The organism is Pseudomonas lundensis, assembly GCF_002269125.1.
GTDB classification, from domain to species: Bacteria; Pseudomonadota; Gammaproteobacteria; order Pseudomonadales; family Pseudomonadaceae; genus Aquipseudomonas; species Aquipseudomonas lundensis_A.
Map to the genome: position 1 here is coordinate 1 of NZ_NQKI01000023.1, position 57,671 is coordinate 57,671.

The following is a 57,671-nucleotide window of genomic DNA, read 5'->3' on the forward strand; positions in this document are numbered from 1 at the left end:
AACACCTGCCGAAGCACTGAATGAGTATCTAAAGTCTGTACAACAATCCAGTGTTGCGACGACCGGTTGAATCCGCCCAATATGGAAGTCGCCACTTCCGTCAGCGTCTGTGGCGGTACCGCATCAGCCAGAGCATGAGTCGCCGGGGCAATTGTTACGACAACTCACCGATGGAGCGAGTATTTCGCAGCTTGAAAACCGAGTGGATACCTTCAGTGGGTTATATGTCGGTTCAGCAGGCACAACGAGACATCAGTCATTATTTGATGCATCGCTACAACTGGATACGGCCTCATCAATTTAATGGCGGGCTAACGCCGGCTCAGGCCGAGAAAAAACTTAACGTCGTGTCCGGGATTAGTTGACCACTACAGAACTCACCTAACCAGAGCAGCACAGATCGTCACGCTGGCGACTGAGCTTTTATTTTTTCCCGAAAAACGAGCATCTTCCTGCGGGGCGTAGATTTTCCGCTTTATCCGTTCTCGTTTTAGACGCTAGAAAAGTTCTCGGCCACGGTATTGTCGTGACAGTTGCCTCGGCGACTCATACTGGCAACCAAATTGCTCGCCTTCAAAAAACTGCGCCAAGTGGATCTGCTGTACTGTAAGCGTCCAGCCAATACTCGTCCCAAACTCCAGCATTAAGAAAAGAAATCTTTCCTTTAATGGCTTAAAACAGTGTTAAAGGAAAGAAAATTTTCCCTTGCGCGATCAGTGTACTGAGCGTGAAGGCTGTATGACGGTAAGCGGATGGTGAACTGACCTACCGAATCACCCTTATCGCTAGCATTTCCATGCGCCAACGTAGCTCTTATCCCAAACCGTTCAAAGCCCAGGTCGTCCAGAAAGCGCAATGCGGCAAAGTGTGATTGCGGGACGCTTACCGCCAATAAGCGGACCCCCCCAAAATAGTGGTTGCGCGGCCATTTTCGGTTAATATTTTCTGAGTGTTCGGCGCACATTTTAAGAAAATCTTGGCGCGGTTAAGAAAATCTAGCCAACGACAGGGGAAAAAATGGGAAATCTAGTGGATTACGCCCATTTGATCAATGCGATGGAGCTACCCACTGGTGCGGCAGCAACTGTCCAATTTCAATGGCCATCTGTGTCGGCAACCGCGTAAGCACATCCTTAAGATAGCCATACGGGTCATGCCCGTTCATGCGTGCCGACTGAATCAGGCTCATGATTGCCGCAGCCCGTTTTCCGCTGCGCAACGACCCTGCGAAGAGCCAGTTTTTGCGTCCAAGCGCCATGGCCTAATTTGGTTTTCCGCCCAATTGTTGTCTAGAGTACGGCCCCGTCATTGAGGTAGCGCGACAGCTCTGCCCAGCGTTTCAGGCTGTAATCGAGTGCTCTGCTGATGAGTAGAAAACTTGGCCGGACGGTTGTAAGCGTCCGGGCATCCCGTCTTGCACAACTAAGCCGGTTGCCATCGATGCGGCAACAAATCCCCGATCTCACTTGCCCGCTGTGTCGGTGGGCGAGTGAGTACGTCTTTTGGATAGGCATACGCATCATGCCCGTTGATTGGATCAAGCTCATCAGCGCCGCCGCACGTTGACCGCTGCGTAGTGATCCGGCGAACAGCCAGTTTTTTCTTCCAAGAGCCCAAGGTCGAATTTGCTGCTCGATATGGTTGTTGTCTATGGGCACCGTGCCGTCGTTCAGATAACGGCTCAACGCAGCCCAACGTTTTAGGCTGTAATGCAAGGCTTTGGTAATCCCAAACCTTCATGCACAAGCTCACGCTGGGCGATCATCTAGGCATGAAACGCGTCCATCAAGCACGACTTCGCGCAGGGCATCGACCAGTGGCTGCAATTGCACACCGCAAGCACCGACCCAACTGGCCAGCGTTGAACGAGGGATCGCGAGACCGACTCGCCCGAAGATTTGCTCCTGGCGGTACAGCGGCAAATGATCAGCGTATTTCGCGATCATCACCTGAGCCAGGAGCCCGGCGGTTGGGATGATCTCGGAAAAGTGGCAGCCACTTACGGATCACGTTGGCATTGATGCCGTGACTGATGGCAACGCTGGAGATGGAGGCGCCGGGTTGCAGGCATTCCTGGACAACCTGGGCTTTGAACGACTTGGGGTAAGAGCTTCGTTGGCGCATTTAAGGGCTATCGCGTCCGCTTAAAATGATCTGACCCCGAAATGTTGGACACCATCGCCCTTAATTTGGGAGAACGGTAGGTGGGTTCACCGTTCGCTTACAGACAGCTTTCCACCCGAAGCGGAATATCACCTAGGGCTTACTGAAGTTTTTGCCGAAATAATCTATGACCTCATTGGCCTGCGTACCTTGGCGGAAACGTTTCTGCCCTTCGAAGTCAGTCGAAGGCAGCATGTGGATTATCTGATGATTCGCATAGAGGGACATAACATCATGAGGATTCAACCCTCCGGCGCGCTGTCCCGTAAGCGTGTTAGCCGCCTCAATGGCAGCACCAATCATAACGTCCGCCAGTTGTACTGCAGGACTGGTTCTCGAGTCGACTTGTGTCACTGACTGGAGCTTGAGTGGAAAGGTGAGGCTCGCGATCTCCGATTGGCGAAATGTGACCTCGTCTTTGTGATTAATAAAGCGCAGCAGCAAGTCATGGTAAGTGAGCAGATTCTTGGACTGATCATGCTCAACCAAGTAGGGGCCATCAGCCATGAGTTCCATCCGGCTTATCAGCGATTGCAACACCACAAAAGCGGCGTCAGTGGTGACACCTGATGTGGCGATCGCTTGAAGGCATTCCGGCGCGGCATACTGCGCCAAAGGCCCCAAAGCTTCCGGTAGTTCCTGCCAGCGTGTGGCGCGAGCAGCAGCCACGAGGTCGGTAAGTGCAGCAGAGCTTTTTTCCTTTACTGCGCGCTGGAAGCAAACGAGCAACTGCTCAAAGGCTGCCTCTCCAAGAAGAGTGGGGCCCGCCACATAAAGCAGCGACCCGAGCGCGTAGTTCTGCCCATCCTTATAAAAGTCGCATCCGCGCTCGTAGTAGTACGGTTCAACTGCGTAATCCAGAAACATCAGCAGCAGCAGAAATCGCTTATCGCAGACGTAGGTAACGCACTTGTGATGGGTCAGGACATCGCGCATTAACGCTAGAAGCCGTGGGTGATTGGCTGGCCGGCGTGACAGAGCCCGGTACTTGAGCTCTTCCGCTTGTAGCTTAGGAAAGTGCTCTTGGATCAAGCGTCTGGCCTGATCATCATCAATGGCAATGGCTGCGGCTCCTTGAAACCTCTGCTCGAGATTTAGCAGGTCAAATCCGGTATAGCCACTTTCGTCGACTCTGAAGCACTCCATATGCAACTCCCCGAGGTCGTAGACAGCACTGGACGAGCGTGACTATTCCTCTGTATGTGTCGCCGGGTTACCGATGACGGAAAACAGTTATAGCGGATTAGCTACGTCAGCGACCGCTTGCATAACTGCCGCTTGGGCGGCTCCAGCGATAGCAACAGGCATTGATCCAAGCCGAAGCTGATTCATCCTTTCAAGGTTCTCTACAATGGTGCGGACGAGGTTCGGATCGTAGTCATCTCTGTCAGCCTCTTCATGGACGCCTTTGTTTAGATACGTCCATACGTTCGATTGCACCGGAACACCTATGACGTCACCAAGCCCCTGAACGACGGCGGGCTTGTCCTGGTGCACAAATGTTCTCGAGTCATCGAGCCGTCTTTTCAAAGCCTCGCAGAGATTTCTCAGATTCGGCTCCGCCCCGCGGCCAGCTAACGGCAGGGTTATTACTCCGAGGTCGTTCTTGCCGAGCCACTTCCAAATCTTGTCCGTAAGCATCTCCAGGGCCTGCCTGGATGCGCCCAGTGCGTTACGCCAGTCACCGATGTCCAAGGCGGCACGGGCCTGCTCCAAGTAGTTGAAGGTGATCTCGTTACCTTTTACCCGCGGCCGGTGATCCCCGATATGAGGCATGAAGTAGTAGGCCGTCCATTGGCCTTTCTCGACATGGTTCTGCAGATCCTTGATGAATTCGCTGCTATGGCACGTGACGATAATTTGAGTTGCTGCGAAGCGATCACTCTGGAAGATCGCCTCTCTGATGCCTTCACGGTGCTCGGTGTCAATCGCGTTGATCGCATCGTCAAAGATGATCGTCGGAGCCTGAATATGCAGTGCCTTTGCAAGAAGGATTGCAACGCCCAGGCAACGAACATGTCCCTCGCTGAGGACGTGCAACGCATCTACCCTGGTATCTGGGGCGGCGCGAAACGCCAGCCCGATACGCTCTTCTTCGTTGGTCGGCAGATAAAGTGCCACTAGCTTGTCGCCGTCATGGTCGCGTCTGTTGAACTCGTTATAGATCTCCAGAGCGACAGTGTTAATCCCAGCTATGAGAGTACCGGGCAGCTCTGATCTGAACTGCCTGAGAAGCCTCAAGAATTCGTCATAGGCCGCTTTAATGCGTCGACTGAGTACGAGCTGCACTGCCTCTTGCTGCACAGCATCGATGAGCGCTGCATTCGCTTGGTCAAAGTTGGCAATTGTCTGTCTAGCTATACCGACTTGCCGGGCTACCTCAGCGCGACGGGTTTGAAAACCAGCTACATCTTGCGCTGCCTGAACAAGCCGAGTGCGCTCTTGTGCCAGTGCCGCGCGATCTGCCAATGCCTGGTTTGTCTGGGTATCGATCCTTTCGCATTCGACTGCTAAGTCGACGATCCTCTGCGCCATTGAAGGCGCATCGCCTTGTTTTACATAGCTCTCTTTCCACCAGGCAGCACGGTGGTCAGCACCCGGAGATGCGAGATATCGTACCCTGTCATCGGCATGATCAGGCTGAGCGCTAACGCGCTGACCTAAGGCAGTTAATCGCCCCTCCAAGCCTCGGGAAGCACGTTCCCATTCGCCTCGTACTGCGTTTTTTTCAGCCTGCAGGTTAGCGAGCTCTTGAAGCTGAGCCAGACTGTCACGCGCCTGCACGTATGGGTCATGTACAACGTGATAATCACCATTGATTGGCGTCCCGCAAGCGGGGCAGTTATCGGGCGACAAGGCTTGTAAGCCAAGAACCGCGTTGTACAGATTTTGGAAGGAGGTCTCACCAGTCTTGGCAGTTAGCCTTTTGTCCACATCCTCGAGCAGCTCCTGCTCACGATCCGCAGCCTGATATGCCGCAACCAACGCCTCGCTGCTGACGCCATAGAGACCTGGCGTTGGTCCATCCAGTTGCGCATTGAGGTAATGCAGACGACCTGGAGCGGCATCGCTGCCGATGAGTTCAAGAAGCTGCTGGTAGGAGAGGCCAGCAGCATACGCTGCAGCATAGGTAGTCTCCTCTTGCGCGATTGTCTGAACTGCCTGGAGCTCGCCATTTATTGTTGCTTGATCGCGTTGCAGCGCTGCACGCTGCGTTTCGAGCTCCTGCTGTTGGATCGCAACTAGATTGAGCTGCTGGTCCATCGACTCGTTGAAGTTAGTGACGAAGTCATGGAACTGCTCCATACCAAATAGAGCCGCTATCAGATCCTTCTTTTCACCTGCGCTCTTAGATGCGATTCGCGAAAAGTTATCTATGCGGTTTTTCTCAACGAAGCAGAATCGATAGGCCTCTGAGTCCGCTTGCACTGCCGACACCTGACCTTCCGCGCCTCGTGCAGCGAGGGTCGGGGGTTCGTACCTATTTTCGTGAAGGTTCGCGAAATAGCGTTGAGCAGGGATTCGCTTAGCCGACGCCTCATCTACGGCCCCCAAGAGTGCCAGCTCTAACGCTTCGCAGAGGCTCGTTTTGCCGCTGCCATTAGGGCCATAGAACATGGTAATTCGCTGAGGAAAATTGAACGTCTCAGCCACTCGGAAGCCACGAAAAGGGCCGACGGTAAGACTATGCAGTGCGCTCCATGCCCACTCACCAACAGTAACCGCTCCCGCAACTGCGGGAGGTGTGAAGTCGGTTTGGAGCAGAGACTCTTTAGCATTGGCAGCCAATAGCACCGATCGGCGGCTCATAGAGCGCGGGTGCGCGGCCACGGTGTCGAAATCTTGGTCGACCAGATTTGCAAACCGTCGAGTGTCTTCGGTAGCACCGCGCTCTGGAAGATGAAGCCAAGTTAGGAATTGCTGGTAGTCATGCCGAGCCGAACTCATATTGTTTACCTCCTGTAAACGTACCGTGGTCAACATCCAGTCGCTGCGAAAATTCCACCGCCATCTTCTGATGCCGAAATCGAAATGGCAACAGCGTCGGATTCAATAAACCCAAGCGCCTTAAGGGGCTAAGTGCTTGATGTCGAAGTAGCACGATCGAAATCAAAGCCGCCGCAGGCTGGCTATCGGTGATAGCGACATTGAACTTTTCCGCAGAGGCGCCATGCATGATCAAATCCGAATGCATCGCTGCCAAAACTGTTTGCCTATGAGGTTGACGATAACTGCGAGGAAACCTGAGCCGAAGGCATAAATATGCTCCATAACCCCAATGCCTTGCACCCTGAGTCAGAGGAGCTATTCCCTCTGAGGAATGTGAGCTTAAGATCAGCAGTGACCTACCAGCCCGCTTTCCTAGGGCCCATACCATCTTGCACAAGCCCGGTGGGCATGCTCTTAGCCTAGAATGGAATCCAAGCTACACCAGAGTTATAGCTGCATGTCGTTAAGGCTGCTGCTGGCTGATTATCGCCGGTCGCGACTGGCTGCAATGGGTCGATTGTGTTGAAAAAGTCTGACGCAGTTTTCACGGCAGAAAAGTAAGCGCATGAGATTCAAATCTTGACTGGCCGCACAGGCATTGGGATACAGACTTCACATAGCAGCACGCAAAACCTGATCCTTCACCGATCCGGCTCTTTGCAATTCGAGAAAGTCGACTTTTTCATCAGAATCGGTCGACTTCAAGGCTTCATCGAGGGTATATCAGTTCTTCCGGCCTTTCGCTGATTTGTACATCTGATAGTGCGCCTCTAAGAATAAAAGACGAGGTTTTGGACTAAAACCAAATAGGCGTTTTCCGTGGAATGCTTGGTATCCAGCGTCGTCGACTTCTGCAGCCACCTCTACGGTAAAAGTAGTGGGGTTGATCGTTACCAGGTGAGCGTCGAAAAGCCTATGCAGATCTACCCTCAACAGCAGGCCATTCGTGACATCGTCTGAGTGATCCCCCATGTACGGGATGATGTGCGCAGCCTCGAGTAGGGTGTCGACCCGGCAGCCAGTGATGCAGCACTCTCCACCGTACCGCCCCAATAACGCCGAGCGGAAATTGCCTTGCGCTGGGCGAATAACAGACACCTGAGTACGTACCGACCTGCGATCAACCTTCATCAGCGCCAGTTCGACACCAGGCGCAGGACCGGCCATTTGGACTTCCAATGGCAGTGAATCCTCAAGTTCAAGGATCAACTCGTGCTGCATCATCCGCCGATAGCTTGGCTTCTCTGGGGTAGTAGTTGTCAGCGACCGAAGGATAGCCAGGGTTTCTGCAGCGGCTTCCAGGGATGCAAAACTCTCCGGCCGATTGGCCCATGCTCCTCTGAGCTCGTCCACGGATAGATCAGATATCTGGGACAAGATTAGGCCGGCAGAATCTGGACTATTTACAGATTCCGGTTCATTTGCAGTCGCCGGCATGAATACATCAGTCTTAACAGCCTTCTCTTGGTCTTCTTTGACCTCGAAGATGGAAACCACATCAGAATGGCCCATATATGCGGTCGCGCTGGCATAGCATTCGTCATCGCCATTCAGAACCCTGTACAGGGCATAAAGCTCAGCAGCTACCTCTATAGATCCGCAACATTGGGACCGAAAAGTCCATGCCTGCAGTATGTCCTCTGAGGTGAAATCAATCAGATCATCAGCATCTAGGGCATAGAGGTGTGGGGCTGGCTCAGCTTTTGGCCTAACCGGTGGGCCTACGAATTGCAAAGGCTGCCTATGGGATGGGTAGGTCAGGTCGAAATCGATCTGGCGCGAGAGAACGATGCTCTCATTTTTATCCCATATAAAAGCATGGTCACGGCCCAAGGAGTCACGATCGTACGCGATGTACTTGGCGAAATCGTCAGTGTAGGAAATCCAAGCTTTGTAACCCGACCAATTGGGGCGATTCTTATCAGCCCGTAATGGCTTGCGCATAGGCGTGGGTCGTGACCGGCGGGCCGTTGTTCTCATCGTGATCCGTCACTTAGATGAAGCTTGAATTATCAGCAAAATATACACCTGTAGCATGCCCCCTCTAAATCTTCGGAATTTTCAGCGCCGGTGAGCCCTTTGTCATCGAGGCTTTTTAGGGCCATCTTACTCCCGAGATTGGCAACCCTTTTCAGTCCAAACTGCCTATCGATTTCGGCTAGCAGGGTCCGAAGGTTTGTCAGCAGCTTTGGATGCCACGTTGCTTTCGCTTGGAGTTAGGAAGATGGCAACTCCGTATTCTCGTTGCGGGTATGCGATTGCATCTCCGTAATCTCGCTCGTCCGCTCCAACGGTACTGCAGCCGAAGCCGCCCAGCTGATATATCCAAAGAGCGACGGGCTCCATATACTGGCACAAGGCTATTTTTGGCGTAGAAGTGCCGTGCGCTCGGCAGTATCGATAGGAAGGAACCGATGCAAGATCTAGTGAATCCGGAAGATGCTGTAGTAATTGCAGATCTAGCATCCGTCGCCAGGCGAGTTAAACGCACTAGACGCCCACGGAGCGCGCCTGAAGACGTGGAAAAAGCTGAAGCAACTCAGCTCTTAGGGCCTGCAGTGGCATTCCCGGATACGCGATCCGCGCGTGCGAAGCGCTGGAGTCCTTTAGAGTCAATCACTGTTCAGAACTTCAAGGCTGTTAAGCGCGCAAACATACCTTTGGGGAAGGTAACCATTCTGGTCGGCCCGAATGGTTGCGGAAAATCATCGGTACTTCAAGCTATTCACTGGGCAGCGCGCGCCGCGAGCTACATTCTGCCGAAAAACACGAAGGAAATGATTTCTTTCGAGCGGTTAGATTACATACCTTCAAGCGATCCACTCTCGACGCTCCACAATGGTCAGTTAAAAACAGGAGCGACATCGACGCCTGTCGAGATTGCTTTCAATCACACAGCGACCGGCGACGATCCGGTTCAGACTGTCGTGCGGTTGAGGGCGGCGAGAAATAAAGCTGGGGTTACGGCCCATATCGACGGCGGAGGTGCTGTCACGCCATACAAACAGCGGATTCAGTTTCTAACTACCTATATACCTGGCTTGGCAGGTCTCTCTGAAAAGGAAGCCATCCTGGCGCAGCCATCGTTGCGTAGACAGGCTGCCAGCGGTGATGCCGGAGGAGTCCTCCGAAACATACTCTTGAACCTCAAGGCCCGCAAAGCTGATGAACCTGATAGCTTGAAGGGAGAGGAGCGTTTGAGGCAGCTAAATTGTCTGCTGCAGAAAGTGCATCCCAATGTATCTATCGATGTGTCCTACGATGACAGGGAAGACTTTCATATCTCCGCCACGGTGCACATGGATGGGAATAAAAGGCCGCTAGAAACCGCCGCTACAGGCATCCTTCAAACAATTCAGATTTTTGCTTATCTCATTTTCTTTGAGCCGAGACTCATGTTAATTGACGAGCCAGATGCCCATCTTCATCCGAATCGACAAGAGCGGCTGATTGAAGCTCTGGAGCAGGCGGCTGATGAACATAATACTCAGATCATCTTGTCCACACACAGCCCACATCTGGTTCGTGCAGCTAGCCCTATGACGAAGTTGGTTTGGATGAGTGACGGCGTAGTCAAGACAGATGATGACGAGGCGATACGCCGCCTATTGGGATGGGGTGGGCTGGACAAATCTGTTTTGTTCTTCATAGAAGATGAGGATGACAAACCCTTGCGGGCCATCCTCAAACAATGGCCAGAGCTTGGTCGCCAGCTGTCGCTATGTCGATGTTTTGGGATCGAAAACCTTCCTAAAGACAAATTACTTTCCGGCTTGCTAGTTGATGGCAAGATTGATGTTGCAGCAGTGATCCATCGCGACGGCGACTTCATGACGCCTGAGGAAGCGATCAAATGGGCAGAAACATTCAATACGAAGGGAGTGTATCCCTGGACAACCGCAGGTTCGGATATTGAAGGATATTTCTGCTCAGCCGACTATCTGGTATCACTGTATGGAATCTCGCTTGAAGAAGCTGAGCAATGGCGGAAGACCGCGTCCAAGGCTGTAAGTAAGGCACGAGCTGATTTTGTCTCAAAACGCCAAGTCATCAATAGGCTTATTTGGCCGGATGGTGGTTCACCTGCGACCGACGGCCTATGGATTCTGGGGGCTGGGCCTAGTCCAACGACCGTCAAAGGTAAGAAGCTGTTGGCTCAAATAAAAGTTGTGGCGACCAAAAACGGTTACAGCGATAAGCTTCTGAACACCTTCACGATCCCAGAGGGGTTTACGGTTGCTCCAGATCTGAAGCTCATTTTAGAGAGGGCTTTAGCCAAGCGCTAAGCTGAAGTCATTAGCAGATATGGATATCAACCGCTGATCGTTGGTTGGTATCTGGAGAGAGCAATAGAGTTCAGTGAGGCCCTCATAATGATGCCTGCATAATGGTCTAGTATTTATGAAAAGAGAGTTAATTTGAAAGGCTTCCTCACAAGTAACAAGATTTATTTTGAGACTTGCGTCGCTGTACTTTTAGCGATCATGGCTATCATTGTTTCGTTTAACGCTAACTCGATAGCCAAAGCCCAGCTATCCTTGGCAAACGATGCCCAAAGGATTGCTACGCTTCCTTATCTCCCAAATATTAAGGCTCGTTTTAAGTTTATATCTTCGGAAGATGGCGTTCGAAAGGAGAAGCTGGAAGTTAATAACTCTGGGGATTCGATGTACGAACTGCGCGCTGTTCCTATAGCGTTTTTAAAACTGCGAGAGCTACAGGTTGTTTCAATTAACGGGCCGTATACAAAAAATACTCATCTTAATAAGTCTACCATACCACTTGAAGGGTATTTTCCTAACGTGACATGGGTGGATGGTAGCGACAAAGATTTTGTACTGTACCAAGATATAGAGAATGCAGGTCTCTTGGAAGATAGATTAAATGTCTTTTCCAAGAAGTATAGTAGTGAGGAAAAACACATTATAGGCGGTATTGAGAAATATTTGCTTGTCTCATATAAAGACCGTTTTAAAGTACTCCATACAGACTATTTCCAGTTTGACCCTATGGGTGAAGGGGTGCTGATGGATAGTTCTGAAGGTGAGGCAGTGTTTAAAAGTTATAACGAATCTTCTCAAAAAAAGATTAAGCTAGACTATAAAAGTTCTACACCAGAAGAAATTGGCAAATTTTGGCTTAAACTTAAAATCTAGAGAACTGGACCAAAATCTGCCAGAGATAGAACACTGGCGGTACAAGCGACTGATTGAGCTACTAATAGCTCTCAGCCTCAATATTGAAATTATGCTTCTTCAATCGAAACAGAAAACCATTATGAAGATTAGATGCAAGACCCCAGGCTGTGGGCATACGGAAAAAACCAATCTTGAGCTGTTCATTAAGATTCTCGGCGGGGCACTGCCGATGGGTGGGTTCCAAGCGTGGAGATACTATCTTTTCGCCGGTACTGGATTTGCTCTCACGATTGTGACTGCGATCATTACTGGTGGTATCGCTCTTCTTGTGTTTAAGGACGAGATTGTCACATGGATCGTCAACCGTGGATACAAATGCCCTCGTTGTGAGTCCGTTGACTGGGAGGCTTGATTCTAGGCGGGGCAGTCAACGGCGCGTGGCTCGGGCTGAAGCGAATTAGCTTCGTATCCGGCCTTGCAAAGATGCTGTCATTTCTTAGAAAGTTGCAGCCATCGAGAGTCTATGGTTGCTTTCTGAGATCGTCCACTTCGACCTGCAGCAGTTTGGATTCTTTAAGTAGCTTATCCATCATGGCGAAGCAACTCAGTCTGTAGCCATGTATTTCTTTGCCTGTGAATAGCTCTTTACCCTCCAGGTTCCAAGTTTTCCGGTCATTATTTGATGCTATCGTGCATCTCTCTACCTCGCTCGACCAGAATTTTATTTCTTCAAACTTTGCTGCAGCTTGTATGCTTAGGATCTGTGCTTTTGCTAGCGCCTCTTGATGTTTGGCACTGTCTTCCAGAGCAATCTTCGTTGCTGATAGTTCTTCTTTTTGGCTCAAATATGCTTTTATTAAAAAATATAATGCAATAAGCGAAGTTAGCGGGTTGATCAAGCCCCCAAAGTAATCGCCAATGGTGCCCCAGTCACCTGGAGACTTAGAGAATGGATAATCGTGCAAATTAAATATATAAACTCCAGCCACTGAAGCGATGTAGAAAACTATAGCGCCCCACATCCATTTTTCATTCCATTTCATTGTTGTGTCCCAAATTTAGTCAAGGCAAGCGTTATAGTCGAATTTTAGTTAGTTCGAAACTGTAATTTCCGACAGTTCACTCTGTTCGGGGTATGAGCGGCTTGGATTCATGGCAGCAACAACTGATCTGATACGCTGAATCAGGCCGCTCCCTGAACTGAGCTAGACACGGAAGATCTTCAAGTTGGACCTGTGCTTTTCCCAGATAGGCGTGACCGCCAATGGGTATGTCGTATCTTGGAGGGCCGAGCCACTGTTGTGTCACGCCTGGGGATTTGAGTAGTTCTTCCAATTCGACATCCGCGCTTTTGAGCTTTTCCAAATCTCATTCGAAAAAATTCACGACCGCTTGCTAGGCTGGCCAGGGTGTCGTGGCAAGCAGATAGTAGTCGGTAGCTGTCGGAGGAAGGCTTAACCTGGCCATCTCCGCCAAAATCCAGATTGCGCGCCGCAGCAGGTAATGCCATCTGGACTCAAGATGCAACTCGATCTTCTGAGAAACTAGAGGGAATCGTGCCTTTCGTTGGGTGTGGGACATACGCACACCCCGGCTACCTCGACATGCCGTAATGAATCGGCGAGCTGTGTGATGTGCGTTGCCAACGGTTCCAGCGCATCTCTTTACGAATTTCGTAACCCTAAAGGCCTCGTGGCAATCTTTATTGTTTGCAATGGTGCCGTTTTTTTGGAGATTTTGATTTTTGTGACAACCTTTATTTATATGGAGCTAGCTTTGTAATGACCTACGGGCCCCGAAATACGCGGGGTACTGTGACAATCTTTATTGTTTCGTCACAACAACGTTGAATTTAGAGCATTAAAACTGCCGCAGGAGCCGGTCTGTCCGACCGCCTCCTGCGTTTGACGTTTGGCGGCGCGCCAACCGGTAACCATTCAACGGGGCGCGCAGGCAAAAAAAGCGAGATCCCATCCTTGGGGATACTCGCGCCTGATGGACGAACACTGAGTTTAAAGCGCACTTACAGGTGGAAATCGCCTGCAGCTTCCGGCTGGTAAAGCACTTTTCTGATCTCAATCCGGCGAGTCCGATCAGAAATTCGCCAGTCGATGGCATCCCCTTCCTGATACCCCAAGATAGCGGCGCCGATGTCGGAGTACACGGAATGCTTGCCTGCGGTGCTGTCCGCATCTTCAGGGTAAACCAAAGCCACTTCGATCTCTTCGTCGTCCAACTGCAGCAATGCTCTGGAGTTCATCGTGACGACATTGCTTGCCACCTGCTGCGGTTTGACAACAATGGCTCGCTCAAGCTCAAGCTCATGTTCGAGTTCAACAACGGCCGGGCCAGACTCGAGCGCGATTAGACTCTCGAGCCTGGCCTTGTCGATTTCAGTAATGTAGATCTTGGTGGTGTCGCCAACGGCGCCTTCGCGCAAGCTCTGGAGATAGCGCCCCACCGTTATGGAAAACGACTTCAATGTTGGCGTTTCGCTTTCAAGCACAAAGCCGCTGCGCAGAAAGGCTTTCAGCGAGCGCGTGTTGTCTGGGTGAATCTTGGCGATGAGCTTCTTGGCCCGCATATCGAGAAAAGCCAGTTTCATCCCTTCACGGATCGTGCGAGCACCGAGGTTCTGGCCCCATTTTTCGCTGTCTCCGATGGCCAGGACTATCTCGCAATTTGAACCAGTCTTGATGAGACGGACAAAGCCCACCGGGGCGTCATGCCGGTCATAGGCCATAAAGAAACGGCCGCCCTGGTTGAATAGATGGGTCAGGATCGGCAATTGAGTCCGATCAATAGCGTGCTCGATGGAGCGGGAGACATGACGCGAATCGCTCAGATAGCAGGTGACGCGTTCATCTTCCAACCAATCCATCAGCGTTAGCGCGTGCGCCCGAGTCACTTCCGGGCACAGCGAAATGAAAGGCTTGTTCATCTTCACCACATTTATTTCTAAAGGATGAAAGCCTGTCATGGCTATGACCATGATGGTTCTTTCGGCAACCGGCTATGTTAAGACATAACGCGAGTAATGCCGAACAGCTCGGAGCGTTCGGATAGTTGGGCGTACGAGCAAACCATCGTTTTACTGAGGTCTGGATTTAACCAGTCAAACGCTCCTGCCTGGATGAAGCTGACCATCAGCGAGAACGATCATCGCTGATTTTTTCTGACCCTTTGATCCGACCTGGCAGGCTCGGGAACACAGGCACCTTCACGACAGCTTTTATTCTTTAAACGCACTCATCGCCGGGCCTTGGCGGGGTTAGTGCTGCAAGGCAGATAAATAATCACGGTGGAGAGTGAGTGACAGCCTGTCGACGCAGGTATAAAAACGCATCTGGGGTTGATTAACCTCTATTCAGGCTATGCAAACTCACTTCTTTTCCCGCAAGGTGGTGTGCGGCCATGAATCGGGCAGGGAACATTCGATTCAGCACTTGGCCAATGTCTTGTTCCTCTACAGAGGTCTCTTCATGCTCAAGCGTTTATCCAGACCCGCTCGAATCAGTGCATTTTTACTTTCAACGTTGGCCGCCTCTGTCGCCTGCGCCGCTGATACCACTTACCCGGATGCAGCTGCTAGCGATCCCGCAAAAATGGGCTGGATGGTTGGGGCTCCACCGCCACCTGACCGCATCATTCGTTTTGCCGATGGTAGTTATTTCAAATTTCCGGCCATGCGCTGGAGTGTGTCCAACTTCCGCCAATTGATGCCGACCACTAACGTATCCCGTGGTTTAGGTGCTCCAGTACCGTTAGCGCGTGCGTTGCGTACAGACATTGATCAACTGACGTTCATCCCGACAGGCAGCAAAGAACCCATGACATGGGAGCAATCCTTGGCAGCCAATTACACCGACGGAATTGTGGTGTTGCATCGCGGGAAGGTGGTGTACGAACGGTATTTTGGTGTGTTGAATCCTGAAGGTGAGCACGCCGCCATGTCAGTGACCAAATCGGTGGTCGGGACAATGGGTGCAATGTTGATTGCAGATGGCACGCTGGATGCCAATAAAAAAATTGTCGATTACGTGCCTGAACTGGCCAACTCTGCGTTTGCCAGTGCAACGCTGCGTCAAGTACTCGACATGACCACCGCGCTCAAATTCAGTGAAGACTACGCCGACCCGAAGGCTGAAGTCTGGCAGCACGCTATGGCCGGTAACCCCTTGCCCAAACCTGCGGGCTACACCGGACCGCAAACCTACATGGAATACCTGCAAACGGTTCAACCGCTGGGTGAACATGGCAAAGCCTTCGGGTACAAGACCGTCAACTCAGATGTATTGGGTTGGGTCATCGCGCGGGTAACGGGGCGCAATGTGGCCCAGTTATTGTCGGAAAAAATCTGGCAACGTCTGGGGGCCGAGCAGGACGCCTACTTTACGGTGGACTCTATCGGTACGCCGTTTGCGGGTGGCGGCTTCAATGCCGGACTGCGTGATATGGCGAGGTTCGGTGAGTTAATGCGCAACGACGGTAAATATTTGGGGCAACAAATCATCCCTAAAGCTGTGGTGGATGATATTCGAGCGGGTGGGGATAAAGCGGCTTTTGCCAAGGCTGGCTACGACCAACTCAAAGGTGGCAGCTACCGCAACATGTGGTGGGTGACACATAACGCCGATGGCGCCTACATGGCGCGGGGCGTTTATGGGCAGCGTATTTACATCGACCCCAAAGCCGAGATGGTGATTGTGCGTTTTGCCTCCAACCCCATTGCCAGTAATTCGGCCAATGACCCTGTGACCATTCCCGCTTTCGAAGCATTGGCCAAACAGTTGATTGCTCACCCCTAATTACTCAAGGCGTGACTAATCCGGTTTGAGGGTTAGTGTTTGAATGATTCAACGTCTGGGGCGGTGAAACTTAAAAAAGGTTTCATCCGCTCTAGATCAAACCTTTTGGCCCGTGAGCCTGACAGTTTCAGTTAATCGACTACCCTTATTTTTTGACGTCTGAAATGAGGGAGGACTCCTGATGCTCGCGCAACTGCCACCAGCTTTACAGAATCTTAAAATTCCACTTCGCCTGAAACTATGGGATGGTCTCGAATTTGATTTGGGCCCGGCTCCCAGCGTAACGATTGTGGTCAAGGACCCGACCATCGTTTCAGAAATCACACATCCTACGCTCGACTTGTTAGGCAGCGCTTTTGTAGAAGGACGCCTGGAGTTGGCTGAGGGCTCCATCAGTGAAGTCATTCGCGTGTGCGACGAGCTCAGCCAGGCGCTATTGGTTGAGGATGATGACACCACGCCCGCACGTCATTACCACGACAAGGCCACAGATGCCGAATCGATCTCCTATCACTACGATGTTTCCAACGCGTTTTACCAGCTCTGGCTGGATCGAGAAATGGTGTATTCCTGTGGCTATTTTGAGACGGGCGAAGAAAGTCTGGAGGAGGCGCAGCAGGCCAAGTTTCGTCACTTGTGCCGTAAATTGCGACTCAAGCCAGGTGAGTACCTGTTGGACGTCGGGTGTGGTTGGGGCGGGCTTGCGCGCTTCGCGGCACGCGAATTCGGGGTCAAAGTGTTCGGTATCACCTTGAGCAAGGAGCAACTTGCCCTGGCTAAAGAGCGCGTTAAGGCTGAAGGTTTGCAAGATAAGGTCGACCTGCAACTGTTGGATTATCGTGATCTGCCTCAGGACGGCCGTTTCGACAAGATTGTCAGCGTGGGCATGTTTGAACACGTCGGGCATGCCAATCTGCGCGAGTACTGCCATATTCTGTTCAATGCCGTGCGTGAGGGTGGCCTGGTAATGAACCACGGTATCACCGCCAAGCACACCGATGGTCGTCAGGTCGGACGCGGGGCAGGCGAGTTTATTGAGCGTTATGTGTTCCCCAATGGTGAGTTGCCGCACTTATCTATGATCACCGCGCAGATCAGTGAGGCCGGGCTGGAAGTGGTCGATGTCGAGAGCTTGCGCCTGCATTACGCGCGCACGCTTGAGCATTGGAGTCAGCGCCTGGAGCAGAACCTCGATGCAGCGGCCAAGGAAGTACCTGAACAGATTTTGCGTATTTGGCGACTCTACCTGGCAGGTTGTGCCTATGCATTTGCACGTGGCTGGATCAACATCCATCAGATTCTGGCGACTAAACCCTATGCCGATGGATCGATCGAATTGCCTGCGACGCGTGCAGATATCTATCGCTGAGCGTCTATGCCCTGAGATCTATTGAAAGCCGTGTCACTGAGTGACACGGCTTTTTTTATAGAACGGGCGAAACCAGTCTGGCAATGCGCATGCCCAGTTGCTGTAAATGGTGAGTACTTTTGATGTCGTCTTCAGTGATTTCCCGAGCCAATGCAAAGTCGTCATGCAGCATGTGTTCGACTTCTCTAGCAAAGGTTTCATCGACCGTCAGTAACATTACTTCAAAGTTAAGGCGGAACGAGCGGTTATCCATATTGGCGCTGCCGATGGCACTGATTTCGTTGTCGACCAACACGACCTTTTGATGAACGAACCCTGGCTGATAACGGAATATTTTCACCCCTGCTCGAACAGCTTCGAAGGCATAGAGACTTGAAGCGGCGTACACAATTTTGTGGTCCGGGCGCGAGGGAATCAGAATCCGTACATCGACCCCACGCAACACGGCGAGTCGAAGTGCCGAAAAAACAGCTTCATCCGGCACGAAGTAGGGCGTCGTAATCCATACGCGTTCATTAGCAGCATGAATGGCTTCGACGAAAAACAGGGAGCAGGTTTCGTAGGCGTCGGCAGGACCACTGGCCAAGAACTGACACAGCACGCCTCCGTCAGGGTAGGTCTGTGGCAAGATCAGCGGCGGCAATTTACGTGCAGCCCAGAACCAGTCTTCTGCAAATGACTCTTGCAAGCAGGCTACTACCGGGCCAGTCACTTCGACGTGAGTATCGCGCCACGGCGACAAGGGAGGCTTCGCACCCAGGTATTCATCCCCGACGTTGTGACCGCCCACAAAACCGATGACGCCATCGACCACAACCACTTTTCGGTGGTTGCGAAAGTTAACCTGGAAGCGACTGATCCAGCCACCTCGTGTGGCAAACGCTTTTGCCTGAACACCACCTGCGCGCAGGGTTTCACCATAACTGCCGGGCAAGGAGTGGCTGCCGATACTGTCGTATAACAAATACACCTGCACGCCTTGCGCGGCTTTTTTCAGCAACAAGGCGTGCAGTTTCTTACCCAGCTCATCGTCATGGACGATAAAAAACTGTACCAGCACCACCTCTTTGGCCGCTTCAATGGCTGCAAAAATGGCATCGAACGTGGCGGCTCCATTGATGAGTAATCGAACCTGATTGTTGGCCAGGCAAGGCATGCGGCCTAACTTTGGCATTGCCCGAAGCGAGGCATAGGCTTTTGAATTGCGTGCTGCCAGCGCTTCTTCTACCCAAGGCCTCCAGTCCAGATTGGCAATGGCTTCACGCATTTCCTGGTTGGCCTGTCGACGCGCTTTGATGTAATCGTCGAACGTACTGCGTCCAAAAATCAAATAAGGAATGAGGGTGAAGTAGGGGATGAAGAACAACGACATGGCCCAGGCAATTGCACCTTGCGCAGTTCTCACCGTTAATACCGCATGCACGGCGGCAATCAAACCCAGGGTGTGGATCAATAAAATCAGATAACCAAAAACGTGCGGGCCGAGATAATCCATGCGTATCCTTGCTCCTCAATGTTTAACGCCAAGTACATAAAAGACCACGTTCTGGGATGAACGTCCCTATTTGTTTGCTGATGCAACACCCGCTGCTTTGTAACCGCTAACACTGACTTATCAAAAGGAGCTGCTTGATGAATGTTCGTTTGCTTGGGCTTTTCATGGCCTTTGGTTTCTCGATCCCTGTGGTGGCTCAAGCCCAAATGCTGCAACCCGGTCTTTGGGAATTGACGTCGAGCAATATGCAGGTGGACGGCAATCAACTTCCCGATTTTCAAATGATGGTGGGACAAATCAAAACCATGCTAACTCCTGTGCAATTGGCTCAACTGGAGAAGCAAGGTATCAACATCGGCGGGAAAGGTGTTCGCGTATGCCTGACCCCTCAACAAGTGAAATCCGATTCCATCCCGCTGACTGATCCTCAGTCTGGATGTAAGCAGCAGATCACTGAGCGTAGTGGAAATCAGTGGAAGTTTCGCTTTAGTTGTCCAAAAGCTCAGGGGGCCGGGACGGCGACATTTGCGAGTGACCGTGAGTTCACGACCCATGTCACGGGCACCTTCAATGCGACGGGGCTTAAGCAAACGGGCAGTATGGATTCCGAGGCAGTATGGCTGGGTACTGATTGCGGAGCAGTAAAGCCTCGCGCTTAAACGTATAGGCCGCGCGCTGGACCGTCAGCGCGCGCCCCGCACTACACTGTTTGGCAAAGCCAATTCCAACGGCTCTGCGCTACAGCATCATGGCTGTGCAAACTCTCTGCATGCACCACCTTCAGATTGAAACCTTTCACCGTTGATGTGGACTTCAGTGCGACATGCAACCGACGCACCGCATCCTCGCAAAACATTAAATTCTGTCCATTGGCTAACGCGAAGGCTTGTTCATCCTCGCGTTTAACCGCAGTTTGAACTGCAGTGCCGAGCGCCTCCTCTGCCTTATCAATGACATGTTCGATAGGGAAATCGACCACTTCCTCGCTGAGGTTCAATTGCAGGTGGGCTGTACTTCTCTGGCTATGTGGGGTGGCCACGATCCCTTGCGTGCTTCCCAGCCAATCTAAAATCTCTGCGTGCAGAAGTGTTTTGTTAGCAAAGTCATCAATAAATTTATGTTGAATGAGTTGTCGCGCCAATGCAGCCGAGCAAGGGCACGTTGATGAGTATTTCACGTCGACGTTTAGTTCCACGTGGAACATTCCGTTTTTCAAAGATGACTTGATGGTTACGGGGTAGCTTTTCCACCCACTGAGCGGGCTGACCAATGCTGGGCGATTAAACAGCATCTGAGTGTGGATATTCAGGTAAGCACAAATCGATAAGTCGTCATGCGTGTCTATAAAGCGCTGCAAAATTTTCTTCAAAAGTAACGGGTTCAGGGGCTGCGAATCCAAAACTTTGAGCGCTAAAAATAAGCGTGACATGTGGATGCCGCGCACTTCGCCATCCTCAAGGCTGACCCCAGCATCAGCTATTGCAGTTAATCGTTGCCCGTCAATGAGAATGGGCAACGCAATCCCACACATCCCAACCCAGTCCAGCGGAATGTTTTGAGATGCATTTTGTGAAGCAACGTCAGGCAAGGAGTGTGAGGTCATAAGGCTACCCGTGTAGGAAAGGTCGTTGTGATACATAGTAACAATTCATGGTATGTATTGTTATAGTGTAACGACTTGAGCGATTTTGCCGTGCGCTCTCCACGCGGGCGTTTGACCTGCTCACCCTGATGAGGAACTCCCATGCCCAACCGTCTTCCCGTAACAGTGTTGTCAGGTTTTCTGGGTGCAGGAAAAAGCACCCTGTTGAATCATATCTTGCGCAATCGCGACGATCTGCGCGTGGCAGTCATCGTCAATGACATGAGTGAAATCAATATTGATGGGGCCGAGGTTCAGCGCGATGTGACGCTGAACCGTGCTGAAGAAAAATTGGTTGAAATGAGCAATGGATGTATCTGCTGCACCTTGCGGGAAGACCTGTTGGAGGAGGTCAGCAAACTGGCTCAGGAAGGCCGTTTTGATTATTTATTGATCGAGTCTACTGGCATCTCAGAGCCCTTGCCCGTCGCAGAAACGTTCACCTTTCGGGATGACGCGGGTCAAAGCCTGGCTGATATTGCACGGCTGGATACCTTGGTGACGGTCGTGGATGGGCTTAACTTTCTGCGCGACTATCAGGCCGCCGAGCAGTTGGCGTCTCGTGGTGAAACCCTGGGAGAAGAAGACGAGCGATCCATCACGGACTTGCTGATCGAACAGGTCGAATTTGCGAACGTCATTTTGATCAGCAAGATTGATCTCATCAGCCGGGCCGAACGCGAAGAACTAAAGGCCATTCTTCAGCGACTCAACGCAGAAGCAGAAATTCTCCCAATGGTTATGGGAGAAATTGCGCTGAAAAAAATTCTCGACACCCGTCGCTTCGACTTTGACCGTGCCGCCCAGGCACCGGGTTGGTTAAAAGAAATGCGCGGGGAACATGTGCCTGAAACCCAGGAATACGGTATCGCCTCAACGGCCTATCGTGCGTTCAGGCCTTTTCACCCTGAGCGTTTTTTTAACTTTATCGACCGCCCGTGGACCAACGGTAAATTGCTTCGCTCCAAGGGTTTTTTCTGGCTAGCGAGCAAGTATCAGGAGGCCGGTAGCTGGTCTCAGGCAGGCGGTCTGATGCGCTATGGATACGCGGGCCGCTGGTGGCGCTTTGTACCCAAAGATCAATGGCCAGAAGACGCAGAAACCCGAGCCGAAATCCTTAAGAAGTGGCGACCTGAGACAGCAGATTGTCGTCAGGAGTTGGTGTTTATCGGCCAGCACATCGACTTCAACGCACTCACCGCCGAACTTGATGCCTGCTTGCTGACCGATGCTGAAATCGCGATGGGTCCTGATGCGTGGCAACGGCTGAGCGATCCCTTTGGCGACTGGTACAGCGAGGTGGCCGCGTAATGAATACTGCCCCACGCCTTATTCGGCATGCACAGGGAACAGCCCCGGATGTGTTGACGCGTATCCATGAGGAGAGCGTGAACATGGCCGTTTGGCAGCGCGTACTGCCGGTTCATATCGCAGATTTCTGTGCGCTGTTGTTATCGTCCGGTGACCCCTTGGCGCACGCCCTGAGCCTTGAATTACCCGATGAAAATACGTCGCCCAATCTGCAAGGGCTTGCGCAGCGATTCAGCGACCTGGAAGGCTATACAGGCTTCATTGCTGATGTTGGCTGGTTAGTCAGTGCCTATGCGTGCCTGCTAGGCGTCAAGCGCGTTGGATTGCGTCTCAGAGCCTTAGATAACGCCATGTGTCCACGCTTTCATGTAGATCATGTGCCCGCACGGCTGGTGACGACGTATTCAGGGCCTGGCAGCGAATGGCTTGAAGAAGGCGTGATGGCTCGTCAGCATTTAGGCAATGATCAGGTTGAGGCCCCCGACAGAACGTTGATTCAGCAGATAAAAGCGGGAGACGTTGCGCTGCTTAAAGGCGAGAAGTGGCCGGGCAATCAGGGCGCCGGTTTGATCCATCGTTCACCGGCGTTGAAATCCGGGGAGCGGCGGCTGATTTTGACCCTCGACTGGCTCGCCTGAGGCATATTGCAGCCTTCGATTCCTACAGAAGCGGGCGATGATGTTGCACAACATTCCTACTCATGTAATCGCCGGGCCGCTCGGTGCAGGTAAAACCAGCCTGATTCAGCACCTGATGGCGCAGAAACCTGCACACGAGCGGTGGGCGATTTTAGTGAATGAATTCGGCCAAATCGGCCTCGATGCGGCGTTGATGAGTCCGGCAGATGATCAGGTTGCTATCGCCGAGGTTGCAGGTGGTTGCGTGTGCTGTGTGAACGGCGCGCCTTTTCAAATTGGCTTGAGCCGCCTTTTGCGTAAGGTAAAACCGCACCGCCTGTTCATCGAACCTTCTGGACTGGGCCATCCCGCACGCATAGTCGAGCAGTTAAGCGTTACTCCCTGGCTGGGTGTTTTAGCGCTACAGCCGTGCGTAATGGTCCTGGATACAGAAGCCCTCGCTCAGGGAAAACCTTTGCCCGATAGCCAGCGTGAAGCCCTGAAAATGGCCGGTTTATTGGTCATGAATAAATCTAATAGTGTCGAAATAACGCAACGTGAGCAGATTGCATCATGCCTGCCAAAGTGCCCTCTTTTATGGACGGAGCAGGGCTACATCCCGCTAAATACGCTGCCTGTAGCCACTATGAGTGATATTCATGCTGTGGATAACTCGTTGATTTATAAGGATTTTAATTCGATTGTCGACATTTTATCCGGCCCTGAGACGCCCATTATTTTGTTCAGCCAGCAGCCGGAAGGGTGGAGTGCAGGATGGAAATGGCACCCCGCGCGTCAATTTGATCTGCAAGCGTTGAGCCGATGGCTTCAAACCCTGAATTGGCAGCGCGCAAAGCTGGTTGTCCATGGGGTGAGCGGCTGGGTTTCATCGAATTCGCTGGAAAACAGGCTCGAACCTTGGAAAAACAGTGAATGGCGTAAAGATTCACGCGTTGAACTGATCTTCGATGCCCCGCAGGACATGAATGCCCTCAAAGAAGGTCTCCTGAGTTGCCTTTCAAACTGAGTTCAGCAGGCAATTAGGCCAATTTGCACTGGTAAAGTTGTCCTACAATTTGTGCGGGGAGCAACGGTTTAACGTCAAAATATCCACTGGAAGGTATCTATTTCGGGGCTTTCATGGGTTTTAATGTGTTTTTTGGAAAAGTTATCCACAGGCCGCGGGGGCGTCTGGGTGAGTACTGCACGTTTCAGGAGACCATCAGCTAGCTTCTGAAACGCGGCACTATTGGCGGGGTTTGGTGTGTTGCTCGCGCCATTGGCTCAGTTCGATGACTTGAGCGCTGGGGACATCGCGCTGTTCAGGCTCTGGGTCGGCCTTGAACGGGTAGGGGGCCAGTTCAATCTTGGCGCTGTGGGCGCCAAATTGAGTAATGGTGCCAGCATGACGCTGATCACCGGTGACGGTAAATTCAAAGTTATACACACGGGCCAATCGCCGGTTGCCTTTAGCGTCAGCGATGAAGCCGATTTTCTTCAGGGCGACGTTTTCATCGAGTAACTCGATATCGAGCTTGTTGCAGTGCTGTTTGACGCGCTCCAGCGCTCGCTCGCGCATGCCGTGGTTATGCCACAGCCAGGCAGCGCCTGTTGCCAACAACATCAGCACAAACATATTTCCAAGGGTCAGCATCACATGTGCTCCAACAGAGTGGGCCCAGCTTAACTGCGTCTACAACCTGTCGTACAGGTTGCTTTTCGTCGCATACTGCGTGGCTTGAACCCCACACGCAGTCTGGAAACCGGCATGAAACGTACGCCTCACCTACTCGCCATCCAATCCCACGTAGTTTTCGGCCATGCCGGCAACAGCGCGGCCGTTTTTCCCATGCAGCGCGTGGGCGTAAATGTATGGCCTTTGAACACGGTGCAGTTCTCAAACCACACTCAGTATGGCCAATGGGCTGGTGAAGTGTTGGCTCCGGAGCAAATTCCGGCACTGGTTGACGGCATTGCCGCCATCGGTGAATTAGGCAACTGCGACGCCGTGTTATCCGGCTACCTGGGCAGCGCTGCACAAGGGCGAGCAATTCTCAGTGGGGTAGCGCGGATCAAGGCCGTTAACCCCAATGCGCTGTACTTGTGTGATCCGGTCATGGGCCACCCGGAGAAAGGCTGCATCGTGCCGCACGAAGTCAGTGATTTTCTGTTGAATGAAGCGGCCGCCGTGGCCGACTTCCTGTGCCCTAACCAGTTGGAGCTGGACAGCTTCTGTGGTCGCCACCCGCAGTCGCTGTTCGATTGCCTGGCGATGGCGCGCAGCTTGTTGGCACGCGGCCCCAAGGCAGTTCTGGTTAAGCACCTGTCATACCCGGGCAAGCCTGAAGAAAGTTTTGAGATGCTGCTGGTAACGAATGAAGGTAATTGGCACCTGCGCCGGCCGTTACTGGCGTTTCCCCGTCAGCCCGTCGGTGTAGGCGATCTGACGTCCGGTTTGTTTCTGGCGCGGGTATTGCTGGGAGACAGCCTGGTTGCCGCGTTCGAATTTGCAGCCTCGGCCGTGCATGAAGTGCTGCTGGAAACCCAGGCCTGCACCAGCTACGAACTGCAGCTGGTACGTGCCCAGGATCGCATTGCTCACCCGCGCGTGCGGTTTGAGGCGATGCCGATCCACCTGTAAACCCGGGTGCTGGCGATCTAACCCACTCGATCATTCAAGATGACGAATAGCCTCAATCGCCGGCACACCTGCTCCTACAGGAGCAGGTAAGGTTTACAACGTTTCGTCTTTCAATTCCTGATAGCGTTTTTCCAGTTCCTGACGGATCTGGCGACGCTGTTTGCCCTGAATAAAGCGGCGTTTGTCTTCGCTGTTAACGGGCTGTAAAGGCGGTACAGCAGCCGGTTTACGATCGTCGTCCACAGCCACCATGGTGAAAAAACAGCTGTTGGTGTGACGGACTGAGCGTTCACGGATGTTTTCAGTGACGACCTTGATGCCCACTTCCATCGAGGTGGTGCCGGTGTAGTTGACCGAGGCCAGGAAGGTCACCAGCTCACCGACATGCACCGGCTCGCGAAAAATAACCTGGTCGACCGACAGGGTCACAACATAGCGCCCTGCATATCGGCTGGCGCATGCGTAGGCGACTTCGTCGAGGTACTTGAGCAGGGTTCCGCCGTGAACATTGCCAGAAAAATTGGCCATGTCCGGGGTCATCAAGACCGTCATCGACAGTTGGGCGTTTCCGGGTTCCATAGCAGCAGGCTCGCGGTAATGTTGCAGCAGTGAAAAAGGTATCTCTGTGGATACTTTTCGCGTTTTTGAAAGCTTCAACAACGGGACGCTGCCGCAGGGGCTGCCGTCACGCTCTGGCGCACATGTTTCCATATATTGCGCCGCCTTTCTGCGGTAAATCGCGGTGTTAACCTGCAAACACCCCTTTAGCGGGTATTTCCTACACTTCAAACGTCCGCCGCGCGCAGAGTGATTCTCTGTGTCTGTCGTTCTGTTGCCGGACAGCACACACACAAGGAGGCGACACGCCATGCATGCCATCAGTTTTATTCAGGATTTGGCAGTCATCATGTTGGTCGCAGGTGTGGTGACCATTCTGTTTCACCGTTTCAAACAGCCCGTGGTGCTGGGTTACATCGTGGCGGGTTTCATCATAGGCCCACATACGCCGCCGTTTGGCCTGATTCACGACGAACAGACCATCAAAACCCTGGCGGAGTTGGGGGTGATATTCCTGATGTTCTGCCTGGGGCTTGAGTTCAGTCTGCGCAAACTGTTCAAAGTGGGTGCCACGGCGTTCATCGCGGCGTTCATGGAAATCACCCTGATGATCTGGATCGGCTACGAGATCGGTCGCTGGTTCGACTGGAACACCATGGACTCGTTGTTCCTGGGCGCCATTTTGGCTATTTCGTCGACCACCATCATCGTCAAGGCGCTAAACGACCTGAAGATGAAAAACGAACGTTTCGCACAGCTGATTTTTGGTGTGCTGATCGTCGAGGATATTTTGGGTATCGGGATTATTGCCCTGCTTTCCAGCATTGCCGTCAGCGGCAGTGTGAGCCCGGAGGAGGTGTTTTCGACCGTCGGCAAACTCTCGTTGTTCATGATCGTGGCCTTGGTCATTGGTATCTTGCTGGTGCCCCGTGTGCTGGCTTATGTGGCCCGGTTTGAAAGCAATGAGATGCTACTGATTACCGTGCTGGGGCTGTGCTTCGGATTCTGTCTGCTGGTGGTCAAGCTTGAGTACAGCATGGTGCTGGGCGCTTTTTTGATTGGCGCAATCATGGCCGAATCCCGGCAATTGCTGAAAATCGAAGGGCTGATCGAGCCGGTGCGTGATTTGTTCAGTGCGATTTTTTTCGTCGCTATCGGTTTGATGCTCGATCCCGCTATCTTGTGGGAATACGCTCTGCCGATTGTCGTCATTACCTGTGCGGTAGTCCTTGGCAAGATGTTGTCTTGTGGATTGGGTGCCTTTATCGCCGGTAATGATGGACGCACCTCGCTGAGAGTCGGGATGGGGCTCTCTCAGATCGGAGAGTTTTCTTTCATCATCGCAGCACTGGGCATGACCTTGCAGGTCACCAGCAGCTTCCTGTACCCCCTAGCGGTCGCTGTGTCGGTACTGACCACCTTGATGACCCCGTACTTGATTCGCGCCGCTGATCCGCTTTCGCTCAAGCTGGCGCAGGTAATGCCCAACCGGGTGTCTCGCGTGTTTGGGCTCTATGGCGAATGGCTGAGCAGTATTCAGCCGCAGGGCGAAGGGGCACTGTTGGCGGCGATGATTCGCAAAATATTGCTGCAAGTCGGCGTCAATCTGGCCCTGGTGATGGCCATTTTTTTCTCGGGCGGTTACTTCGCTCCTCGGATTGCGGCGTATTTGCAGGGGTGGGTGATGAAGTCGAGCTGGCAAAACGGCTTGATCTGGGGCGCAGCGTTACTGCTGTCGCTGCCGTTTCTGATCGCGGCTTACCGCAAGCTCAAGGCGCTGTCGATGCTCTTGGCAGAGATGGGGGTTAAACCCGAGATGGCGGGGCGGCATACACAGCGCGTACGTCGTGTGATCGCTGAAGTGATCCCGATTCTGTCGCTGCTGGTGATCTTCTTGCTGCTGTCGGCACTGTCCGCCAGCATCTTGCCGACCAATGAGCTGCTGATTGTGATTGGGGTGGTTGCTGCCGGTGTCGCGGCAGTGTTGTGGCGCTGGTTCGTGCGTATTCACACGCGCATGCAAGTGGCCTTGCTGGAAACACTCGACAACCACAAGGATCTGGGCCACTAGCAGGCCTGTTTTTTCTTCTGCAGGAGCAAGCTTGCCGCGTGATGGTGCTTGGTGTTCAGACCATCTCGCGCAGGCTCACTCCTGCAAAGCCGCTGGTGGCTATATCAGCTTTCCAGCCAGACATCCCGTGCCCAGTGCCAGACGGATTCCCACGTCTCCTCGGTAACCAGCTCTTCTTCGCCAGACCACAGCACGACGGTGCCGTCTTCTTCGACGCAGTAGTAGTCGTCACCGTCCTGACAGATAGGGATCAGGCTGCGGTCAACGCCCGCATCCCATGCATTGGCCGCAACGTCTGGCAGGTAGGTGTGCGATTGCGGGTCGGTCACAGTGACAGGCTCCAGGCTGCCATACACCACGTCGCTGACCGTCAGCAAAAACTCTCGGAAAACAAATGGAATATCGATGAACAGCTGTTCTTCGATTTCCACCAGCAAATCTTCGTCAGGCAGCTCCAGGGGAACCGGGACGGGTTCATTTGCCTCACGCAATTGTTCAATGATCTCTTCCACGACCTCAATCCTCATACTCTATGGCGCGGTTTTATATGACGCGCTTTATACAGTAGCTCGTTATAAGTGCAATCGTGAAATGCAAAGCCCCGGACAAGTCCGGGGCTTTGGTTACAACCTGTGAACCGAAATCGATCAGCCGTTCTGACGGATACCGGCTACAAGCCAAGGCTGGTTTTCACCTTGAACGCGTTCCATGTTCCAGCTTTCGCTGAAGGCTTCGCCCTGATCAAAACGTGACGTTTTGGAGATGCCGCTGAAGGTCAGGGTTGCGATGGTTTTGTCGGCGCGATCGTCCAGGCCGTCCAGTTGAACGGTCAGGTTGTCGATGTAAGTCGAATTGAAGCCATCCCCCAGATCAGCGCGCTCACGCTTGAGGAACTCAAGCATTTGCGGGGTCACGAACTCAGCGATCTTGTCCATTTCGTTCGCGTCCCAATGCTGTTGCAAGGACTGGAAATGGTTGCGCGCGGCTTCCAGAAAGCTCTGCTCATTGAACCAGGCTGGTGCGTTGATGACCGGGCGAGCCGTCGCAGAAGAACCGCCACCAAAGATCGACGCCGTGGCTGGCTTGGCGTCGAACGCTTCACGCTGCATCGGAGCGTGGCCGGCCGGGGCCAGGTCAGCCTGTTGCTTGCGGCGACGCGCGGCGATGAAGCGGAAGATCACAAACGCAATGACCGCCATAATCAGGATGTCGAAGATCTGCATGCCCTGGAAGCCGCCGCCCATGAACATGGAAGCGAGCAGGCCGCCGGCAGCGATACCGGCCAGAGGGCCAAGCCAGCGTGAAGCACCACCGGCTTTGGCAGCTGCGCCAGCAGCGGCAGGGGCTGCGGCTGGAGAGGCAGGAGCGGCTTGGCGAGTCTGGTGGCTAGGCGCCGAACCAAAACTTTTGCCGCCGCCGAAGCGCTTGGCATTTGCGTCGAGACTCATCGTCAAACCGATGCACAACGCCATGGCGATGCTAAGAAAACGTTTCATAAAGGGAATTCCCATTTGTGGATGACACGCGCGCCATGGTGCACAGGTGAGGTGTGACTGGCTAGCGGTGAAGTGTTTCGGGTTTTTGCCTAATTTAGAGTAAGACGTTTCTTTGTATTTTGTAGTTCACGTTGAAAAGACAGATTGTCGACTCAGTGGCATGCACGGTGCCGCGTCTGTAACGCTTCAGCGCCAGCATCACCACGCCCGCTGTGATCAAGCCGATTCCGCCCCATTGCCGCAGGTCGAGTTTTTCACCTAGCAGCAGTACACCGATGATGGCCACCAGTACCACGCTGAGCTTGTCCACCGGGGCGACGAGTGACGCGGGCCCCAGCTTCAAGGCGCGGAAGTAGCAAAGCCAGGATGCCCCGGTCGCCAGCCCCGACAACGCTAAAAACAGGTAGCTGCGTGGGGCGATCGAACTCAGCGGTTGATACTGGCCCGTGGCGTAAAGAATCAGCGCCAGGCTGACCAGCACCACGCCGGTACGCAGCAAGGTGGCGAAATCGGAGTTGACGTTCTCGATGCCGACCTTGGCAAAGATCGCTGTCAGCGCCGCGAACATGGCTGACAACAGGGCCCAGAATGTCCAGGAAGAAAAAAAGCCTGAGCCCATGTTGCCTACCTTATCGTCCGATGGCTGTCGGGTTGCTGTCAGACCGCCTCAAGTTTGGCGTAGCCCATCATCAGCCACTTGCTGCCTTCGGAGAAGTTGACCTGCACCCGGGCCTGCGCACCGGAGCCCTCGAAATTGAGGATCACCCCTTCACCGAACACCGCATGCTTGACCATCTGACCCAATTTGAATTCGGTTTCCGGAATCTGCGAACCACCAAATAGGGTGCTGGCGCTCTGCTGTTGACCTCCGCCGAAAGGGCGGCTGACGCTGTTGGACAAACGCACTTCCTGAATCAGGCCTTTTGGCACTTCACGTACGAATCGAGAAACCTTGTTGTAGGTCTCACTACCGTAAAGGCGTCGTGTCTCAGCATAGGTCATCACTAGGTTCTGCATGGCCCGAGTGATGCCCACGTACGCCAGGCGCCGCTCCTCTTCAAGACGGCCGGGCTCTTCAAGGCTCATCTTGTGCGGGAACAGGCCCTCTTCCATGCCCACCAGGAACACATAAGGGAATTCCAACCCTTTGGCGCTGTGCAGGGTCATCAGCTGGATGCCGTCTTCGTGCTCTTGCGCCTGAGTGTCGCCAGCTTCCAGCGACGCGTGGCCGAGGAATGCAGCCAATGGCGTCAATTCTTCGTCGTCTTCAGTGTTCTCGAAGTTGCGCGCAGCGCTGACCAGTTCCTCAAGGTTTTCTACCCGTGCCTGGCCTTTCTCACCTTTTTCAGCCTGATGGTAGGCAATCAGCCCGCTCTGCTCGATAACGGTCTGGGTCATCAGATGCAAGGGCATCTCCATGACTTTTGCCGCGAGGTTCTCGATCAGTTCGATAAAGCCGGCAATGGCGCCCGACGCTCGGCCAGGCAGCGCCTTATTGGCGATCAGCTGGCGCATGGCTTCCCACATCGACACATCATTGTGGCGTGCGTGTTCACGAATGGCTTCGACCGTTTTTTCGCCAATGCCGCGAGCCGGGACGTTAATTACACGCTCCAGTGCTGCATCATTCCCACGGCCTTCAAGCAAACGCAGGTAGGCCATGGCGTTCTTGATCTCGGCGCGTTCGAAGAAGCGCTGGCCGCCATAAATCCGATAAGGAATACGCTCGCGCAACAACGCCTCTTCCAAAACCCGTGACTGGGCGTTGGAGCGGTACAAGATGGCAATGTCATTATGGGCAAGACCGGTTTTCAGCGCGCTTTCGATGGTCTCGACCACGTAGCGGGCTTCATCGTGCTCGTTGAATGCCGCGTACAAATTGATCGCTTCGCCATCGCCGCCGTCTGTCCACAGCTCTTTGCCCATGCGCCCTGTGTTATTGGCGATCAGGGCGTTGGCGGCCTTGAGGATGCCCGCGGTGGAGCGATAGTTTTGCTCCAGACGAATGGTTTCGGCGTCCGGAAAGTCAGAGGAGTACTGGTAGATATTCTCAATCTTGGCGCCACGCCAGCCGTAGATCGACTGATCGTCATCACCGACCACCATCAAGCTGTCGCCGCCCTTGGCCAGCAAACGCAGCCAGGCATATTGAACGGCGTTGGTGTCCTGGAACTCGTCCACCAGAATGTGCCGGAAACGCTTTTGGTAGTGCGCCAGCAGCCCCGGGTTATCGCGCCACAGGTCGAGGGCTCGCAGCAATAGCTCGGAGAAGTCGATCACGCCTGCGCGCTGGCACGCGGCCTCATAGGCTTCGTAGATGCTGCGCATGGTGGCCAGGAATAAATCGCCGCTGGCCTGAATATGTTGCGGCCGCAGGCCTTCATCTTTTTGACCGTTGATAAACCACTGCGCCTGACGCACGGGCCAACGCTGTTCGTCCAGCCCCAGCTCACGAATCACACGCTTGACCAAGCGTTGCTGATCGTCGCTGTCGAGGATCTGGAAGGTCTGGCTCAACCCGGCTTCTTGCCAGTGAGCACGCAGCAGGCGATGCGCCAGCCCGTGGAACGTACCGACCCACATGCCAGCCGGGTTGATCCCCATGAGCTGTTCGATGCGATGACGCATCTCGGCAGCGGCCTTGTTGGTGAACGTCACCGACAAGACGGAGTGTGGTGAGGCGTTCTCGACCTGGATCAACCAGGCGATACGGTGCACCAGCACACGGGTTTTGCCGGAACCTGCGCCGGCCAGAACCAACTGACGCCCGACACTGGCCGTGACGGCCTGACGTTGGGCATCGTTGAGGGAATTCAATAAGAGAGAGAGATCTTCGCGCATCGGGGCATTCTAGGGTGCTGGCTCAAACCGGGCAAACGCCAATCCTGTTCCGGCGGGCCGTCTGTCGCTGCTCAGCGCCAGTCTTTTAAAAGAGCGGGATCTGATCCGTAAAGCGCAACGGCTCATTTCGTCTTTTTAATGACGTGTCTCAGTTTGGTCATGAGCATTGCTTGTGTATGCTCGGGCGACTTTTTTGGCTCATCCACTGATAAGAATATTGCCAATGATTCAGGGTCTTAGCGCGTCGGGTGTGTTGATCGGCACCGGACTCGGTTTTTTTCTGACGTTGCTGGGCGTTGTCGGCTGGCAAGTCAATCAGCACCGTCGTGGGAATGCTCAACCTTTGCAGGCACTGCCAAATGTGCAGTCCCCGGCTGCAGAGCGTTTACGCGAGCCCGAGCAGCGGCGTCTGGCGGCCACCGTATTTGAAGCGGCCAGCGAAGGCATTGTCATCCTCGATCCGGACTACAGGATGTTGGCGGTCAATCAGGCCTTCAGCCGCTTTAGCGGGTATGCGGTCGAAGACCTGGTGGGTCAATGCGTGAGTGAGCTGGCGTGCAGCCGCGATGCACTGCGTCACTTCCCGGTCATTCGGCCCGTGCTGGAGCAGCAGGACCGCTGGCAGGGTGAGTTGGTTGAAACGCGCAAAAACGGCGAGTTGTACCCGCAGTGGCTTCAATTGAAAGTGGTGCGTGACGACGACGGGCACGTCAGTCATATCGTGGCGTTTGTCAGTGACCTGTCAGCGCGACGCCGCTCCGAAGCCCGCGTGCGCCACCTCACGCACTTTGATGAGCTGACCGGGCTGGCCAATCGCTTATTGTTCAAGGAGCGGCTTGAAGAAGCCAATCAACGGGCTCGCCAAGGTGCGCGTAACCTTGCGCTGTTGTACATCAACCTGGATCGATTCAAGCTGCTCAACGACAGCCTTGGGCCAGAGCTGGCGGATCAGGTACTGCACAAAGTCGCCAGACGCCTGACCAAAGCGCTGCCTGAAGCCGACACCATCGCGCGGCTGTCCGGGGATGAATTCGCAGTGTTGTTTGATTCTTATGCCAGCCTCACCAGTCTGGCGCGGGTCGCAACGCGGCTGCTGGCCAAGCTGGGCCGGCCGCTTATGATTGATGGCCATGAACTGGTAATCAGCGCGTCCATGGGGATCAGCCTGCTACCCGACAGTGCGCGGGACATCGCGACGCTGGTCAGTCAGTCCAATCAGGCCATGCTCCAGGCCAAGCATTTGGGCGGTGGCAGTTTTCAATTCTTCAGCCACAGCTTGCAGCACAGCACCCTGGAGCGCTTGCAGCTGGAAAACCAGTTGCGCAAAGCGATTGCCGAACAGCAACTGACGGTCTTCTATCAACCCAAACTGTGCCTGGCGACGGGCCGTCTGCACGGGGCCGAAGCGCTGGTGCGCTGGGACCACCCACAGTTAGGCAGCGTGCCGCCGGGCGACTTCATCGGGCTGGCCGAAGAGACGGGGCTGATCGGTCCCATTGGCGAGTTTGTATTGCGCCAGGCGTGTCGGCAGGCCTGCCAATGGCAGCGCGAAGGGCTGGCGCCGATACGGGTGTCGGTCAATCTGTCGGTGCACCAATTACGACAGGGCAAGCTGGTCAGCCTCGTGCGCCAGGTGCTTGATGAATCAGGGCTGGCACCGCAGTACCTGGAGCTTGAATTGACGGAAAGCCAGTTACTCGACAGCGTCGAATCCATTATTTCGACCTTTGAACAGTTGCATCAATTGGGCGTCAAACTGGCGATTGACGACTTCGGCACCGGGTATTCCTCCCTCAGCTACCTCAAACGGTTTGCTGTGGATTACGTCAAGATTGACCAGACCTTCATTCGAGGCGTGGGGCGCTGCGCTGAAGACGAAGCCATCACCAAGGCGATCATTGCGATGGCCCATAGCCTTGAGTTAAAGGTCGTGGCAGAAGGCGTGGAAGAAGCCTCGCAACTGGCATTTCTCAAGGCGCAACAGTGCGACGAAGTGCAGGGATATTTGATCAGTCGTCCAATTAACGCCGCCGCTTTGGGCGATTTATTGCGCAGCGATGTAGTCTTTTTGTAGTGCTCAAACGGGCTACATAGAGCGCGGGCGGCCTGAATAGGGGAGAAGCCAGCGGTTTTAGTCATGGATTGGTTGGGCAGAAAACGAATTCTTGTAGTATAACTACAAGATTGCTACATCCTTGGCATCCCACCCTTTCAGACCGAGTCCTGCCCTTTGAACTTGCTGCAACATATCGCCCAGTCTCGCCACTTGTTACGTAAATCGGAACTCAAGGTCGCCGATCACGTGCTGCTTGATCCTGCGGCTGTAATGCACAGTTCCATGGCAGACCTTGCCCATAGCGTTGGTATCAGTGAGCCCACCATCGTGCGCTTTTGCCGGGCGATCGGTTGCTCTGGGTTTCAGGACCTGAAACTCAAGCTGGCGCAAAGCCTTGCGGCGGGTGCCAGCTTTGGCCAATTCGCGATCCACGAGGACGACTCGGTCGCTGACTACAGCCTTAAAATTTTCGACACCACACTCCATACGCTGATGGACGTGCGCGAAAAACTCGACCCGGTCGCTTTACAGCGTGCTGTGACAGCGATGTCTCAGGCCCAGCGCGTCGAGTTTTATGGCTTTGGCGCGTCGGGTGCGGTAGCGGCGGATGCCCAACACAAGTTTTTCCGTTTATTACTGACGGCTGCGGCCTATTCCGACCCGCACATGCAGGCGATGTCGGCTGTCACTTTGAAGCCTACAGACGTGGCGATATGCATTTCCCAGTCCGGGCGCTCGAAGGATTTGTTGATTACCGCCAATTTAGTGCGTGAAAGCGGCGCGACACTGATTACCTTGTGCCCGAGCCAAACGCCGCTGGCGGAACTGGCGACCGTCAATCTGGCGATTGATGTGCACGAAGACACCGAAATTTATACCCCGCTGACCTCGCGCATTGCGCACCTGGTGGTGATTGATGTGCTGGCCATGGGCGTGGCCATGGCGCGTGGACCGAGCCTGGTCAACCACCTTAAAAGCGTCAAACGCAGTTTGCGCAGCCTGCGCCTTTCGCCTAAATCGCTGAAAAACATCGAAGATTAAAGCCCCACCTGCTCTCCTTCCTGAAGAGAGAGCAGGTGCACGCAGCGTTTTCACGCACCTGTCATCTCAACGTCCCCAATTCGTCACAAACCAAGTCCATCGTAAAGCTCCCGTACACGCCTTGGGAGACTCGAAATGGCCCAGCCTTACGAAGAACGCAACAGCGCCGTCAAAACCCGCCGCCAACAGGAAGACCGGCGCCGCATGGCCTTCCGACGCGCGATTGAAGACCATACGGACCAGCGCCAATTGCGCCTGGAAACAGCCGATTACCCGGACCTGAGCGCCATCAACTATTGGCAAGCGTCGTCGGCAAATGGCCGTCGAAGCGCTCAACCAGCGCGCTGATTTGCAGACGCTCGCTGCGTATAAACCCCAGAAATGCATGCGCTACCGGTGACAGGCGCTTGGCTTTGGCCTGCACCACGCACCAACTGCGGTACAGCGGCAATTCCTCGACGGGCAGCTCGCGCAGCAAACCTGTCGCCAACTCCAGGCTGACGGCGTGGCGCGTCAATAGCGCCACGCCCAACCCTGCGACGGCGCACTCACGCTGGGCATCGGTCGAGGCCACCTCCAGCGTTTGATTGAAGTGCACGCGTTTCTCCTTGAAGTACTCTTCACACGCCATGCGCGTGCCCGAACCTTGCTCGCGCATTAACAGCGTGAAGGGTTCCAGGTCTTGCAAATGCAAGGTTTCGCGCTGGCTCAACGGATGGTCGGGCGGGGCAACGGCCACAATCGGGTTATTCAAAAACGGCAAAAATTCCAGCCCCAGGTCCAGCGGCACCATCGACATGATCACCAGATCATCGCGGTTGTCTGAAAGCCTGCGCACGGCTTGTGCACGGTTCACAACCGTGAGCTGCAAATTAACTTCCGGATGCTGGCGTTTGAACGCCGCGAACAGGTGTGGCACGAAATACTTTGCGCTGGATTCCACCGCCAATTTCAGTTGCCCTTGCAGTGAACCGAGCAAGTCGGACAACTGCATATCGAGGTTTTCCAAGCGTCCAAAAATATCGCGACTGGCACGCTGAAGCGCTTCAGCGGCTTCGGTCATGTACAGTTTTTTGCCCACATAATCGAACAACGGCTGTCCGATCAGCTCTTCAAGCTGACGAATTTGTAGACTTACGGCGGGTTGCGTCAGTGACATTTCTTCTGCCGCACGGCTGTACGAGCGCAGGTCACAGACTTCATTGAACACTTGAAGTTGGCGAAAAGTGATACGCATCAATGACTTACGCATTTTTATAGTTTTTCCTGAAGCAGCAAGTGCTCTGACTATAAGTGGTTACTTATGCACGACCCAAGAAATATTGATTTTTGTTTATCAGTGCGCAGGTCTAGTGTGACGACACAACGGTTCAGACACATTTGGACACGTGCCGACCTGGTCTAGCAGGTCGTTTGTTCCATGGGCTTTAGGAAAAATCCAAGTGATAAAAAAGATCCTGATCGCCAACCGCGGAGAAATTGCTGTCCGTATCGTGCGCGCCTGCGCCGAAATGGGCATTCGCTCTGTAGCGGTCTATTCCGAAGCGGATCGGCATGCGTTGCACGTCAAGCGCGCCGACGAAGCGCACAGCATTGGTGAAGATCCGCTGGCCGGTTATTTGAACCCGCGCAAACTGGTGAACCTGGCGGTGGAAACGGGCTGTGACGCCTTGCACCCCGGTTACGGTTTCTTGTCAGAAAACGCTGAATTAGCGGACATCTGTGCAGAGCGCGGCATCAAGTTTATTGGTCCGGCTGCTGAAGTCATTCGCCGCATGGGCGACAAGACCGAAGCCCGCCGCAGCATGATCAAAGCCGGTGTCCCGGTCACGCCAGGCACTGAAGGCAACGTGGCCGATATCCACGAAGCGTTGCAAGAAGGCGAGCGCATTGGCTATCCGGTCATGCTCAAGGCCACCTCGGGTGGCGGCGGTCGCGGCATTCGCCGTTGCAACAGCCGTGAAGAGCTGGAGCAAGCGTTCCCGCGCGTGATTTCCGAAGCCACCAAAGCCTTTGGCTCGGCCGAAGTCTTCCTCGAAAAATGCATCGTGAACCCCAAGCACATCGAAGCGCAGATTCTCGGTGACAGCTTTGGCAACGTGGTGCACCTGTTCGAACGCGACTGCTCAATTCAGCGGCGTAACCAGAAGCTCATCGAAATCGCCCCAAGCCCCCAACTGACCCCGGAACAGCGCGCCTACATCGGCGACCTGTCAGTGCGCGCAGCCAAGGCCGTGGGCTATGAGAATGCTGGCACCGTGGAGTTCCTGCTCGCCGAGGGCGAGGTGTACTTCATGGAGATGAACACCCGGGTGCAGGTGGAACACACGATCACCGAAGAAATCACCGGCATCGACATCGTTCGCGAACAAATCCGTATCGCCTCCGGCTTGCCGCTGTCGATCAAGCAAGAAGATATTCAGCACCGCGGCTTTGCCCTGCAATTTCGGATCAACGCCGAAGACCCGAAAAACAACTTCCTGCCCAGCTTCGGCAAGATCACGCGCTACTACGCGCCCGGTGGTCCCGGCGTGCGCACAGATACGGCGATCTACACCGGCTACACCATCCCGCCGTTTTACGACTCCATGTGTCTGAAACTGGTGGTGTGGGCGCTGACCTGGGAAGAGGCGATGGACCGTGGCTTGCGCGCCCTTGACGACATGCGCCTGCAAGGGGTCAAAACCACAGCCGCGTACTACCAGGAAATCCTGCGTAACCCGGAATTCCGTAGCGGCCAGTTCAACACCAGCTTCGTTGAAAGCCATCCTGAACTGACCAACTACTCGATCAAGCGCAAACCCGAAGAGCTGGCATTGGCCATCGCTGCCGCCATCGCCGCCCACGCAGGCCTGTGAGGAACATAAGAATGTCCAAGAAGATTTTTGTAACTGACACCATCCTGCGTGACGCCCACCAGTCGTTGCTGGCTACCCGCATGCGCACCGAAGACATGCTGCCGATCTGCGACAAGCTCGACAAGGTCGGCTACTGGTCGCTGGAAGTGTGGGGCGGCGCCACGTTTGATGCCTGCGTACGTTTCCTCAAGGAAGACCCGTGGGAGCGCCTGCGCCAACTGCGCGCGGCACTGCCCAACACACGTCTGCAAATGTTGCTGCGTGGTCAAAACCTGTTGGGCTATCGCCACTACAGCGACGACGTGGTCAAAGCCTTTGTGGCCAAGGCTGCTGTCAACGGCATCGACGTGTTCCGCATCTTTGACGCCATGAACGACGTGCGTAACCTGCGGGTTGCCATTGAAGCGGTCAAGGCGGCTGGCAAGCATGCGCAGGGCACCATCGCTTATACCACCAGCCCGGTTCACACCACCGAAGCGTTCGTGGCACAGGCCAAGCAGATGGAAGCCATGGGTTGCGATTCTGTCGCCATCAAAGACATGGCCGGCCTGCTCACGCCGTTCGCCACGGGTGATCTGGTCAAGGCGCTAAAAGCTGAAATCAGCCTGCCGATTTTTATCCATTCCCACGACACTGCCGGTCTGGCAGCCATGTGCCAGCTCAAAGCAGTGGAAAACGGCGCTGACCACATCGACACGGCCATCTCCAGCTTCGCCTGGGGCACCAGCCACCCCGGCACCGAATCGATGGTTGCAGCCCTCAAAGGCAGCGAATACGACACCGGTCTGGACTTGGCGCTGTTGCAGGAAATTGGTTTGTACTTCTACGCCGTGCGTAAGAAGTATCACCAGTTTGAAAGCGAATTCACCGCCGTTGATACCCGTGTGCAGGTCAACCAAGTGCCTGGCGGCATGATCTCCAACCTGGCCAACCAGCTCAAAGAGCAGGGTGCGCTGAACCGCATGAACGAAGTGCTGGCCGAAATCCCGCGTGTTCGTGAAGACCTGGGCTTCCCGCCGCTGGTGACACCGACCTCGCAAATCGTGGGTACGCAGGCGTTCTTCAACGTGTTGGCGGGCGAGCGCTACAAGACCATCACCAACGAAGTGAAGCTCTACCTGCAAGGCGGCTACGGCAAGGCGCCGGGTGTGGTGAACGAGACGCTGCGTCGTCAGGCGATCGGCAACGAAGAGCTGATCGACGTGCGCCCGGCCGATTTGCTCAAGCCGGAAATGGTCAAACTGCGCGGTGAAATTGGCGCGCTGGCCACGTCTGAAGAAGACGTGCTGACCTACGCCATGTTCCCGGACATCGGCCGTAAATTCCTTGAAGAGCGTGCGGCGGGTGCCTTGGTGCCGGAAGCCCTGCTGCCGATCCCGGAAGCGGGCGGCGTGACCAAGGCGGGTGGCGAAGGCGTACCGACCGAGTTCGTGATCGACGTACACGGCGAAAGCTACCGCGTAGACATCACCGGGGTGGGTGTGAAAGCCGAAGGCAAGCGTCATTTCTACCTCTCCATCGACGGTATGCCGGAAGAAGTGGTGTTCGAGCCTCTCAACGAATTTGTCGGCAGCGCGATTGGCAAGCGCAAACAAGCCAGCGAGCCGGGCCACGTCAGCACCACCATGCCGGGCAACATCGTCGATGTGTTGGTCAGCGTCGGTGAAACCGTCAAGGCTGGCCAATCGGTACTGATCACCGAAGCCATGAAAATGGAGACCGAAGTACAGGCCGCCATTGCCGGCAAAATCATCACCATCCATGTGGTCAAAGGCGACCGCGTCAACCCGGGCGAAATCCTGATCGAAATCGAAGCCTGATACGCCATTGATCCAAACGCTTTAAACCTCGGGGGAGCATGTGCTCCCCTTTTTTTTCGTGCTCCTTCCCGCTCTGCGCGGCATCCCTGTGGTCTACGTAAAGAGGGTTGATACGATTAAACAGTCATGTTCTTTTGCCCCGTAGTGGCTTCGATCAGGCGCAGATAGGCCCCCTGTGCCTGCGCATACAACGCATTGGCGGGCATCCAGCCACGCCACTCGCGTTCGCTTTCACTCATCCCGGATGCCATGTGGGCATCTCTCAAGTAGCTGGCCAGAATGAGCCACAACGGATTTACGTCCCTTGTGTTCAAAGGGTCAGGAAGGTCATACGTCTGGCTACGAAACTCGATATCGCGGTCGGTCAAATCCATAAACGCCACTGAATGCCCACCTGAGTTGGCGTTTACGAGCCCGAATGAACGGGCTTAAAAGCAATGGCAAAGAGGGCTGGGAACCGGGTTCAAATGTGCCCGCGCTCCGTATGTATTCCAGCACGGCATCAACAAACCCATCGGCTGCAGATGGGCGTCGTTCGATTACTGCGACCGTTTTAATCCTTTCTGAACGCAAAAAACGCCCGACAGTCCTTGTTGGGCGTTCTGATCGTTTTTTATACAGCCAATGCTCTGCATTCTTCCAGCGTCTTGATTTGGCCGGTTTTTGGCTGGTTATCACGTGTCAGCCATTTTTCGAAGCCGGTGGCGATTACAGGCCATTCCGTACTAATAATGCTGTACCACGTGGTATCCCTGTTTTTGCCTTTAACCACCATATGCTTGCGGAAAATACCTTCGAGTGTGTAACCCAATCGTACTGCGGTACGTTTGGATCGCGCGTTGTCATTGTTGCATTTCCATTCCAACCGACGATTGCCCAAGTTGAAGGCTTCTCTGGCCAGCAGGTAGACGGCTTCGGTGCTTTTGGGCGAACGCTGCATAGGCGCGCCAAATGCCACATGGCCAATCTCGATGCGCCCATGCTCCGGCACGATACACATCAGGCTGAGCAGGCCCTGGGCCTGTTCAGCGGCGCTGTCGATGACTGCATAAAAATGCGGGTCGCGGCTGGCGGCGTTGTTTGTCAGCCATTCATCAAATGTAGAGCGTTCGGTGAAAGGTCCATAAGGCAAGTAATCCCACAGCTTGGGATCACTCGCTGGTCCCTGTAAGGCTAGCCACAAATCGTCGCTATGCCGGGTCGGATCGAGTTTTTCGAGGCGAATGTAAATCCCCTCAAGGGTTCTGCTATCCGGGGCTGCGGCCGGTTGCCAGTGTTGTAGAGATTCGGACATAGCGCGTTCCTTGATTACGACAAAACTTTACGAAATTGAATGAAGCCGGGACGATCCGCGATGCGCTCATACAGGCGGATCGCCGTGGCATTGGTTTCCTGCGTCAGCCAATGCACTTTGGCGCAATCAAGGGCGCGGGCGTGGGCATTAACGTGCTCGATCAACTGGCGTCCCACCCCGGTGCCCCGCACCTGCGGGCTGACATACAGGTCTTGCAGGTAACAGGAATTACCCACGCTCCAGTTAGAGCGATGAATGACCGTCTGCACCATGCCCACTGCCTCATCACCTTGCCAGGCAAGGGCCAGATGGGTGGGTTCGCTCGGGTCCATAAAGCGCTGCCAAGTGCTATCACTTACCGCGTCGGCCAGCTCGGTCTTGTAAAACGTCAGGTACGCCTGCCAGAGCGGCATCCAGGCGTCACGATCGGCCGCCGTGGCGGGTTTGATTTGAAGGGACTGAGTCATGGGGCTATTCCTTGGCGATTAAATGAGCGAGTGCGTGGTCTTGCGGGTTATCACTGGCCAAAAGGCCGCTGTGCACGCCCGCCTGATCGGCAGCGGGGTTGCCAGAGTTTGGGCCTGCAAACGATCGAGGTCGTTTTCTGCAAAGGCGCGGGCTACGTGCACGGAAGATTTCCTTGGCGAATGCCTGCATCCTAGGCAGGCTATTGGCTTGTTGTAAGAGCCACTCCCGGTCAATTTCGTAGGTCCAATTTATGTCGGATTCAGCGCTGTCCATTGCTTTCAACCCTGCGGGTATCCAGCTTGACCCCAAAAAGGGGCTGAGCCGACAGCTGTATCACGCGTTGCGTGAGCGCGTGCTGGACGGTCGGCTGAGTAGCGGCGCGCGTTTGCCCGCCAGTCGCGATCTGGCTGCAGCGCTGGGCATTTCACGCAATAGCGTGGTGCGCGCCTACGATCAGCTGTACGCCGAAGGCTTTATCGAGGGACGCATCGGGGACGGCACGTACGTGGCGCAGTTACCCGATAAATCGGCCTTGCCGAAAAAGTTGTCCACCAACTTGTCCACAGGGTTTTCAACAGGCTTACCCACAGGTTTATCCACAAAAATCCCCGTTTTACCTGTGATTACATCCAGTAAAGTTATCCACAGCAGTGCTTTGCACAAGGTAGCCAGGCACTCATTGGACTTGCCGCCGAGTGGTCCCCCACGGGCTTTTAGGGTGGGGGTTCCGGCCTTTGACTTATTCCCTTTTGATGTGTGGAGCAAGCTGCAAGCGGGTTTCTGGCGAAAACCGGATTTACAACAACTGTGCTACGGCGACCCGGCGGGGGATGCGCGATTACGTGGGCTAATCGCAGCGTACTTACGGGCTTCACGGGGATTATCCTGCACAGCTGAACAAATTTTGATCACCTGCGGCGCGCAACAGGGAATTAGCCTTTGTGCACAGTTGCTGGTGGAGCCCGGCGAAGGCGTGGCTGTGGAAAACCCGGGCTACCACGCTGCCGCGCAAGCGTTTGCGATTGCAGGGGCGCAGGTGCTGGGCGTGCCGGTCGATCAAGAGGGCATGCGCTGCGACTTGTTGGCGAGGCTGGCCAATTGCCGTTTGGCGTATGTCACGCCTTCTCACCAGTACCCTTCAGGTGTGACCCTGAGCCTGGCGAGGCGCCTGGAGCTACTCGATTGGGCCGAGCACACCCAAGGCTGGATCGTCGAAGACGACTACGACGGCGAGTACCGTTACAGCGGGGCACCACTGTCGCCACTGGCGGCGCTGGATCGTCAAGGGCGAGTGATCTATGTAGGCACCTTCGGCAAGGTGGCGTTTCCGGCGCTGCGTTTAGGGTATTTGGTGCTGCCCAACGCCCTGATCGAGCCTTTCGCTCAGCGTCGTTCGTTGGATATGCGTCACTCGGAGGTCAGTACTCAGGCCGTGATGGCTGAGTTCATGGCCAGCGGGCACTTTCAGCGTCATATCAGGCGCATGCGCCGTGCTGCCATCAGTCGGCGCAATGCGTTGATGGCGCATTGGCCGCAGGGGGTGGAAGGCTTGGGGGATTTACCGGCGATTGCAGCAGGCCTGCACGTGACCGTGGCGGTCAGTAGCCTTGAGCGCGAGCAAGCCCTGTTGGCACAAGCCAATGAGGTGGGTGTGGAAATCAACGGCTTGAGCCGCTACTGGCTGCATCACTCCACCGAGCCTGTGGATAACCGTGCCGGGCTGGTGCTGGGGTTCGCAGCCGTGCCCGAAGCGGATATCAAATCAGCGTTAGCGCGGCTCAGCCGCGTGTGGCAATAAAGCCCTGTCGCCGCTGTCGCGGGTTGCGCCAGCGGCTCCGGTCGACTCAGGTGCCCGACTTGATTTTGGTCCAGGCCCGCGTGCGGGCGCGTTCGGCTTCACGGGGCAGTGGGGTCAGGGTGTACAGCGTTGTCATTGCCGCTTCAGTCGGGTACAGGTTCGGGTTGTTGCGGATGCTCGGGGCCACGAGGTCGGTCGCATCTTTGTTCGGGTTGGGGTACCCGACAAAATCACTGATTGGCGCAATGACCTTGGGTTGTAGCAAGTAGTTGATGAAGGTGTAGGCGTCTTCTTTATCTTTAGCGCCTTTGGGGATCGCGAGCATGTCGAACCAGATCGGGGCGCCCTCTTTAGGTAAGCGCATGTCCACGGTCACGCCGTTGTTGGCTTCTTTCGCCCGGTTGGCCGCTTGGGAGAAACTGCCTGAATAACCCACCGCCACGCAGATGTCGCCATTGGCGATGTCGGCCATGTACTTGGATGAGTGGAAATACGTGACATAAGGCCGAATCTTCAACAGCAGCGCTTCAGCTTTGGCGTAGTCATTTGGGTTGGTGCTGTTGGGATCAAGCCCCAAATGTTGCAGCGCCAGCGGCAAAATTTCCGACGGAGAATCCAGTAACGCCACACCGCATTGTTTGAGTTTGCTGATGTTCTCTTCGTTGAAAATCAGATCCCAGCTGTCCACAGGCGCATTGTCACCCAGTGCGGCTTTGACTTTGTCCGGGTTGAACCCGATCAAGATAGTGCCGTACATGTACGGCACCGCGAACTGGTTGCCGGGGTCGTTGGCTTCGATCAGCTTCATCAACTTGGGATCAAGGTGGTTCCAGTTCGGCAGCTTGCTGCGATCCAGGGGCTGAAACACGCCCGCCTCGATTTGCTTGGCCAGAAACACATTCGACGGCACCACCACGTCATAGCCTGAGTTGCCGGTGAGCAGCTTGGCTTCCAGCGCTTCGTTAGTATCGAAAATGTCGTAGATGAGCTTCACGTTGGTGTCTTTTTTGAAATCCACCAAAGTTTGCGGGGTGATGTAGTCGAACCAGTTGTACACCCGCAACGTGCGGTCTTCGGCATGCACGGCGGCGCTTGCCAGTGCCGCAGCACACAGCGCGGGAGTGAATAAACGCGTAAGAGCTTTCATTGTTGTTAGGTCCTTATTGAGCGCTCAAAAAGCCTTCAAGTACGTTGACGGCATTGACGCCAATCTCTTCTACCGCGTACCCACCTTCCATCACAAACAACGTCGGCTTGCCCAGGCGCGCAATGCGTTCGCCCATGCGCAGGTAGTCCGGGCTGTCGAGCTTGAACTGGGAAATCGGGTCGTTTTTGAACGTGTCCACGCCCAACGAAATCACCAGCACCTCGGCGTCGTAACGCTCGATTTCAGCACACGCCTCTTCCAGGGCGGCGCTCCAGCGATCCCAGGCCGAACCGGCGGCCAGCGGATAGTTGAAGTTGAAACCTTCGCCCGCGCCTTCACCCCGTTCATCTTCGTAGCCCAGAAAGAACGGAAACTCGGCTTCGGGGTGACCGTGAATCGAGGTGAACAACACGTCGTTGCGTGCATAGAAAATCGACTGCGTTCCGTTGCCGTGGTGGTAGTCCACGTCAAGGATGGCTACTTTGCTGCGGCCCTGATCGAGGAATGCCTGCGCCGCAATGGCTGCGTTATTGAGGTAGCAATAACCGCCCATCAAATCGCTGGCGGCGTGATGACCCGGCGGCCTGCACAACGCGAAAGCGCTGTGAGCGCCACGTTGAATTTCTGCTTGTGCTGTAAGCGCCACTTGCGCGGCGCTGTAAGCCGCTTGCCACGTGCCCGCTGTAATTGGCGCGCCGCCATCGAAGCTGTAATAACCCAATTGCCCATGCAGACTCGTGGGAATGACCGCGCGTAAGGTGCGGGCAGGCCAGGTGTAGGGCAACAAGTCGCCGTCGCGCCCGTGCTCGGTCCAGCGCTCCCACGCGCCCTGGAAAAAATCCAGATAGGCCGGGGTATGAATGCGTTCGATGGGCGAGCGGCCAAAATCGCGCGGGGCCTGCACCGGGCCCAGTTCACGGGTTTGAACCCGTTGCAGAATGTGATCGGCACGTGAGGGCATTTCGAAGCAAGGCATCAGTTGCCCGTCCATCAACTCGCAACGGCCGTGATGCAGGTGGTGATCATCTGAATAGATCGTCAGCATTTTTCTTATTCTCCGCAGGCTTGATCGGTGACCTACAGTCTTGCGGCCTCGGACGTTTCAGAGAACGGCAGGAGCGGCCAAAAGGGGATGGATATGGCCAAAATGACTGACCTGAATTCGCCCCTTTTCGGCGCGGGTGTGCGCCATTTTCAGGCATAAAAAACAGACGACAGGGTGGTGGGGTTAGGCGCGAAACTGGCTGGGTGAGACACCGCTCCAGCGCACGAACGCGTGGCGAAAGCTGGCGGTTTCGCTAAACCCCAGGTTCTCGGCAATCCGGTAGATCGGCCATTCGGTCTCATTGAGCAGCAGTTTGGCGCGCTCAAAGCGCAGGTCGTCGAGCAGCGTTTGATAGCTGCACCCCATGTCGTGCAAGTGGCGACGCAACGTACGCGGCGAGCAGTTCATTTGTTCGGCCAAGCCCTCCAGCCCCGGGGCGGCATGCAGTTGTGCAGCCAACAGCTGGCGGATGCGATCCAGCCACGACTGGCGGCCCGTGAACTCCAGGTTCTGTTTGCGGCAGCGCTCGGCCATCGCCTGATGGGTCACGGCATCGGCCAGCGGCAAGGGTTCATCGAGCCAGCGCGGGTCGAAGCCGAACGCGTTGTCACAGGCTTGGAAGGCGTGTGGGCAGTCAAAGCTGTGCGCGTAGTGGGCGTAATAGTCCGGGGCGGGGTGAGCGAAGCGTGCGCCCGCGAGGGGAAGCGGACGGCCTAATAAATCCTCGCAAATGACTTTGAGCGACGTCAGGCACAGCTCGGCGTTGAATACAGCCAAGTGCGGGCTTTCGCGATAACCGGTTGCGCAGAACCAGACGACCTCGTCTTCAACGTTCAGGCTCAGTTCAAAAAGTGTTCCCAGCAGCGCCGGGTAGCGCAAAGCCAGGCGTAAAGCGTCACCTAAGGTGGCACTGGTGAGTAAGGCGTAACCCAGCATGCCGTAGGACGACACGTGCATACGTTGACCCAATTCCAGACCGATTTCGCGGCGAATGGCCACGGCGTTGGCGCACACGCGCATTTCCTGATTGGTGGTGATGCGCGTGTCGGCGCGGCTCAAATCGGCGGCGCGTATACCGCTGCCGGCCAATAGCGCTTCACTGGACAAGCCTTCGGCCCTGAAGGTGCTGAGCACCAACGAAACCGCGTTCAGGGTGGTGAGATGGGAGTGCAGCATGCTCGCTTCCAGCGGGAGGATGCTGGAAGGGAGCAAGTTGTGTGCCGGATAACGATGTGATGAGGGCGTTACACCAGCTCCCCGCACACATCGAGTTCAATCAGGCGGCGCACTTCGGTCAATGGCAGGTCGGCTCCCAGCAAGGCATGGAGCTTGCCAAACACCGCTTCGCGGGTCATGCCGCCACCTGAGAGCACACCCGCCTCACGTAGGCGGCTACCGGCTTCGTACACGTCCAGCTCCACACCGCCTTCATGGCATTGAGTGATGGCGACAATCACGATGCCGTTTTCCTGCGCCCGTTGCAGGCTGGCGAGGAAAGCCGGGTCGTCACTGGGGCCTGTGCCGCTGCCGAAACACTCCAGTACCAGGGCTTCGATGCCGCTGTTGAGCAGCGCATCGAGTTGCGGCGCGCCAATGCCCGGCACCAGTGGCAGAACGCCCACGTTGGCCATGTGCTTGGGCCGGGTGTAGAGCAGCTCGCCGGGAATGTAATCCGCCGGGGTGCCACCGCCGTTGCGGGTGAGCGTCACGAACGGGTTGCGCCCGAAGCTGCGCACTTTGGCGCAACGGGTGGGCGCCATCAGTTGGCCATGGAAGTACAGCTGAACCCCGTGTGGTTGGCCTTGGCTCAATGCTGACAACGCGCCGCTGACGTTTTCCCACGCGTCGCTGTCAGGCACGCCCGCGGGCAGCATGGAACCGGTGAACAGTACCGAAGCTGGCAGGCCGATCAGTTGAAAGCTCATTGCCGCCGCGCTGTAGGCCAGTGTGTCTGTGCCATGCAGGACCAGGACGGCGTCGCAGCCTTCCTGCTCGATTGCCGCAATGATCGCGGCACTCAGGCGCAGCCAGTAGGCGGGGGTCATGTTGGCGCTGTCGATCAGCGGGCTCATTTCGCGAAAGCACCATTGCGGCACGTTCAAGTCGGGCTGGCTGGCGAGAAACTCGCCCATGCGCGCTTCAAAACCCGAGGCGGGCGCAAGGCCGTTGGCGCTGGCTTGCATGCCGATGGTGCCGCCGGTGTAGAGCACCATCACGCGTTCGGCAGGGTAGGAAGTGGCAGCAGTCATGTGTAGTCCCCATAAGCAAAAACGCGGCGGTTCTGTTCAGAACCGCCGCGTCAGTGTCAGCGTTTTGTGTCTTCGACCTTGGCGGCCGGTGTCGGCGGCCAGGCCTTCAAGTCCAGGTCCAGGTCCGGGAATTTACTGGAATCGAACACCGGTGTCTTGATCCCGGCGCGACGTTGGTCGTCGTAGTCCTTGAGCACGCGCATACAAATTTTGAACAGCATGGCCAAGGCAATCAGGTTCACGAACGCCAGCATGGTCATGGTGATGTCAGCGAAGGCGAAGACTGTTTGCAGGTTTTCAATCGAGCCCCAGAAGATCAACACCAGCACCAGTGCGCGGTAGCCCATCAGTGCCTTGCGGTTTTCACCGACCAGGAAACGCAGGTTGTTCTCGCCCAGGTAGTAGTTGTAAAGCATCGAGGTGAACACGAACAACGCCAGGGCCACGCTGATAAAAATGCGGCCCCATTCACCGACAACAGCGGCCAGCGAGTTTTGGGTCAGGGCAATGCCGTCGCCTTCAAAGCCCGGCGTGTAAAAGCCCGACAGCAAAATCAGCAGCGCCGTACAGGTGCAGATGACAAAGGTGTCGAGGAACACGCTGAATGCTTGCACCACGCCCTGCGCGATCGGGTGCTCAACGTCTGCCACTGCGGCCACGTTCGGAGCGCTGCCCAAGCCTGCTTCGTTGGCGAATACGCCACGTTTGACACCCATCACAATCGCGCTGCCGATCAGGCCGCCAAACACCGGGTCCATGCCGAAGGCGCTTTTGACAATGTGGCCGAGCATGGCTGGCACTTGGTCAAACTGCAGCACGATCACGTACAGGGTCACGGCGATGTAGGCGAGGGTTTTGACCGGCACCAACAGGTCGGCCACCGAGGCGATGCGTTTGATACCGCCGATGAACACCAGGCCCAGCAGCACGGCGATGGCGAAACCGGTGTAGTTAACCTCAAAACCGAAAGCGTCTTGCAGCGAGTGCGTCACGGCGTGGGCTTGCAGGCCCATGAAGGCAAAGCCGAAGGTGATCAGCAATAACACCGCCATCAGTTTGCCCATCCAGGCTTTGCCCAACCCGTGCTTCATATAGAAGGAAGGACCGCCCCGCAGTTGGCCTTCGGCATCGCGGCGTTTGTACAGTTGGCCCAAAGAGCATTCGATCAGGCTGCTGGACATGCCGACCAGCGCAGTCACCCACATCCAGAACACGGCGCCGGGGCCGCCGAGGGTCACGGCAATGCCGACGCCCGCGATGTTGCCCGCGCCCACACGGCCCGCAAGGCTCAGCATCAATGCCTGAAACGAGCTCAGTTGACCGGCGCTGCTGCGCAAGCTGTCTTTGAACACCGCAAACATGTGCAGGAAGTAACGAAACTGAACGAAACGCGAGCGGATCGTGAAGTAGCCACCGAGCCCAACCATGAGCACGATTAGCACTTTCCCTGAGAGGAAGTCATTGATGACTTCAAGCATGGATTATTCCTCGCTGTTTTTATCTGATGGCAATACGGCCGGATCGAAATATCGCGTTACACCCGTGTGTGCAGGGCAAAAACGTAGGCGATCAAGGCGACCCTGGCCATGTTGCTGCTTGGTTTACGATGCTGTTTGCGCAGTGCCGCTGGCCGCTGTTGCGGGGCCGATGCATGGCAAGAGGGCGGGCACTATACCTAGGCACAGTGGAAGCGTCTGCATAAGCCATTGATTTTTCATGTGCACACGTCTGAAAAGTGCTGTTTTGGTGTAGGAATTAACCTTGATTCCGGGGGGCCAGCACGTGCCGATATCACTGCGTGGCAGTGGCTGAAAATCGGATGGACGGGCGCCTTGCCCTCGATCGTTGCTGCAAGCCGCACCCTGTTCTTAGGCAGGAGCTCAACGCCACGGACGATGGGCTGCGAACCGCTAAAAAACAGGGTTTTCGTATGACGCTTCCCTTTCAATCCGCAGAAACTTCCTTGAAAATCCCGTTCGCTTGCGCCTGCCAATATCGGGGTCTAGTCTCGGCCCATCGCTGCATATTCAGCGGTCGGGTTTAGTCGCCCGGTATGAAACCAGGCGCAAGGCGCCACCTCCGCGAGGCGTTTTTTTTCGGCCTCTCGTTTTATGGTGGCCGTGCGCAGGGCGCCTTCGAGCGCGCCGGGTTCCTGGTTTCTCCGGTCGACTAACCTGCGTACGGCTGCCACCCATTCGTTTAGTCGCGACAGGTGACAGCTCCTTTATTGAAACCAGGAGTGATGTCATGAAAAAAATTGTTCCAGATCCCCCTTCGTCCATCCTGCCGGATGCGGCCCAGTGCCTTTCTCCGTCACTTGACCGTGCAGCCGCCGAGCGCGCGCTCAATTACTACCTTGACGACCATCAGCCTGCTCGCCCCGTGGGGACGGCCACGTATGCCATCCCGGACAGTGTCAATTTAGAAGCGGCCTTGGCCCAGGCGTCAGACTTGTTGCGCTGCATGGAGGCAACGGCGAGCGAGGCGGGGAATGGATTGAACGGGTCGCCGCGTGATGTGGTGTTGTCGATTGTGTATCTGGCGGAGCTGGCCAAGGCGTACGTCGACAAATCGCTGGACTGTCTGGTGACGCACTAAGCCGCACGCGCCTGCTTGGCGACAGGCGCGTCAAACCCCTTATGGCGTGCAACGATCCGCGAGCAAAAAAAAAGGACCTGCAGATAAATCTGCAAGTCCTCAAAAGGTGAGAGGTGTCTAGTCCCTCGACCTGGTGATCGTGTTACCGCATCAGGCCTTCAGAGGCACCAGACGCGGAGCAATCATGTTTTCCGGGCGCAGGATGTCGTCGAGCATGGCGTCGTCGAGCAAGCCTTCTTCACGCACCAGTTCCAGCACGCCGCGGCCGCTTTCAAGGGCGATGCGGGCGATGCGGGTGGCGTTTTCATAGCCGATGTACGGGTTCAGTGCGGTCACCAGGCCGATCGAATGTTCGACCAGTTCGCGGCAACGCGCTTCGTTGGCGGTGATGCCGACGATGCAGTGTTCGCGCAGCATGTCCATGGCACGTTGCAGCAGGCGGATCGAGTCGAAGATCTTGAAGGCGATCAACGGCTCCATCACGTTCAATTGCAGTTGGCCACCTTCGGCGGCGATGGTCAGTGCCAAGTCGTTACCGATGATCTGGAACGCCACCTGGTTAACGGCTTCCGGGATAACCGGGTTGACCTTGCCGGGCATGATCGAGCTGCCGGGCTGACGCGCTGGCAGGTTGATTTCATTGATACCGGTACGTGGGCCGCTGGACAGCAGGCGAAGGTCGTTGCAGATCTTCGACAGCTTGACCGCTGTACGCTTGAGCATGCCGGAGAACAGTACGAACGCGCCCATGTCGGAGGTGGCTTCGATCAGGTCGGCAGCCGGAACCAGCGGGTGACCGCTGATGGTGGCCAGACGGGTCACGGCCAGGTGCTGGTAGCGCGGGTCGGCGTTGATGCCCGTGCCAATCGCGGTACCGCCCAGGTTCACTTCGGTCAGCAGCTCTGGCGCCAGTGTCTTCAGGCGTGCCAAGTCTTCGCCCAAGGTGGTGGCGAATGCGTGGAATTCCTGGCCGAGGGTCATCGGCACAGCGTCTTGCAGCTGGGTACGGCCCATCTTCAGGACGTGGTTGAACTCGACGCCTTTGGCCGCGAAGGCCTGAATCAGGCTGTCGAGGCTGGCCAGCAGCGCGTCGTGACCCAACAACAGGCCCAGACGGATGGCCGTCGGGTAAGCGTCGTTGGTGGACTGCGCCATGTTTACGTCGTTGTTAGGGTGCAGGTATTGGTATTCGCCTTTCTGGTGGCCCATGGCCTCCAGCGCGATGTTGGCGATCACTTCGTTGGCATTCATGTTGGTTGAAGTGCCAGCTCCGCCTTGAATCATGTCCACCACGAACTCTTCATGGAAGTCGCCGCGTACCAGACGGGCGCAGGCTTCGCTGATGGCCGCATGCTTTGGCGCGCTCAGGTGGCCCAGTTCGCGGTTAGCATCTGCCGCGGCTTGCTTGACCATGGCCAGGGCCACAACCAACTTTGGGTAATGCGAAATCGGAACGCCGGAGAGACGGAAGTTGTTCACCGCTCGCAGGGTCTGGATGCCGTAATACGCTTGAGCGGGTACTTCGAGTACGCCAAGCAGGTCTTTTTCAGTGCGGAAAGATGCAGCGGAGGACATGATAGAAATCATCTCGATAAGGACCCGGTATAGGCCGGAACGCTGCGAATCCTAGGCTTGCGGACTATTTTGGGCCAATGCCTTTAAACACTATCCTATGCAGAAACGGCATAATGCCGACGTGACGCGACGGGCGCGTCGAACGTGTGACCCAAATTGGTGCGCCTCGGGGAGGCTCAATGAATCTCGAAAGTAAATGGCTGGAAGACTTCAGTGCACTGGCCGCCACCCGCAGTTTTTCTCAAGCGGCTGAGCGTCGTTTCGTGACGCAACCGGCCTTCAGTCGACGTATTCGCAGCCTCGAAGCGGCCTTGGGGCTGACGTTGGTGAATCGTTCCCGCACCCCGGTGGAGTTGACTGCGGCCGGTCAGCTGTTTTTGGTCACCGCCCGTACGGTGGTCGAGCAGTTGGGCGAGGTGTTGCGCCACCTGCATCACCTTGAAGGCGGGCAGGGCGAGGTCATGCAAGTGGCTGCCGCGCACTCGCTTGCGCTGGGGTTTTTCCCGCGCTGGATCGCGCAATTGCGCAATGAAGGGCTGAACATTGCGACACGCCTTGTTGCGACTAACGTCGGAGACGCGGTGCATGCATTGCGCGAGGGCGGCTGCGATTTGATGCTGGCTTTTTACGATCCGGACGCTGCGTTGCAGATGGACCCGGAGATTTTCCCGTCGTTGCATTTAGGCAATACCGAAATGTTGCCAGTGTGCGCTGCCGATGCGGACGGCAAACCGCTGTTCGACCTGGAAGGCGATGCAAGCGTGCCCTTGCTGGCCTACAGCGCGGGGGCGTTTTTAGGGCGCTCGGTCAATTTGCTGCTGCGCCAGCGCAGCCTGCGCTTTACCACTATTTATGAAACTGCCATGGCAGATAGCCTCAAGAGCATGGCGCTAGAGGGGCTGGGCATTGCCTGGGTGCCTCATTTGAGCGTGCGCGCCGAGCTGGCGCGCGGCGAACTGGTGGTGTGTGGCGGGCCGCAATGGCACGTGCCCCTGGAGATTCGTCTGTATCGCTGTGCGTTGGTGCGCAAGGCTAACGTGCGATTGCTGTGGCGCAAGCTGGAAGGCGGGGCTACCCCTTCGGCAACGTGAAAAGGAAGGCCTGTCGAGCAGGCCTATCCGCTTATTCGACGCTTTCGTTAAAAGCCGAATGGGCAACCACGCGTGCGGGGGGTCAGGGGGCGTCTTTCAGGTAATTAACAATGTGCTCACGGTTTTTCCGGGTATAGCGATAGCAGTTGGCACGGGCTGCACTCACCTCTGGGTACACATAGGTTTCGCACGGGATACCCCAGGGGTTCCAGCCTATTTCCGCGTCTTCATGAGTCGCTGTGAAACTATGCCCTACTTCATGGGCAATCACTTGGTAGCTACTGACGCTGGCAATGAGGGCGGGTTTTCGCGGGATGGCGGCCCCTAATACCTGGTCGTTAATCTTGCCATTGATCACCAGAATGTAGCGCTCGGTTTGGGTCCAGCCCAAGTTGTTGGCGTTTTTATAGGCGGCGGCCACGGCCATCCAGCGATCTGCGACCTCTTGAGCGCTTTTGGAGGTGTAGTTGAAATCAGTGACCCCCGGAATGTTTCTTAGCAAGTTGAATTTGAATGTGCGCCCTGTAATGGCAGAGATTTCGTCCGTGAAGTCTTTGAAATATTGAAGGGCGAGAACACGGTCGCTCAAGGTCACATCGTTGTGTACAAAAATATGAAACGTGATGGGCTTCATCTATAAATCCTTTTATGCATGAAGAGCGCTTTGCAGGGTGTGCTGGGCACGGTGTCATGTCGCTTGTTATCAAGCTGGCTTCATTAGTTAAGGCGTAGACGGGGGGGTTAACGACGCGTGGTGTCTGTGAGTCGACCTGCTTTTTTCGCCTGTGGGTGTAAGTTTTTTCGATTGCGTGTTGGCGTGGCCGCAGGATGCGCGGGCGTGCATGTGGCCTGACCCAAGGGTCAGTAAAACCGGGTGTTTGCACGATTTAAAAGGCTGCGGACAGATGGTCGTCAAAGGTGCTTTTAACGCACTTCTTTGGGGTATACTGCGCGGCCTTCGGCTGGCTTGACCGGCCTTAATTCCTATAACAAGCCACGTCGGATCCCCCACGTGGCTTGTTGTTTTTTGACGCGCCTGCGGGCGCCCAAGAGAAGAGGCGCGACGATGAGTGCACTGGTAGGCGTGATCATGGGCTCCAAGTCCGATTGGTCCACCCTCAGCCACACCGCCGATATGCTGGAAAAACTCGGCATTCCTTACGAAGTGAAAGTGGTCTCTGCCCACCGCACGCCGGATTTGCTGTTCCAGTATGCCGAAGAGGCCGAAGGCCGCGGAATCGAGGTCATTATTGCCGGTGCCGGTGGCGCAGCCCACTTGCCAGGCATGTGTGCGGCAAAAACCCATTTGCCTGTGCTCGGCGTGCCGGTGCAGTCATCGATGCTGTCGGGCGTCGACTCGCTGTTGTCGATCGTGCAAATGCCCGCGGGTATTCCAGTGGCGACGCTGGCCATCGGCAAGGCCGGGGCGATCAACGCCGCGTTGTTGTCCGCCAGCATCCTGGGCGCCAAGCACCCGCAGTTCCATACCGTATTGAAAGCATTCCGTGCTGAACAGACTGACAGCGTGCTGGACAATCCAGACCCGCGCCTGGCCTGAGGTTTCTAACGATGAAAATCGGTGTAATCGGTGGCGGCCAGTTGGGTCGCATGCTGGCTCTGGCGGGCACTCCGCTGGGCATGAACTTCGCCTTCCTTGACCCTGCGCCTGACGCCTGTGCGGCGCCTTTGGGCGAGCATCTGCGTGCGGATTACGGTGATCCGGATCACCTGCGCCAGTTGGCGGACGAAGTCGATCTGGTGACCTTTGAGTTCGAAAGCGTGCCGGCCGAAACCGTGGCGTTCCTGTCGCAGTTCGTACCGGTGTACCCGAGTGCCGATGCGCTGCGCATTGCCCGTGATCGCTGGTTCGAAAAAAGCATGTTCAAGGACTTGGGTATTCCTACCCCGGCCTTTGCCGACATTCAGTCCCAGGCGGACCTGGATGCAGCGGTGGCCAGCATTGGCCTGCCAGCCGTGCTCAAAACCCGCACCCTGGGTTACGACGGCAAGGGCCAAAAAGTGCTGCGCACCCCGGCCGATGTGGTGGGTACGTTTGCCGAACTGGGCAGCGTCGCATGCTTGCTGGAAGGGTTTGTACCCTTCACGGGTGAAGTGTCGCTGATCGCCGTGCGCGGTCGTGATGGCGAAACCCGGTTCTACCCGTTGGTGCATAACACCCACGACAGCGGCATTCTCAAGCTGTCGGTTGCCAGTACCGACCACCCGCTGCAAGCGCTGGCCGAAGACTACTCCAGCCGTGTGCTCAAGCAGCTGGATTACGTGGGCGTGATGGCGTTCGAGTTCTTTGAAGTCGACGGGGGTCTCAAGGCCAACGAAATCGCGCCTCGGGTTCACAACTCGGGTCACTGGACCACCGAAGGCGCCGAATGCAGCCAGTTCGAAAACCACCTGCGTGCCATTGCTGGCCTGCCGCTGGGTTCGACGGCCAAAGTGGGCGAGAGCGCCATGCTCAACTTTATTGGTACGGTGCCTGCGGTTGAGAAGGTGGTGGCGATTGCCGATTGCCATTTGCATCACTACGGCAAGGCGTTCAAGGCGGGTCGTAAGGTGGGCCACGCCAACTTGCGCTGTGCCGACATGGCGACCCTGCAAGCGCAGATCCTGCGGGTTGAAGCGCTGATCGACGAAGCATAAACGGTACATCGGCGGGAACCATTCGGTTGCCGCCGCCCTCTGATGGCGTGATGCCAAAGTGCTGTCTAGGCTTTGGTTTAACACCATTCAAAGAGAGGGATCGTCCATGGGCATCATCGGAACCATTTTTATCGGCTTGATCGTTGGCCTGCTGGCCCGTTTCCTGAAGCCGGGCGACGACAGCATGGGCTGGATCATGACCATCCTGCTGGGTATCGGCGGTTCGTTGGCAGCTACGTACGGCGGCCAGGCGCTGGGTATCTATAAGGCGGGCGAAGGTGCCGGCTTTATCGGCGCAGTGGTCGGTGCCGTGATTCTGCTGATCATTTACGGCATGGTCTCTAAAAAGAACTGACCGGATGCGGCTTCTCTCTGCGCCAGGCGCAGAGAGGGCTAGAATGCGCGGCGTCCTACGTCTTTCTTAGTTGAGTCCGCCATGCGCCGTCTTGTAATGACCTTTCTTTTGCTGGGCGCAAGCCTGGTACACGCGGCAGACTTGCCGGAAACCGATTGGCTCGAGCTGATGCCGAAGTCGGATCAATTAGCCCTCGAACAAATGCCCGAAATCGATCATGACTCACCTGAAGCGCAGGGGACGTTTACCGATAAGGGTGGCCTGAAACAAAGCGAAGGCCTGCCAGCCGTTATGTATTCCACCAAGACAGTGGCCAGCATGAACGGCAAGACCATCCGTCTGGGCGGCTATCCGGTGCCGCTCGAAAGCGACGCGAAAGGGCGCAGCACGCTGTTTTTCCTCGTGCCTTACCCGGGTGCCTGTATCCACGTTCCGCCTCCGCCTCCCAATCAATTGGTGCTGGTGCGTTATCCAAAAGGCTTGAAGCTGGATGACATTTACACGCCGTTGTGGGTAACGGGCACGTTGAAGGTCGAAAAGGTCACCAATGACTTGGCCGATGCGGCGTATGTGCTGGACGCCGGGCAGGTGCGGGTGGTGAGGGAAGAGGATCTGTAAGGGTTCTGTAAGTCGCTGACAGGCCGCACGTGTTGATCGCGGCCTCGTGCTGATTGTCAGCGGTTACAGGTGTCAGAGCGCGGTTGTGCCAATACTGACGCCCAGCGTGTGGCTGGCGCCCGGCTCCAGTGTGACGACGTCGTCCATTACGTTGGCGGTTTCGATGCACAGCATGCGCTGCCAGCCGTCGGCGGCCATGTCGTTGAAACGCGCGGTCTTGTCGATCCACGGATTCCAGATCACAGCGCTGCGTGAACCCTCGCTCTGGAGGGTGATGCGACGTTCCCATTCAGGGTCAACGATGCTCAGTGTGTCAGGGGTGTTGAGGTAGATGCGGTCGGTTTCGCCGCTGAAGGTCAAATCCCCTGACTGCTTGACGCGTTTCCAGTCATCCAAAGTTTCGATGTAGGTCAGCCCCTCCACGCCTTCGACACGCACCTGGCTTACATTGCTGACCGCAAAATAGCTGTGCAACGCCTGGCTGATGCTGACCGATGTGTTGCTGCGGTTATGGCTGACGAGGCTCAGGTGCAGGTGGGTGTCGAGGCGGATCTTCAGGGTCAGCGACACGTCGTGCGGCCAACCGGGCAGGCCGCCCTCTACATGCGGTAAGCCCAGTTCTATATGCAGCGCTTCGCCGGCGTCATCGTAATCCAGCAGTTCCCACTCTCGGGTGCGTACCAGACCATGGGCGGTGGGGGGTTCTGCGCTGGCACGCATGGCTTGCACGCTGGGCGGGTTGAGGGCCAGGTTGCCAAACCATGGCCAGCAAATCGGTACACCCGCGCGAATACCTTTGCCGTGGACGAACTGCGCCTTTTCGTTCAGCCAGATCACCGGGTTGTCGTCGCCGACCTGATAGC

At 55.5% G+C, this 57,671-nt stretch carries 47 protein-coding genes and 6 pseudogenes (1 of these 53 running past the window's edge); 23 read left to right on the top strand and 30 right to left on the bottom strand.

All coding sequences use genetic code 11. The features are described 5' to 3' along the window. Window positions 1-74: 74 nt before the first annotated feature. Window positions 75-365, top strand: a pseudogene (locus CJF39_RS14710) (integrase core domain-containing protein); the annotation flags it as partial. Between the two features lie 75 nt (window positions 366-440). On the opposite strand, the pseudogene CJF39_RS14715 reads toward CJF39_RS14710, so the two are convergent. From CJF39_RS14715 to CJF39_RS14750, 8 genes and pseudogenes are all read right to left on the bottom strand, one after another. Then, a pseudogene (locus CJF39_RS14715) lies at window positions 441-607 on the bottom strand (IS3 family transposase); the annotation flags it as partial. Between the two features lie 441 nt (window positions 608-1,048). Then, a pseudogene (locus CJF39_RS14720) lies at window positions 1,049-1,361 on the bottom strand (IS66 family transposase); the annotation flags it as partial. Window positions 1,362-1,422: 61 nt separating this feature from the next. Further along, window positions 1,423-1,958: pseudogene (locus CJF39_RS14725) on the bottom strand (IS66 family transposase); the annotation flags it as partial. Beyond that, on the bottom strand, window positions 1,927-2,124 hold the full coding sequence (locus CJF39_RS14730) for a transposase (protein WP_094994075.1): 198 nt from the start codon (window positions 2,122-2,124) through the stop codon (window positions 1,927-1,929). The pseudogene CJF39_RS14725 and the gene CJF39_RS14730, both read right to left, overlap by 32 nt. 132 nt (window positions 2,125-2,256) lie before the next feature. After that, the gene (locus CJF39_RS14735) at window positions 2,257-3,309 is read right to left on the bottom strand and encodes a DUF3800 domain-containing protein (RefSeq protein WP_094994076.1); all 1,053 of its coding nucleotides are present in this window, start codon (window positions 3,307-3,309) and stop codon (window positions 2,257-2,259) included. 87 nt (window positions 3,310-3,396) lie between these two features. Next, window positions 3,397-6,111 carry an AAA family ATPase gene (locus tag CJF39_RS14740; protein WP_094994077.1) on the bottom strand — a complete coding sequence of 905 codons (2,715 nt, stop codon included), beginning with the start codon at window positions 6,109-6,111 and terminating at the stop codon, window positions 3,397-3,399. Beyond that, complete coding sequence (locus tag CJF39_RS14745) at window positions 6,092-6,367, bottom strand: hypothetical protein (protein ID WP_141232192.1); 276 nt, start codon at window positions 6,365-6,367, stop codon at window positions 6,092-6,094. Before CJF39_RS14745 ends, CJF39_RS14740 begins: the two co-directional genes overlap by 20 nt. Before the next feature lie 509 nt (window positions 6,368-6,876). Continuing rightward, window positions 6,877-8,097 (bottom strand): HNH endonuclease, encoded by a 1,221-nt coding sequence (locus CJF39_RS14750; protein WP_094994079.1) that lies wholly within the window; start codon window positions 8,095-8,097, stop codon window positions 6,877-6,879. A 470-nt stretch (window positions 8,098-8,567) separates the two neighbouring features. Here CJF39_RS14750 and CJF39_RS14755 point away from each other — a divergent pair, with 470 nt between their 5' ends. Next, complete coding sequence (locus tag CJF39_RS14755; protein ID WP_249275369.1) at window positions 8,568-10,439, top strand: ATP-dependent nuclease; 1,872 nt, start codon at window positions 8,568-8,570, stop codon at window positions 10,437-10,439. Window positions 10,440-10,571: 132 nt separating this feature from the next. After that, complete coding sequence (locus CJF39_RS14760; protein ID WP_094994080.1) at window positions 10,572-11,309, top strand: hypothetical protein; 738 nt, start codon at window positions 10,572-10,574, stop codon at window positions 11,307-11,309. 503 nt (window positions 11,310-11,812) lie between these two features. Here the strand turns inward: CJF39_RS14760 and CJF39_RS14770 are convergent. After that, entirely contained in the window at window positions 11,813-12,334 is a 522-nt protein-coding gene (locus tag CJF39_RS14770; RefSeq protein WP_141232193.1) for a hypothetical protein, read from the bottom strand. A gap of 980 nt (window positions 12,335-13,314) precedes the next feature. Continuing rightward, window positions 13,315-14,283 (bottom strand): bifunctional GNAT family N-acetyltransferase/nucleoside diphosphate kinase regulator, encoded by a 969-nt coding sequence (locus tag CJF39_RS14775; protein WP_094994082.1) that lies wholly within the window; start codon window positions 14,281-14,283, stop codon window positions 13,315-13,317. A gap of 490 nt (window positions 14,284-14,773) precedes the next feature. On the opposite strand from CJF39_RS14775, the gene CJF39_RS14780 reads away from it, so the two are divergent. Together CJF39_RS14780 and cfaB are read left to right on the top strand one after the other, a co-directional pair. Next, window positions 14,774-16,099: a serine hydrolase domain-containing protein gene (locus CJF39_RS14780; RefSeq protein WP_094994083.1), complete on the top strand. Its 1,326-nt coding sequence runs from the start codon at window positions 14,774-14,776 to the stop codon at window positions 16,097-16,099. 181 nt (window positions 16,100-16,280) lie between these two features. Then, window positions 16,281-17,468 carry a C17 cyclopropane fatty acid synthase CfaB gene (gene cfaB, locus CJF39_RS14785; RefSeq protein ID WP_094994084.1) on the top strand — a complete coding sequence of 396 codons (1,188 nt, stop codon included), beginning with the start codon at window positions 16,281-16,283 and terminating at the stop codon, window positions 17,466-17,468. A gap of 55 nt (window positions 17,469-17,523) precedes the next feature. Here the strand turns inward: cfaB and cls are convergent, their stop codons facing one another. Beyond that, window positions 17,524-18,963: a cardiolipin synthase gene (gene cls / locus CJF39_RS14790; protein WP_094994085.1), complete on the bottom strand. Its 1,440-nt coding sequence runs from the start codon at window positions 18,961-18,963 to the stop codon at window positions 17,524-17,526. A 137-nt stretch (window positions 18,964-19,100) separates the two neighbouring features. Here cls and CJF39_RS14795 point away from each other — a divergent pair, with 137 nt between their 5' ends. Beyond that, complete coding sequence (locus tag CJF39_RS14795; RefSeq protein ID WP_094994086.1) at window positions 19,101-19,622, top strand: DUF3617 domain-containing protein; 522 nt, start codon at window positions 19,101-19,103, stop codon at window positions 19,620-19,622. A 41-nt stretch (window positions 19,623-19,663) separates the two neighbouring features. Here CJF39_RS14795 and folE2 read toward each other — a convergent pair whose 3' ends face one another. Next, a complete protein-coding gene (folE2, locus tag CJF39_RS14800) occupies window positions 19,664-20,566 on the bottom strand; it encodes a GTP cyclohydrolase FolE2 (RefSeq protein WP_094994136.1) in 903 nt (300 codons plus the stop codon). Between the two features lie 141 nt (window positions 20,567-20,707). Between folE2 and zigA the strand changes: the two genes are divergently transcribed. Genes zigA through CJF39_RS14815 form a run of 3 tightly spaced genes read left to right on the top strand, consistent with a single transcriptional unit; the run spans window position 20,708 to window position 23,560 of the window. Beyond that, window positions 20,708-21,916: a zinc metallochaperone GTPase ZigA gene (zigA, locus tag CJF39_RS14805; protein WP_094994087.1), complete on the top strand. Its 1,209-nt coding sequence runs from the start codon at window positions 20,708-20,710 to the stop codon at window positions 21,914-21,916. Next, the gene (locus CJF39_RS14810; protein WP_094994088.1) at window positions 21,916-22,554 is read left to right on the top strand and encodes a DUF1826 domain-containing protein; all 639 of its coding nucleotides are present in this window, start codon (window positions 21,916-21,918) and stop codon (window positions 22,552-22,554) included. Before zigA ends, CJF39_RS14810 begins: the two co-directional genes overlap by 1 nt. Window positions 22,555-22,594: 40 nt before the next feature. Next, the gene (locus CJF39_RS14815; RefSeq protein ID WP_094994137.1) at window positions 22,595-23,560 is read left to right on the top strand and encodes a CobW family GTP-binding protein; all 966 of its coding nucleotides are present in this window, start codon (window positions 22,595-22,597) and stop codon (window positions 23,558-23,560) included. Between the two features lie 219 nt (window positions 23,561-23,779). On the opposite strand, the gene CJF39_RS14820 is transcribed toward CJF39_RS14815, so the two are convergent. Then, window positions 23,780-24,187 (bottom strand): DUF3301 domain-containing protein, encoded by a 408-nt coding sequence (locus tag CJF39_RS14820; protein ID WP_094994089.1) that lies wholly within the window; start codon window positions 24,185-24,187, stop codon window positions 23,780-23,782. Between the two features lie 114 nt (window positions 24,188-24,301). On the opposite strand from CJF39_RS14820, the gene pdxY reads away from it, so the two are divergent. Continuing rightward, window positions 24,302-25,174: a pyridoxal kinase PdxY gene (pdxY, locus tag CJF39_RS14825; protein ID WP_094994090.1), complete on the top strand. Its 873-nt coding sequence runs from the start codon at window positions 24,302-24,304 to the stop codon at window positions 25,172-25,174. Window positions 25,175-25,267: 93 nt separating this feature from the next. Here the strand turns inward: pdxY and CJF39_RS14830 are convergent, their stop codons facing one another. After that, window positions 25,268-25,753 (bottom strand): acyl-CoA thioesterase, encoded by a 486-nt coding sequence (locus tag CJF39_RS14830; protein WP_047279223.1) that lies wholly within the window; start codon window positions 25,751-25,753, stop codon window positions 25,268-25,270. 289 nt (window positions 25,754-26,042) lie between these two features. On the opposite strand from CJF39_RS14830, the gene CJF39_RS14835 reads away from it, so the two are divergent. Then, the gene (locus tag CJF39_RS14835) at window positions 26,043-27,803 is read left to right on the top strand and encodes a cation:proton antiporter (RefSeq protein ID WP_094994091.1); all 1,761 of its coding nucleotides are present in this window, start codon (window positions 26,043-26,045) and stop codon (window positions 27,801-27,803) included. 104 nt (window positions 27,804-27,907) lie between these two features. Here CJF39_RS14835 and CJF39_RS14840 read toward each other — a convergent pair whose 3' ends face one another. The 4 genes and pseudogenes from CJF39_RS14840 to uvrD all read right to left on the bottom strand — a co-directional run bounded on the left by CJF39_RS14840 (window position 27,908) and on the right by uvrD (window position 32,140). After that, complete coding sequence (locus tag CJF39_RS14840) at window positions 27,908-28,315, bottom strand: SMI1/KNR4 family protein (RefSeq protein ID WP_034129154.1); 408 nt, start codon at window positions 28,313-28,315, stop codon at window positions 27,908-27,910. A gap of 135 nt (window positions 28,316-28,450) precedes the next feature. Next, window positions 28,451-29,299 (bottom strand): Tim44 domain-containing protein, encoded by an 849-nt coding sequence (locus tag CJF39_RS14845; RefSeq protein WP_094994092.1) that lies wholly within the window; start codon window positions 29,297-29,299, stop codon window positions 28,451-28,453. A 181-nt stretch (window positions 29,300-29,480) separates the two neighbouring features. Beyond that, window positions 29,481-29,918 (bottom strand): annotated as a pseudogene (locus CJF39_RS14850) (EamA family transporter); the annotation flags it as partial. A gap of 38 nt (window positions 29,919-29,956) precedes the next feature. Continuing rightward, window positions 29,957-32,140 carry a DNA helicase II gene (uvrD, locus tag CJF39_RS14855; RefSeq protein ID WP_094994093.1) on the bottom strand — a complete coding sequence of 728 codons (2,184 nt, stop codon included), beginning with the start codon at window positions 32,138-32,140 and terminating at the stop codon, window positions 29,957-29,959. A gap of 397 nt (window positions 32,141-32,537) precedes the next feature. Here uvrD and CJF39_RS14860 point away from each other — a divergent pair. From CJF39_RS14860 to CJF39_RS14870, 3 genes and pseudogenes are all read left to right on the top strand, one after another. Beyond that, window positions 32,538-34,214, top strand: a pseudogene (locus CJF39_RS14860) (putative bifunctional diguanylate cyclase/phosphodiesterase); the annotation flags it as partial. Between the two features lie 156 nt (window positions 34,215-34,370). Then, window positions 34,371-35,237, top strand: a complete 867-nt coding sequence (hexR, locus tag CJF39_RS14865) for a transcriptional regulator HexR (protein ID WP_047279049.1) — start codon at window positions 34,371-34,373, stop codon at window positions 35,235-35,237. A gap of 135 nt (window positions 35,238-35,372) precedes the next feature. After that, window positions 35,373-35,585 (top strand): PA3496 family putative envelope integrity protein, encoded by a 213-nt coding sequence (locus tag CJF39_RS14870; RefSeq protein ID WP_094994095.1) that lies wholly within the window; start codon window positions 35,373-35,375, stop codon window positions 35,583-35,585. Here the strand turns inward: CJF39_RS14870 and CJF39_RS14875 are convergent. After that, a complete protein-coding gene (locus CJF39_RS14875) occupies window positions 35,527-36,489 on the bottom strand; it encodes a LysR family transcriptional regulator (RefSeq protein ID WP_094994096.1) in 963 nt (320 codons plus the stop codon). The genes CJF39_RS14870 and CJF39_RS14875 overlap by 59 nt on opposite strands. Window positions 36,490-36,679: 190 nt before the next feature. Between CJF39_RS14875 and CJF39_RS14880 the strand changes: the two genes are divergently transcribed. Both CJF39_RS14880 and oadA read left to right on the top strand, forming a co-directional pair. Continuing rightward, window positions 36,680-38,095, top strand: a complete 1,416-nt coding sequence (locus tag CJF39_RS14880) for an acetyl-CoA carboxylase biotin carboxylase subunit (RefSeq protein ID WP_094994097.1) — start codon at window positions 36,680-36,682, stop codon at window positions 38,093-38,095. An 11-nt stretch (window positions 38,096-38,106) separates the two neighbouring features. Continuing rightward, entirely contained in the window at window positions 38,107-39,915 is a 1,809-nt protein-coding gene (oadA, locus tag CJF39_RS14885) for a sodium-extruding oxaloacetate decarboxylase subunit alpha (protein ID WP_094994098.1), read from the top strand. 116 nt (window positions 39,916-40,031) lie between these two features. On the opposite strand, the gene CJF39_RS14890 is transcribed toward oadA, so the two are convergent. The 3 genes from CJF39_RS14890 to CJF39_RS14900 all read right to left on the bottom strand — a co-directional run bounded on the left by CJF39_RS14890 (window position 40,032) and on the right by CJF39_RS14900 (window position 41,676). Further along, entirely contained in the window at window positions 40,032-40,298 is a 267-nt protein-coding gene (locus tag CJF39_RS14890; protein WP_094994099.1) for a hypothetical protein, read from the bottom strand. A 230-nt stretch (window positions 40,299-40,528) separates the two neighbouring features. Beyond that, a complete protein-coding gene (locus CJF39_RS14895) occupies window positions 40,529-41,209 on the bottom strand; it encodes a GNAT family N-acetyltransferase (protein WP_094994100.1) in 681 nt (226 codons plus the stop codon). Between the two features lie 14 nt (window positions 41,210-41,223). Then, window positions 41,224-41,676: a GNAT family N-acetyltransferase gene (locus CJF39_RS14900; protein WP_094994101.1), complete on the bottom strand. Its 453-nt coding sequence runs from the start codon at window positions 41,674-41,676 to the stop codon at window positions 41,224-41,226. A gap of 251 nt (window positions 41,677-41,927) precedes the next feature. Here CJF39_RS14900 and CJF39_RS14905 point away from each other — a divergent pair, with 251 nt between their 5' ends. After that, window positions 41,928-43,475, top strand: coding sequence for a PLP-dependent aminotransferase family protein (locus CJF39_RS14905; protein ID WP_094994102.1), 1,548 nt, complete (start codon window positions 41,928-41,930; stop codon window positions 43,473-43,475). A gap of 46 nt (window positions 43,476-43,521) precedes the next feature. Here CJF39_RS14905 and CJF39_RS14910 read toward each other — a convergent pair whose 3' ends face one another. From CJF39_RS14910 to CJF39_RS14930, 5 genes are all read right to left on the bottom strand, one after another. Beyond that, a complete protein-coding gene (locus CJF39_RS14910; RefSeq protein WP_094994103.1) occupies window positions 43,522-44,622 on the bottom strand; it encodes a polyamine ABC transporter substrate-binding protein in 1,101 nt (366 codons plus the stop codon). Between the two features lie 13 nt (window positions 44,623-44,635). Then, a complete protein-coding gene (locus CJF39_RS14915; RefSeq protein WP_094994104.1) occupies window positions 44,636-45,667 on the bottom strand; it encodes a histone deacetylase family protein in 1,032 nt (343 codons plus the stop codon). Window positions 45,668-45,850: 183 nt separating this feature from the next. Then, window positions 45,851-46,843, bottom strand: a complete 993-nt coding sequence (locus tag CJF39_RS14920) for an AraC family transcriptional regulator (RefSeq protein WP_094994105.1) — start codon at window positions 46,841-46,843, stop codon at window positions 45,851-45,853. 68 nt (window positions 46,844-46,911) lie between these two features. Continuing rightward, complete coding sequence (locus CJF39_RS14925; protein WP_094994106.1) at window positions 46,912-47,916, bottom strand: asparaginase; 1,005 nt, start codon at window positions 47,914-47,916, stop codon at window positions 46,912-46,914. 56 nt (window positions 47,917-47,972) lie between these two features. Beyond that, complete coding sequence (locus CJF39_RS14930; RefSeq protein ID WP_094994107.1) at window positions 47,973-49,394, bottom strand: alanine/glycine:cation symporter family protein; 1,422 nt, start codon at window positions 49,392-49,394, stop codon at window positions 47,973-47,975. A gap of 769 nt (window positions 49,395-50,163) precedes the next feature. Here CJF39_RS14930 and CJF39_RS14935 point away from each other — a divergent pair. Further along, on the top strand, window positions 50,164-50,514 hold the full coding sequence (locus CJF39_RS14935) for a DUF6124 family protein (RefSeq protein ID WP_094994108.1): 351 nt from the start codon (window positions 50,164-50,166) through the stop codon (window positions 50,512-50,514). A 150-nt stretch (window positions 50,515-50,664) separates the two neighbouring features. Here the strand turns inward: CJF39_RS14935 and aspA are convergent, their stop codons facing one another. Beyond that, complete coding sequence (aspA, locus tag CJF39_RS14940) at window positions 50,665-52,089, bottom strand: aspartate ammonia-lyase (RefSeq protein WP_094994109.1); 1,425 nt, start codon at window positions 52,087-52,089, stop codon at window positions 50,665-50,667. 179 nt (window positions 52,090-52,268) lie between these two features. Here aspA and CJF39_RS14945 point away from each other — a divergent pair, with 179 nt between their 5' ends. Beyond that, complete coding sequence (locus tag CJF39_RS14945; protein ID WP_094994110.1) at window positions 52,269-53,180, top strand: LysR substrate-binding domain-containing protein; 912 nt, start codon at window positions 52,269-52,271, stop codon at window positions 53,178-53,180. A gap of 82 nt (window positions 53,181-53,262) precedes the next feature. On the opposite strand, the gene CJF39_RS14950 is transcribed toward CJF39_RS14945, so the two are convergent. After that, window positions 53,263-53,814 carry a reprolysin-like metallopeptidase gene (locus tag CJF39_RS14950; RefSeq protein WP_094994111.1) on the bottom strand — a complete coding sequence of 184 codons (552 nt, stop codon included), beginning with the start codon at window positions 53,812-53,814 and terminating at the stop codon, window positions 53,263-53,265. Window positions 53,815-54,246: 432 nt separating this feature from the next. On the opposite strand from CJF39_RS14950, the gene purE reads away from it, so the two are divergent. From purE to CJF39_RS14970, 4 genes are all read left to right on the top strand, one after another. Beyond that, window positions 54,247-54,738, top strand: a complete 492-nt coding sequence (gene purE, locus CJF39_RS14955) for a 5-(carboxyamino)imidazole ribonucleotide mutase (RefSeq protein ID WP_047279087.1) — start codon at window positions 54,247-54,249, stop codon at window positions 54,736-54,738. 11 nt (window positions 54,739-54,749) lie between these two features. Next, window positions 54,750-55,835: a 5-(carboxyamino)imidazole ribonucleotide synthase gene (locus tag CJF39_RS14960; protein ID WP_094994112.1), complete on the top strand. Its 1,086-nt coding sequence runs from the start codon at window positions 54,750-54,752 to the stop codon at window positions 55,833-55,835. A 106-nt stretch (window positions 55,836-55,941) separates the two neighbouring features. After that, a complete protein-coding gene (locus CJF39_RS14965) occupies window positions 55,942-56,190 on the top strand; it encodes a GlsB/YeaQ/YmgE family stress response membrane protein (RefSeq protein ID WP_094994113.1) in 249 nt (82 codons plus the stop codon). A gap of 81 nt (window positions 56,191-56,271) precedes the next feature. After that, the gene (locus tag CJF39_RS14970; RefSeq protein ID WP_094994114.1) at window positions 56,272-56,808 is read left to right on the top strand and encodes a DUF3299 domain-containing protein; all 537 of its coding nucleotides are present in this window, start codon (window positions 56,272-56,274) and stop codon (window positions 56,806-56,808) included. Between the two features lie 72 nt (window positions 56,809-56,880). Here CJF39_RS14970 and CJF39_RS14975 read toward each other — a convergent pair whose 3' ends face one another. Then, window positions 56,881-57,671, bottom strand: partial view of a D-hexose-6-phosphate mutarotase gene (locus CJF39_RS14975; RefSeq protein ID WP_094994115.1) — the 3' portion only. It continues 118 nt past the right edge of the window; the window shows 791 of its 909 coding nt (coding positions 119-909); its start codon lies off the right edge, out of view; its stop codon occupies window positions 56,881-56,883.

Coding starts and splice junctions, on each gene's coding strand:
- CJF39_RS14870 (WP_094994095.1), top strand. CDS start 35,373: ATGGCCCAGCCTTACGAAGAACGCAACAGCGCCGTCAAAACCCGCCGC.
- CJF39_RS14930 (WP_094994107.1), bottom strand. CDS start 49,394: ATGCTTGAAGTCATCAATGACTTCCTCTCAGGGAAAGTGCTAATCGTG.
- CJF39_RS14730 (WP_094994075.1), bottom strand. CDS start 2,124: ATGCGCCAACGAAGCTCTTACCCCAAGTCGTTCAAAGCCCAGGTTGTC.
- CJF39_RS14960 (WP_094994112.1), top strand. CDS start 54,750: ATGAAAATCGGTGTAATCGGTGGCGGCCAGTTGGGTCGCATGCTGGCT.
- CJF39_RS14920 (WP_094994105.1), bottom strand. CDS start 46,843: ATGCTGCACTCCCATCTCACCACCCTGAACGCGGTTTCGTTGGTGCTC.
- CJF39_RS14965 (WP_094994113.1), top strand. CDS start 55,942: ATGGGCATCATCGGAACCATTTTTATCGGCTTGATCGTTGGCCTGCTG.
- CJF39_RS14735 (WP_094994076.1), bottom strand. CDS start 3,309: ATGGAGTGCTTCAGAGTCGACGAAAGTGGCTATACCGGATTTGACCTG.
- CJF39_RS14815 (WP_094994137.1), top strand. CDS start 22,595: ATGTTGCACAACATTCCTACTCATGTAATCGCCGGGCCGCTCGGTGCA.
- CJF39_RS14750 (WP_094994079.1), bottom strand. CDS start 8,097: ATGCGCAAGCCATTACGGGCTGATAAGAATCGCCCCAATTGGTCGGGT.
- CJF39_RS14970 (WP_094994114.1), top strand. CDS start 56,272: ATGCGCCGTCTTGTAATGACCTTTCTTTTGCTGGGCGCAAGCCTGGTA.
- CJF39_RS14915 (WP_094994104.1), bottom strand. CDS start 45,667: ATGCTGACGATCTATTCAGATGATCACCACCTGCATCACGGCCGTTGC.
- CJF39_RS14810 (WP_094994088.1), top strand. CDS start 21,916: ATGAATACTGCCCCACGCCTTATTCGGCATGCACAGGGAACAGCCCCG.
- CJF39_RS14900 (WP_094994101.1), bottom strand. CDS start 41,676: ATGACTCAGTCCCTTCAAATCAAACCCGCCACGGCGGCCGATCGTGAC.
- CJF39_RS14910 (WP_094994103.1), bottom strand. CDS start 44,622: ATGAAAGCTCTTACGCGTTTATTCACTCCCGCGCTGTGTGCTGCGGCA.
- CJF39_RS14845 (WP_094994092.1), bottom strand. CDS start 29,299: ATGAAACGTTTTCTTAGCATCGCCATGGCGTTGTGCATCGGTTTGACG.
- cfaB (WP_094994084.1), top strand. CDS start 16,281: ATGCTCGCGCAACTGCCACCAGCTTTACAGAATCTTAAAATTCCACTT.
- CJF39_RS14820 (WP_094994089.1), bottom strand. CDS start 24,187: ATGCTGACCCTTGGAAATATGTTTGTGCTGATGTTGTTGGCAACAGGC.
- zigA (WP_094994087.1), top strand. CDS start 20,708: ATGCCCAACCGTCTTCCCGTAACAGTGTTGTCAGGTTTTCTGGGTGCA.
- CJF39_RS14895 (WP_094994100.1), bottom strand. CDS start 41,209: ATGTCCGAATCTCTACAACACTGGCAACCGGCCGCAGCCCCGGATAGC.
- CJF39_RS14905 (WP_094994102.1), top strand. CDS start 41,928: ATGTCGGATTCAGCGCTGTCCATTGCTTTCAACCCTGCGGGTATCCAG.
- CJF39_RS14945 (WP_094994110.1), top strand. CDS start 52,269: ATGAATCTCGAAAGTAAATGGCTGGAAGACTTCAGTGCACTGGCCGCC.
- CJF39_RS14775 (WP_094994082.1), bottom strand. CDS start 14,283: ATGGTCATAGCCATGACAGGCTTTCATCCTTTAGAAATAAATGTGGTG.
- cls (WP_094994085.1), bottom strand. CDS start 18,963: ATGGATTATCTCGGCCCGCACGTTTTTGGTTATCTGATTTTATTGATC.
- CJF39_RS14740 (WP_094994077.1), bottom strand. CDS start 6,111: ATGAGTTCGGCTCGGCATGACTACCAGCAATTCCTAACTTGGCTTCAT.
- oadA (WP_094994098.1), top strand. CDS start 38,107: ATGTCCAAGAAGATTTTTGTAACTGACACCATCCTGCGTGACGCCCAC.
- CJF39_RS14780 (WP_094994083.1), top strand. CDS start 14,774: ATGCTCAAGCGTTTATCCAGACCCGCTCGAATCAGTGCATTTTTACTT.
- CJF39_RS14795 (WP_094994086.1), top strand. CDS start 19,101: ATGAATGTTCGTTTGCTTGGGCTTTTCATGGCCTTTGGTTTCTCGATC.
- CJF39_RS14875 (WP_094994096.1), bottom strand. CDS start 36,489: ATGCGTAAGTCATTGATGCGTATCACTTTTCGCCAACTTCAAGTGTTC.
- aspA (WP_094994109.1), bottom strand. CDS start 52,089: ATGTCCTCCGCTGCATCTTTCCGCACTGAAAAAGACCTGCTTGGCGTA.
- CJF39_RS14830 (WP_047279223.1), bottom strand. CDS start 25,753: ATGGAACCCGGAAACGCCCAACTGTCGATGACGGTCTTGATGACCCCG.
- CJF39_RS14755 (WP_249275369.1), top strand. CDS start 8,568: ATGCAAGATCTAGTGAATCCGGAAGATGCTGTAGTAATTGCAGATCTA.
- CJF39_RS14770 (WP_141232193.1), bottom strand. CDS start 12,334: ATGAAATGGAATGAAAAATGGATGTGGGGCGCTATAGTTTTCTACATC.
- uvrD (WP_094994093.1), bottom strand. CDS start 32,140: ATGCGCGAAGATCTCTCTCTCTTATTGAATTCCCTCAACGATGCCCAA.
- folE2 (WP_094994136.1), bottom strand. CDS start 20,566: ATGACCTCACACTCCTTGCCTGACGTTGCTTCACAAAATGCATCTCAA.
- CJF39_RS14835 (WP_094994091.1), top strand. CDS start 26,043: ATGCATGCCATCAGTTTTATTCAGGATTTGGCAGTCATCATGTTGGTC.
- CJF39_RS14950 (WP_094994111.1), bottom strand. CDS start 53,814: ATGAAGCCCATCACGTTTCATATTTTTGTACACAACGATGTGACCTTG.
- CJF39_RS14935 (WP_094994108.1), top strand. CDS start 50,164: ATGAAAAAAATTGTTCCAGATCCCCCTTCGTCCATCCTGCCGGATGCG.
- CJF39_RS14925 (WP_094994106.1), bottom strand. CDS start 47,916: ATGACTGCTGCCACTTCCTACCCTGCCGAACGCGTGATGGTGCTCTAC.
- pdxY (WP_094994090.1), top strand. CDS start 24,302: ATGAAACGTACGCCTCACCTACTCGCCATCCAATCCCACGTAGTTTTC.
- purE (WP_047279087.1), top strand. CDS start 54,247: ATGAGTGCACTGGTAGGCGTGATCATGGGCTCCAAGTCCGATTGGTCC.